The sequence below is a fragment of the Chelativorans alearensis genome (assembly GCF_010993735.1).
Lineage (GTDB): Bacteria > Pseudomonadota > Alphaproteobacteria > Rhizobiales > Rhizobiaceae > Chelativorans > Chelativorans alearense.
The window spans coordinates 115,344-171,424 of the sequence record NZ_WQNI01000004.1 but is presented as its reverse complement, the minus strand read 5'-3'; the positions used below and the strand labels follow the sequence as shown (position 1 = coordinate 171,424).

Sequence of the window (56,081 nt, the reverse complement as noted above, 5' to 3'; positions counted from 1 at the left end):
GTGTAGAGCCGGTTGAGCGCAATCATCCTGAAGGCGAAGTCGCCGGTTTTGCTCAGGCCCCGCTCACGCAGGAGCCCTTGGAGCGTCTGTTCGGCGGGCGCCTCCTCGGCCAGGCGCTTCAAACGGCGGTTGATCGTGCCTGCCCTGGCGCGGCGCCCCGCATAGGTGACGTAGAAGGCCTCGGCGGCGAGGATCGCCGACGCCGCCGCCAGCACATAGATGACATAGAGGAGCGTCTGGCCGGTCAGCATCATAGCGGCACCTGCGGGTTGAAGGCGTCCTTGGCGAAGTGGAAGCCCATGGTCGCGGCTTCCGTCGCGAAACGGGGCCTGACCCCGGTCGCCCGGAAGTCGCCGATGATCTTGCCTTCCGACGAAACGTCGCGGCGGACGAAGTGATAGATCTCCTGAAGCTGGACAACGCTCCCTTCCATGCCGGTGATTTCGGTGATCGAGATCACCCGCCGGCCGCCGTCGGAAAGGCGCTGCGTCTGCACGATGACGTCGATGGCCGAGGCGATCTGCGCACGGATCGATTCCTGGGTCATCGGCATGCCCGCCATGCCCACCATCTGTTCCAACCGGCCCAGCGCGTCGCGCGGTGTGTTGGCGTGAACGGTGGTCATCGAGCCTTCGTGGCCCGTGTTCATGGCCTGCAGCATGTCGAAGGCTTCCTCCCCGCGCACCTCGCCGACGATGATGCGGTCGGGCCGCATGCGCAGCGCATTCTTGACCAGCTCGCGCTGGCGCACCTCGCCCCTGCCCTCGACATTGGGCGGCCGCGTTTCCATCCGGCCTACATGCGGCTGCTGCAATTGCAGTTCGGCCGCGTCCTCGATGGTGACCAGGCGCTCCTTGTGGGAGATGTAGCTCGAAAGCGCGTTGAGCAGCGTCGTCTTGCCGCTGCCGGTTCCCCCCGAGACCAGGATCGATTTGCGCGATTGCACAGCGATCTTCAGGAAATCGATCATCGGCGGGCGGATCGAATTGAACTCGACCAGCTTTTCCAGCGAAAAGGGCTTCTTCGAGAATTTGCGGATCGAGACCAGCGGCCCGTCGACCGCGATCGGCCGCACGGCGACATTGACGCGCGAGCCGTCCTCGAGACGGGCGTCGACCATCGGATAGGATTCGTCGACGCGCCGGCCGATGGCCGAGACGATCTTGTTGATGACGCGCAGGAGATGCGCTTCGTCACGGAAACGGACCGGCGTCTCATGGAGCTGGCCATGACGCTCGACGAACACCCGCCGGTGCGTGTTGATCAGGATATCGGCGATGGAATCGTCCTTGAGCAGGGGCTCGATCGGACCGAGCCCGAGCATCTCGTCGGCGGTGTCGCTGGTAAGCTGGTCGAGCTCGCGCGCGTTGAGCGGGACGCTCCGGTTGCGGACGAAGTCGCGCACCACCGGGCGGATATCGTTGAGGATCTGCTCCTTCGAAGCGGTCTCCAGCGTGGCAAGATTGAAACGCTCGATCAGGTGCCGGTGAAGCTCCACCTTGAGGGTGAGGAAGTCGTCATGGTGCCTTGCCTCGGGCGCTGCTGCCGCTGTTGCAACGATCGCCGGCGTGGCCGGCGCGCGCTCGCGGACTGGCTCGACGACGGACATCGCCACCGGCGGCTCGATGCGCGGTTGAGTTGTACCGTTTGCCTTTGTGAAACGCCCCAGCATGGATAGCTCCCACCCAATATTGCCGGTAAAAGCTATTTGGCAGCCGTGAAAGTTGCAAGCATTGCCGGTTAAGTACTTGGACGAATACTTCGATCGGGTTATAGCGCTGTCCGACTGCGAGGTGGTTTCTATTGTGTCGGCGGTTGAGGGGCGCCGACGACGATGCAGTTCTCCGCGGACATCTCCTTCATTTAAAAAATACCTTATAATCAAATAGATATAAGATTCATGATGTTGCGCTGATTGCGATTCCCCTTCTTCAAGACAATCGAAATCCTAACAAGGATCAGCGTTCTGAAGGCCTGAGGTGCAGCATTTACGTACCCCTTTCGGTGCATCTTTTGGCCTGTTTTCTACTCCCCCGTAAGTATACCAAAGTTAATTATCCCCAAGCGCGTTGACTCTTTTCTCGTTCTAAACGCACGATTGCATGTGACGGGCGAGTGCATTGGTTTGGGGTTCATATCCGGGCACATCTCGTCGTTTCGAAACCTCTATCTGGGAGTAATTGGCATGAAAAAGCTCATGACGATCGCCCGGCAGTTCCGCGATGACGAAGACGGCGCTGCCATGGTCGAATATTCAATCCTGGTCGGTGTCATCGCCACAGCCGCAATTCTGGCACTTGTTGCAATCGGCTTGTGGGCTTCCGGCCGGTTCACCGGTTTGTGTACCGCTCTCAACGGCTCCGGCGTTGGCACCTGCGATGCCGCGACAGGAACCGGATCGTAATACTTTGCGGTTCAGGCCCGGGTATTTGCCCGGGCCTGAATTCTCTGTGGGGCAGCAGCGCAGGCGTGTAACGGGTATGCGGCGCTGCGGGGTAGGTGCAAAATGCGTGCGAATTCAATCATCATGGTCGTGCTGGCTTGCGTTTTCGGCATCGTCGCCGTCGTGCTGGCCAATATGTGGCTCACGGGGCAAAGGGGAGCCCTCGCCAAGGGCGGCGAAGCCCCGCAGGAAACGATCGTCGTCGCGGCCATTCCGCTGAAATTCGGCGATACGCTGTCGGGCGACAATCTGCGCGAGATCTCCTGGGCTTCGGGGTCCCTGCCCGCCGGCGCCTTCAAGAAGAGGAGTGAACTCTTCGGCGACGAGGGCAAGCAGCGGCAGGTGCTGACGGCAATGGGCGCCAATGAGCCGATTCTTTCTTCGAAAATCACCGGTCCTGGCCAGCGCGCCACGCTTTCGGCCGTGCTGACCCCGGGGTTGAAGGCCGTTTCGATCCGCGTCAACGACGTACTCGGCGTGGCCGGCTTCGTGCTGCCCGGCGACCGGGTGGATGTGCTCCTGACCCGCAAATCGCGAAACATGGCAGGCGGCGAGCAGGCTTTCGTCGACGTGCTGCTGCAGAGCGTCAAGGTGCTTGCCGTCGACCAGGTGGCCGACGAGAGCAAGGAAAGCCCGACCGTGGTGAAGGCGGTGACGCTCGAGGTCTCCACCAAGGACGCGCAGAAGCTGACGCTCGCGGCGGATGCCGGCCAGCTGTCGCTCGCGCTGCGCCAGGTCGCCTCCTCCAAGGGCGAAGAGACCGACCGCATCACGCTTGCCGATCTCGCCAGCGAAACGCCGGTGGAGGCTGCCGCCGCACCCGCGCCGAGCGTGCGCGAGGTGGTGAAGGAAGTCGTCAAATACGTGAAGCCTAAGCCGCCGGCGTGGACGCAGGTGCGCGTCTACCGCGGCAGGGAAACCACGGTCTACGACGTGCCGCGGGTGCGGTGAACGCACGCCGGGGAAATGACCGGGGGGATTTGGCCATGCGTCTGGTTTCCAAGAAAATCCGTGAGTTCCGGGACGACGAGCGCGGTATGGCCCTGGTCCTTGTCTCGATCATGCTGCCGGTCATCATCGGCTTCTCGCTGCTCGTCATCGACTGGTCGCGGGCGGGGAACCTGCACAACGATCTGCAGAAGGCGGCGGATGCGTTTGCGATTGCCGCGGCCTACGAGCTCGACGGGCGTTCGGACTCGATCGACCGCGCCAACAGAGCCGTCGCCAATCTCGTCGACAACACCTATCGCTTCTCCGATGCCGGCGCGCAGCAAGTGCTGACGGCGGCGGGGATCACGATGCGCTATCTGCATGGCCTGCCCGCGAGCGATGCAGACCCTATCACAGCAAGCTACGAGACCTCGGATCCGGCTCTGGCCCAGTTCGTGGAAGTCACGGTCACCCCGACGGGGTTCTCTGCGATCTTCCCCGCATCGTTTCTCGGCGGGACCGACAGTTTCAATTTGGGCGCGGTTGCGGTGGCGGGGAATGCCGGTGCCGTCGTCTGCGAGATGACGCCAATGTTCATCTGCAATCCCTTCCCGGGCCAGCCGTTCCACGAAGTCGTCAACGACGATAACTTCTATCGCAAGAGCATCAAGATGGTGATGGGGGGAACCTCCTGGGGACCGGGCAATTTCGGCTTCCTGCGCCCCGAGGAAGACCATGGCTACGGTGAAAACAAGCTCGCCGCCGACCTTGCATGGGGCTCGTTGCCCGAGTGCGTCAGCCGCAGGCGCGTCTACACGCAAACCGGAAACTTGACGAACAAGGCGAAGGCGGCCTTCAACACGCGCTTCGACCTTTACGGCGCTCACTTCCCGGTCAACCAGTCGAGCACGCCGCCTCCGGCTCCGAACATCCGCAAGGGCTTCAAATACGCCGGTGGCAGCACGAATGCCTGCAACATGGAGCCTGCCACGGACCAGACGCGGTATCGGCGGCTGACGGCAGATACGGCCTTCAACGGTCAGATCGGGAACGGCCAATGGGATTACTATGGCTATCTGGACGCCAACGGCTTCTCCGATGCCGACATGGCTAACTTCCTCGATGAGAGTGGACAGCCATACGATCGCAGCAACCCAAATCTCCCGAGCCGCTACGACCTCTACAAATATGAGATGAGCGAAGGCCTCGTGCCCGACCCCTCACTTGGAGGAGAAGTCGGCACGCCTGCCTGCCACGCCGACGTCGGTGACGAAAGCCGCCGGCTCATCCATGCGGCCATCCTCGAATGCGACGATCCGGCGGTGCAGGCGGAGCTGAATGGCCAGTCCGGCGCGCCTCCTGCGATCGGCTTCGCCAGCTTCTTCCTGACCGAGGCCGTCACTTCCGATGAGGTCTTGGCGGAAATCGTAGACATCGACGGCATCCAGGGACGTGGGACGATGACGAACTTCAGCCGCGAAGATGTCCAGCTCTACAGGTGATGAAATGTGGCGCGCGTGGAAACGGCTCATCGAGAATTTTGAACGCGATGAACGCGGGCAGATCCTTGTCGAGATGACGCTGATCACGCCGCTGATGATCAGCCTTTCGGCCGGTGTCTTCGAGTTCGGCAACCTGATCCATCACAAGCTCCTGATCGAGGCCGGACTGCGCGACGCCGCCCGCTACTACGCGCGCTGCAACACGCAGTTGTTCGCCGATGCCGGGCTGTCCATCGACTGCACGACGAATGCACAAAACACCGCTCTCTACGGCTCGACGAGCGTCGGCACCTTACGGGTCGAGGACTGGAGTGGGCCAGTCACCATATCGACCTACACGACGACGAACACGGTCGATCCCATTACCGGGTTGCAGGACTACCGCTCCAGCGGTGCGAGCGTCGTGACCGTCCGCGTCACGACGTCCTACGACTATGCCGGCATGTCGCTGCTCAGCTATCTCGGCATGAGTCCCATCACCTTGGCCGCCGCGCATGAAGAACGGTTGGTTGGGTGGTGAGATGACGGTGTTTCAGCGCTTCAGGCGAGAACAGGAAGGTGCCGTGATGGTCGAGATGGCGATCGCGATGACGCTGCTTCTCACCCTGATGCTCGGCTTTGTCGATTTCGGCTATGCGTTCTGGCAATGGAACGCTGCCAACAAGGCCGTCCAGGTCGGCGCTCGCATGACGTCGATTTCCACCCCTGTGGTGAGTGGACTGGCAACCGTCACGGATACGGCGCCTTCTCCGGAACAGATCGGCGGCCCTATTCCCACCGGCACATACGGTCCTTACGTCTGCACGGGGACAGGCGGGACCGGGACAGCCTGCCTCAACGGGAACGGGGAGTTCGACCGCATCTTCTACGGCGACGACGGGGTATGTGGGGCGGGAACCGGCAGGCCGGGCATGTGTGATCTCTTCCCGCGCCTGCAGCCGGCAAACGTGCGCATTACCTACACCTCGTCGGGCCTCGGCTATTGGACCAGGCCCGGCGGGCCTGTGCCCACCATCACGGTTAGCCTGGAGGGCCTCACCTTCCAGTTCTTCTTCCTCGGCGGCCTTCTCGGCTTCAACAACATCAACATGCCCTCCATGCTCAGCACGGTTACGGGCGAGGATATGAGGAGTAGCTATCCATGAACGCTCCAAATCCCACAGTCATTCCAACCAGGCGCAAAAGGATCGCGCTCTACTCCGCGGATCAGCAGCTGCGCCGCGATGTGGCGACGCGGCTCGATGCGCTCGCCATCTACGATGTCCAGACGGCCGAGACCGATGGTTTCCTGAAAGGGCCGATAGCGGACGCGCGGCCAAGCCTCGTTATCCTCGACGTCGGCGATGGCGAGCTGCTTGCCAATTCCCGCCTCGCCGAGGCGCGCGCGGCATGGGGCAATGTTCCGCTGATCGCGCTATCGGGGGAACTCGCTCCCGATCGGATCCGCAATCTTGTCCGTCTCAATGCGGCAGACTGGCTGAGGAAGCCGCTCGATGGCAAGGAGCTGCTCAATTCGGTCACCTTCCACGACAGCGGCAGCCAGGCAACGAAGAGCCGGATCATCACCTTCATCGGCGCAAGCGGCGGGGCGGGTGCTACGACCATGGCCCTTTCGGCCGCCGATTACCTGGCCGCAAAATCGGCCGAACGGGCGGCTGCCACCTGTCTCGTCGACCTCGATTTCCAGAGCGCCAATTGCAGCGCCTACCTCAATCTCTCAAACGAATTCGACATGGACGGGATCATCACGCATCCGGACCGGCTGGATGTCGAGTTGATGGACAGCGTCAAGCTGACGCGTAGCCCCGGTTTCACCCTTTACTCGTTCGATCGACCGGGGCTGCCATTCGAGCCGGCGGGCGCGGACTTTGTTTTCAAGCTGCTGGACCTGGCGGCCTACCGGTTCGACGAGGTCGTTATCGACCTGCCTTATATGGAGACGCCGTGGCATAATTCAGTTCTCTCTTCCAGCGATGACATCTTCATTGTCTTCGAACTGAACATCGCCTCCCTCCGGCAGGCCAAGCGGCTTTATACGAAAATACGTGAGCTGCGAGGCGGTGTGGCCACCGTCACGCTGGTGGCCAACAAGCACAAGCGCAAGCTGTTCGGCAACCACTTCTCCCGCCGGGAGTTGGAGAAGGTATTCAAGGGGCCATGTATCAAGGCAGTCAGCCTTGATATGCCGCTTCTGACCGACGCGCTCAACCGCGCGCTGCTGCCGTCCGAAGTGCACGCGCGAGCGCGGTTCAACAAAGATCTGAGACTGATGTTCCGCGAGCGGTTGGATTCCCGCGCGCGCTAGACCGGCTCAAAACGCCTTGAAGGAGCCGATATCGCTCCGTCCATCTACGTCCGTCAGCAACATGTGCCCGGGCGAGTGCGTTATATAGATTCTCGGTGCCGCCCTTTGCAGCGCATCACGCGCCGTTGCTCCACTTGCCCAGAACACAGGCACCTCGTGCCTGCCGATCGCCAGCGCGTCGCCCCAGTCGGGATTGTCCAGGTCAGCGATGCCGATCGCTGCCGGGTTGCCGACGTGTATCGGCGCTCCGTGAGCATGGGGGAACCGTGCCGTTACAGCGCGGACCTTGTCTACATCTTCGCGGCGGACGGCGCGCATGGAAACCACGAGGTTGCCGGAAAATGGGCCTGCCGGCGTGGTGGGTATAGACGTTCGGAACATGGGGAGGGTCTTGTAATCCCTCATGGGACGCAATTCGACGCCGCGCGCGGCCAGCGCATGCTCAAACGTAATGCTCGCCCCGATGGCAAAAGCGGCAAAGTCGTCTCGCCACCGTGTGCGGATATCGGTGCATCCTTCTTCGAAGATGCCGCGACGATAAACCTCATAGCGCGGAACGTCGGTGCGAAGGTCGACGTCTCCCAATTGCGGGATCGCGGGAACGCCGGCTCTGCTGACGCCGATCAAAGGCAGCGGCTTGGGATTTTTCTTGCAGTAGCGCAGGAAGTCGCCGGCAAACTCACACGGAAGGATGATCAAGCTCGCCTGTAGCCTGCCGGGAGCAAGGCCCGCAGTTTGCCCCTCATAACCGCCGTGCCTGATAATGCCGCGCAACCCGCCAGCATCCATGCTCCGCAACAAGGCGCGATGGGAGAATGCACCATCGTCAATGACGGATGTCACAACGCCGCCCCTCTCGGCTTATCTCACCGAAGAAACCATCCCCGCATGGAGCAACACTGTCAAATTATCAGTTTCTTGACTCGACAATAGATTTTTTCTTCACCACCCATATTCCAGAGAAACCGCCTGGAAGAAGATATAGAATTCAAAATAATCACGAAATTATTTCGATATATTTCGTAATATCGCGCATAAACCCGATATCCGCCTCCATGAAGTGGACGAGAAAGACCGCATACAGGACCAGGATCAGGCTGAATACCAACGTCTTCACCACCAGCGAGAGGGCGAAGATGTTGAGATGCGGCGAGGCGCGCGCGAGGAAACCCAGGACGAGGTCGGACAAGAGCAAACCGACGACGACGGGGAAGACCAGGATCAGGGCCATGGCGAGGATACGGTCGAGCAACTGAAGGAAAACTTCGGCCGCCTCCTGGCTGAATACTGGCGTGAGCCTGTCCAGGGGCCACAGTTCGTAGCTCCTGTAATGGAGGGTAAGCACCAGTTCGAGGCCGCCGGCAACCAGAAAGACGGCCAGCATCACGATGGCCAGCATCGTGCCGGTGGCGCTGGTCTGGTGCGTCATCATCGGGTCCAGCAGTGTACCCATCGTGGCCCCGCGCTGCAGGTCGACGATGTCACCCGCCGCCTCCGCCGCCCAGAACGGAATGCCGAGAACGAAACCAAGGACGATGCCGATAAGCACTTCCTTGAACATCAGGAGAATGATGAAGAGCGCGCTTCCCTCCATTTCCGGCAGGACGGTGGCGATCATCGGAATGACCGGGATGGCGAGCGCGAACGCAGCGCCGTTTCGCAGGATGCCGGTGAGGCGCATGCGGGTAAAAAGCGGCATGATGGACATCAGGCCGATCATGCGCGCAAGCGCAAAGGCGCTGGCAAGGACGTAGTACTCGATACCCCTGACTGACTCGAAGAAAATCTCGAAATTCATCTTGCCTAGCGCGTCACGCTGGGGAATTGGTCGAGGGCGGAGGATGCCTGTTCGGCGACCTGGACGGCCATGACCGGCCCAAACAGGAGGAGAACGAGTAGGACTGCGACGAGCTTGACCGTCTGCGGCAGGCTCTGGTCCTGTATCTGGGTCAAGGCCTGGGCCAATCCCACGAGAAGGCCGATGGCCAGTGCGGTAATGATCACTGGCGCTGATGCGAACAGCACGACCAGCAACGAGGTCTGAACCTTCGCAAGGACGAAATCACCGCTCATCGCCGCCGGCCTCCGATTGCATCAGACGTAACTCAGGATGAGGCCCTGCATGAGCCGCGACCAGCCCTCGATCGCCACAAAGAGAAATAGCTTCAGCGGTATGGAAATCAGCACCGGCGGAACCATGATCATGCCGAGCGTCATCAATATGCTGGCCACCACCACATCGACGATGAGGAAGGGCAGGTAGAGAAGGAAGCCGATTTCGAATGCGCGGCTGAGTTCCGAGGCGACGAAGGCGGGCACGAGGATCGAAAGGTCGTCCGGCCGGACGTCACGGCGCGTGCCCTCCGGCCAGAGCCGGTCGGTCGCCTCGAGGAAGAATTGCCGCTCCTCCTCCCGCGTGAAGTGCAGAAGGTGCCGCTTCAGCGGCTCACGCACCAGCTCGGCCGCTTGCGAAATATCTTCGCCCGACTGGAAAGTTATCTGGTTCTCCTCCAGCCGGGCGGATATTTCGCCGAGCAAAGGCGCGGTAACGAAGACCGTGAGCACGAGCGCGATGCCGTAAAGCACCAGGTTGGGGGGCGTGTTCTGGATGCCGAGAGCGTTGCGGATGAGAAAGAGCACGACCGATATCTTCAGGAATCCAGTCATGGTCACGATCGCCAGCGGAAAGAGGCCGATGACACCGATGGCGACCAGAATGCCCAGGTAATTGGGGGCGTTCTCAAGCATTTCTGAAGATCCGCGTGACCTGCACGCCAAGCCCTTCTCCGATCCTCACGATCTCGCCACGGCCGATCCGTTTTCCGTTGGCCAGCAAGTCGACCGACTGGTCTGCCACGTCGGCGACCTTCACAACCGCGCCCGGCGACAGCGCGCTGATCTCCTTCAGCGACATCCCCACGCGGGCGAGTTCGAAGACGAGCGTCACCGGCAGATCCTCAAGATCGGAATCCTCGATCGCCGCCGCCCCCGGTTTCTTCGCATGGTCCATCATCCACTCCCATCTTGTTGCCACCACGGCGCGCGGCGCGCCAATCAGAAGCCAGCCTTCGCCGGCGGCCTTCACGGGCGCGACGAAACGGTCGGCGAAGATCGCGACCGCGGTCTCGTGCCGCGGGTTCATTTCCTCCGGCAGAATGATGTCGCCTGGCTGAAGAGCTCTGAGTTCGGCGAGGGAGATGCTCGTCACCCCGCGCCAGATGCTGACGCTCGCCGGTACGTCCAGTCGAAGGGGAGGCTGTCTTTTCTGGGTGTCGTCCAGCAGGTTGCCAAGCCGGATCGCCCAGTCGGCGTTCAACGCCAAGGCGCAGTGCGCCGCATCTTTCCCGCGGCCCAATTTGAAGGTGAAAGCGCCTTCGTCTGGGGCCTTCTGCCCGCCCTCCACCGCCGTTATGGCGATCCTGCAATCAAGACGCGTCTCAAGCCAGCCGATTTCCTTGGCAAGCACGCATTCGAGCAGAAGGGCTGCATGCTCCGGGGCGAGCCGAGCGGTGTCGGCCTCGGGATCGATCTTCGTTGTCCACCCCTCTACCAGGGAAGGCGGCAAGACCAGTTCGCCGTGATCCTCATCGATGGAGAAGCCGACCACCGCCCCGGCGAGAGGAGAGGCATCGGTTTTCCCCCACTCGGGTAACACCGAGAGCTTCTGGCCGGCGGCCACGAATTCGAAAGGTGCGCGCCCACGATAGACGGCGTTGAACGCGCGCATAGCCGCTTGCGCCATGGCGCGTGGCGCAAGCGGTTTCGCGGCCGGCTTCTGCGTCTTCCTTTTGGCCGGCTTCTTGGCCGGCGCGCCCCGCTTCTTCGGTCTCTCGGCCGCGATCGCTCCTGACATCGGGCTACGCCTTGCCATTTGCTCTGTGGCTGGCGAGGCCGGCGGCAGCCTCTTCCTCACGGCTTTCTTCGCGCGCCGCGTCGCGTTGCATCGACTTCAACGACAGCCGCTCCAGAAGCCCGTCCAGCTTTGCCACAGCCCGCCGGCGCATCCGGTGGTCATCGCGGGCCTTTGTGAGTTCGTTTCTGCAATCCCGTTCGGCAGCGGCCGCCTGCCCTTCGACATCGCGCAGGTGGGCGACGTCGAGCGCCGCTTTCTGGAAGCGGCCTTGAATGCGGTGGATAGTATGCACATCAACCGTCTGCCCGAGCAACGGTCCGAACTCGGATTGCTCGGCGAGCTCCGTCTCCCGCATGTGCGTCTTGGTCGCCCGGACCGCCTCTTGGGTGTTCTTCTGCGCACCCTTCAGGACCGCTCGCCGCCGAATGACCGTTTCCATCGCGCGTTCCTCACGAAGGCGGCGAAGGTCGCGCAGGCGGGCGATCGTCTCACGATCCTTCATCGGCGATCTCCTGCAGGCGTTTGCGCGTTCGCGCCATGGTCTCCCATGTGCTGGGGGCCTGGCGCAGGAAATCATTGATCCGATCGATTTTTTCGATCGCCTCGTCGGCGATCGGATCGGAGCCCTTCTCGTATTCGCCGACGCGCAGGAGCAGTTCGACATCGGCGTAACGCGCCAGCAACGCGCGCAGCTTGCCGGCGGCCGCCCGATGCTCCGGCGAAATGATGCTTTCCATGAGCCGGCTTCGACTGCGCAGGACATCGATGGCGGGGAAGTGATCGCGGCGGGCGAGATCGGTCGACAGGAACACGTGGCCGTCGAGCAGCGCCTGCAGTTCCTCCGCCACGGGGTCGAGCGTGCTGTCCCCTTCGGTCAACACGCTATAAAGACCGGTGATCGAGCCGTGCTCGCCCGGTCCCGAGCGCTCCAGGAGTTTCGGCAGGGCCGCAAACAGCGACGAGGGAAAGCCGCGCCGGGTCGGCGGCTCGCCCGAGGCCAGGCCGATCTCGCGCTGGGCGCGGGCGAACCGCGTGATGTTGTCCATCGCCAGGAGGACGTGCTTTCCCTGGTCGCGGAAATACTCGGCGATGGTGGTGGCCACGTAGGCAGCCTTGACCCGTTCGATCGCCGGGCGGTCCGACGTGGCGGCGACGATGACGGTGCGCGCCCTTCCCTCGGAACTCAACTGACGCTCGACGAATTCGCGCACCTCGCGCCCGCGCTCGCCCACGAGCGCTACCACCGCGACATCGGCATCGGTGCCGCGCACGATGTCGGCGAGCAGGATCGACTTGCCCACGCCGGGCTCGCCGAATATCCCCAAGCGCTGACCGCGCGCGCAGCTCAAGAATCCGTCCAGAGCGCGGACGCCGAGCTGAATCGGCTCCGAAATCAGCACCCGCGACAAGGGAGGCGGAGGATAGGCGTGCACCGGATAGGTGCCTTCGATACCCTCGGGCGGCCAGGGCGCATTGTCCAGCGGCTCGCCGAGCGCGCTGATCACCCGGCCGAGCAGGCCGGGCCCCACGGGTATCCTGAGGTCTCTCCCGGTGGGGATGACCTCCGTCAGGCTGGAGAGCCCCGTCAGGTCACCAAGCGGCACGAGAATGGCCTCCTCGTCGGCAATGCCGACAACCTCCGCCTTCGCGCGCCGTCCTGTCTTGGGGTCCACGAGCTCGCAAATTTCCCCAAGTCTCACCTCGTCCACCGCAGCGTGGATAACCACGCCGACCACTTGCCGGACGCGGCCTTTGCGCGGGTGGACTGCATCATCGCGCAGCCTTTCGCGCAGGCGCGGCACGATACCGGACAGCCGGTCGTCAACGTGTAGCGGCGCGCCGCTCATCGCACGGCCTCCGTGTCCGTGCCGATCGCCACCGCAAGCGCCTCGAGTTGTGCTTCGATGCTGGCATCGAATACCGTCAAATCGGTAGCGACGATGCATGCTTGGGGGACCAAAGTGCCGTCGCCATCGACCTCGAGCGTGGTGCCGAGCGATCCTTCCTCCGCCAATGCGACGAGTTCGCCCTTCACCGCGGCAACGGCGTCGGGGTGGACGGTGACGCGGATGTATTTCGCCCGCCTGATGTCCGCGACGGCCTTCCTGGCCGCCGTGGCGATGCGCTCGTTCAGATCCATATCGCCGAGCACCCGCCGCACGACATCGAGCGCAAGCGCGACCACGTCCTTCTCGACCCCACCCAGATAGCGGTCGACCTTGACCATGGTCTCGTTGACCAGCCGCGCGGCCTCGGCTTGGCCCTCGGCCTTGCCGTCCTCGTAGCCTTGCGCGTATTCGCGGGCATAGGCCTGCCGCGCGCTCTCCTCGATCCGGCGCGCCTCGCGGCGCGCCGCTTCGAGAAACGCAAAGCCTTCCCTCCACGCACGCGCGTCCGCGGGGCGCAGGACACGGCCCGCGGGCTTCGCGGGCAACAGTTCGTCGAACGCTATTGCGGCGTCTTCCTCGATCATCCCGTCCCCCATTGAACGATGCCTCAATGCACCGCCCTGCGCACAATCGCCGGGCCGCTTGCCGCAAACGATTCCTCCGGCGCGTCGTCGAGCGGTGCCGAGAGCGGCAGCTTCAGGCGGAAACGAGCACCGATCGCCGGATCGACCGCATGACGCCAGGCGGCCAGGCATTTCCAGCCATCCCCCTCTACCCGGTCGCGCAACGTCTCGACCGGACCGATGGGTTGCGGCGGGCCTGCAATATCCTTGTTTGCCACGGCAAGCGCGCACAATTCGCCGCCCAGGGCGGTTCGCAAGGCTGCCGCCTCGCGCCCGAGCACGGCGCCGGCGATCGTGTTCGCCCAGTAGATAGCTCCCGCCCGCAGGACCAGATCGGCGACGCGCTCTCCACTCGACAGCGCGATCAGACGGTCGTCCGGATCGAAATCCTCCTCGGCTTCGTTTATCACCGACGGCAGGTCGTACTGCCGCCTAAGCAGCGCGGAAAGGCGCGGACGCAGCCGCTTTTCGGCGAGCAGGCGTTCGCACCCCCGCCAGCTGACCGCCCCTGCGAAGCACGGCGCCAAGCGTTCGGGAGCCGCGTAGGCGGCGGGTTCCCGGAGGAATGCAAGCCATTCGCCCTGCCCTGCGGGCTCGATCCCGTTTTCTTGCGTCATGGCTTCTTCGCGGGTACAGGCAGGGAATAGACATTGCGGCGCCTGAGCCACTGGTCGTAGCCAAGCTTGCCCACTAGACCCAGCACGAGCAGACCGAGGCCGAAAAACAGCCACCGCGCGCGGGAAACGCTATCGGGATGAAGCCAAAGGCCGAAGAAACTGACGAAACCGGGCTCGCCCGATGCCGTCGCCGCCCTGCCCTCGACCGGCACCAGAACGACCGAGACATTGTCGTAGGTCAGCCCGGCGACGCCGTTGGCAACGAGCATCTTCACCTGCGGGATGAAGTTATCCATGGCCACCGCCGCGCGGTGGCGGATGAAAACCGAGGCCGAGGAAGGCGTGGCGTCCCTGCGCAAAGGGTCGTTGTTCGGCAGCACGAGATGGACGCGTGCCGACAAGACACCGTCGATCTCGGAAATCGTACGGGAAAGCTCCTGGCTCAGACCGTAGATCATGGCAGCCCGCTCCTCGACCGGGGAAGAGACCAGGCCGTCACGGCTGAACACCTCGCCCAGCGTCTCGAACCGCGCTTTGGGAAGCCCGGCTTCATCGAGCGTGGCTACCGCTTCGGCAAACCGCCCTTTTTCCACCGTCACCGTCATGGTGCCGTCCTTGCCGGCGCTACGCTGGGCCGGAATGCCCTGCCGTACCAGGGTGGCGACGATCTCATTGGCCTCTTGCTGGTTCAATCCCGTGTAGAGTTCGACCGAGCAGGCCTGCAGCACCATCAGACCCACGGCGACCAGCGCCAGACGGCCCCTCTTCATCCAACGTGTGCAAAAGGACGGCGGCATCGGCGCTTTTCCCACTGGCTCGCCACCGCCTCTATTGCTGCTGGATCAGCGTGTTGGCCGATGAGGTCGCTGCGGTCATACCATTGACGGTCATCGACACGTTTGCCGCAGCCCACATGACCGAGATCGCCCGATCGAGGGAGAGCGCAAGGTTTTCCTCGGGCACTCGACCGCCGTCGGGCCCAGCCGCATCGGCCTGCGGGTCGGTTGCGGTCGAGAAACCGGCGTTGGCTTTCTCGAAAGCCTCGCGCGCCTGCTGCGCAATCCCGTCGACGGTCTTCAACGTCGTCCCTATTAGGGCGGAGGGATCGGTGAACTGGCCCGCCGCCCCCAAGCCTTTTTCGATCTCGACCAGGTAATCGAAAAGCTGTTGCTCCATCGTGACCTGCACCTGGGTCGGCTGTATCTCGGCCGGCAAGGGCGAGGGCACTGCGGCGGATGTGGCTTCCATGGTCTCACTCCTGATCGGCGGCGGTCGGACCTTGCGGCTTCAAGATGTCACTCTTCGCCGTCCTGAGCCTCCTGTGCCGCCTTGACCGCGGCGTCGTTGAGCTGGTTCGGCTGGCCGGTTTTAAGCGCCGGGCGCTCGGCCAGGACGCTCTCTATCTGCGCGTGCAGAATCTCTTCCTTCGCCTTCGCCTTGATATCCGCCTGCATCCGCGCATTGGCCGTGAAATCGTCAACTTTCATTCTTCTCTCTCCCTCATTGCTGTGCATTGGCTGGAACAGAGCGGGCTTCGGCGCTTTTCCCGCGAAACACGCGAACGCGCGCGGCGCTTTGCTTCGGCGAACCATCCGTGCGCGCAACATGGGACGTCGCCGGCCCGGACAAGAGGCCCAGCGCTCTCTTCACCGCGTCGACATAGGCCGCGGGACCGGAAACGGACATTATGTTCTCGTCTTCCACGAGCCGGATCGGAAATCGAGGATCGCTGAGCCCCATCCTGTCCAGGCGCGCACGGACGGCCTGTGTATCCTCGGGCGCGAGCTTCACCATTTCGGTCCGCACTTCCGCTTCCGCGGCGACATGAAGGACGGTGCCGTCGTAAAACCAGACCAGCCCGTAACGGTCGCATATCCACTCGAGAAATTCGCGCGCCGTACCGACCGGCATACCATGGCCGAGGCGCCCCTTGACTTGGTCGCTCACCGCGACCGGCATGCCGATGTTTCGGCCGAACTCGCGAAGTGCCTCCCCCACCTCTTGATCGATGGGGATGTACTTGTAGGTCCCCGTGGGCCACTTCGGTTCCGCAGCGGAGACGTGGACCGCAGCTCCGCATAGCCATACCGCCGCGGCGAAGCCCAATATCCTGCCGGAAAGCCGGTTTGTCCTGCCGCTGCTGGAGTTCATCCGATATCGCCCGATTGACCCGTAGCCGACGGACGCCAGCCAGTGCTGGCCGCAACTTCGATCGGCACACTATCGCGCTGGGGCTGAAAAGAAAAGTCCATTTGGACTATGTTAATGAAAACAGTTCCAATTGTTGCACAAGCGGCAATCTGGTAGTGCTGTGGCAGTTCACGAGTTTTTTGGCCGAGAGCTGATGGTGGATCTGGCAAATGGCGCTTGAATACCTCTATCGGGCCGCCCGCACGGTCATGAGCAGGCACAGCTTCAAGATGCATGGTCCGACGCGTATGGTATGGTGGGTCGCTGCACTGACGGCGCTACTTGTTGCTGCCGCATCCGGCGCGCTGGCACAGCCGAGCGGCGCATACGATCCACGGACATGGGCCTTCGATCCTGGAACGCGAACCGTCGTCGCGCCGGGCAGATTGGGCACGCAAGCCGCGCCAGGCAGATCGGGCATGCAAGCCGCGCCAGGCCCCCCGTCCGACTGGCGGCCGATACCCCGCGAGAAGGTGGCTTTCAACGAAGAGCAGCCGGCCGGCACGATCATCATAAGCACATCGCAGCGCCGGCTCTACTACGTTATCGGCGACGGCAGCGCGTTGAAATATGCCGTGGGTGTCGGCAAGGAAGGTTTCGCGTGGCAGGGCCAGGACCGCATCACAACCAAGCGAGAGTGGCCCGATTGGCGGCCACCCGAGGAAATGCGCCAACGCGCCGCATCGGAAGGCCGGATATTACCTGCCCACGTGAAAGGAGGACCCGACAATCCGTTGGGAGCGCGTGCCCTTTACATCGGCAATACGCTCTACCGGGTCCACGGCACCAACGCGCCATGGACCGTCGGGCAGGCAGTCTCGTCGGGCTGCATCCGGATGACCAATGAAGACGTTATCGACCTCTACGAGAAAGTGCCCGTTGGGGCCAAGGTTATCGTCAGACCTTGATTGCACACAGACCATGATCGGATTTGATGATTCCCTTCAATATCAAACAGCTGGAGACGTTTCTGTGGGTTTCTACGCTGGGCAGCTTCCGAAAGGCGGCGCACCGGCTGAACACGACGCAACCGGCCGTCTCCGCGCGCATCGCCAGCCTCGAGAAAGCGCTGGGTATCCAGCTCTTCGAACGCCTGAGCAACACGGTGCGTCTTACGGCAAAGGGCGAGCAACTGCTGCCGCTCGCGCAGCGCACGCTGCGGACTGCCGACAGCCTGCAAAGGGCGGCGAACACCCTGGCAACGGTCAGCGGCGTTCTGCGCCTGGGAGTGACCGAAACCATCGTCCACACCTGGTTATCGCGTTTTCTTGAGGAGCTTCGCCAAAATTATCCCCGTGTCGGCATGGATCTCATCGTCGACACGACACCCAATCTGCGCGCCGAATTGATCGCACAGCGAATCGACATGGCGGTTCTCATGGGGCCGGTCACCGAGTACGGAATCGAGAACATCAAGATACCGCCGTTTCCCCTGGTCTGGGTCTGTGCAGCGGACGCCGATTTGCCGCACACGACGGTGACTTTGTGCGAACTTTTGCGTTTTCCCATCATCACCTATGCCCGCACCACCCGGCCCTACAGCGAAATTTACCACAAGCTCAGTAGCGATCTGGACGATATCCCGAGCATGTACCCGACCAGTTCGCTCGCCGCTGCTGTACAGATGGTGATCGAGGGGATCGGCATCGGCGCCCTCCCCCGTGACCTGATAGAAAGCCACGTGGAGAACGGGCGGCTGCGGATCGTCGATTGCGAGTGGCGCCCGTCCGACCTGCAGTTCACGGCCTCGTTTGCCATGGAACCCTTCAACCCCGCCGCCGAGCACGCCGCGCTGTTGGCGGGCGCGGTGGCGACTGCCTATGCGGGGAGGCGTAGCCCCGCCTTGGCGGCGGAGAGCAGCTAGAGCAATTCTAGGGAAAGTGGAAGCCGGCTTTCCGTCGGAAATTGCGACAAAACAAGGAGTTAGACCAGTTCATCGATGCCGTGAAACGATGAACTTGTCTAAGCGGTTGCCGATTGCGGCATGTAAATTCTATCGCCTGCATAAATCAGATGCGGGTCATGTATGTGGTCCATGTTCAGCACGATGGTGTCGGCCACATCCGCTGACCGGCTTCGGGCTATGCTGCCGATGCTTTGACCGGGCTCGACGCTCACCCACTGGTAGCCTTCGCTCTCCAGTTGCGGATTGAAGCGGCCGTCCGCGTCCTGCGCACCTTCCTCATGAGGGGCGACGAAGGAAGCATCCACCCAGCCTTCATATTGCTGGCCGTCCCAGCCGAAACCGGTGACCGCCAGCCATTCGTTGCCTTCGTCGTCCGTCTCGCGTTCTCCGGTTTCGTGGATAAACGACCCTGGCCGCAGAACCGTGATCTCTTCCGAAGCGGTTCCCGGTTCCTCGCGCAGGTTGAGGCCGTCCTCCGCGGTGACGACGAGTTGCGGTGTCGGCGTTTCCGGGTCCTGAGGTTCGGAGGGAGATTCCTCCGGCTCAGGCTCGGTAGGCCGCTCCTCCGGCTCGGGCGTGGGTACTGAATCCTGCGGTGTCGTGTCGTCGCCAGGCGGCGGGGCACTTTGATCGCCCCCGATTATATCGGCCCATGCCATCGCGCTAAACGCCAGGAGCCCCCCACCGAAGGTGACGGCAAGGACGACGCGCGGCCCAAGCGCCGGCTTGCCGTTCTTCAAGGAAGGACGCCAGGCATCTTTCAGAAGATGGCCCGAGCCGTAGGTGAACAAGCCGCCTGCAATAATGTCCGGCGCGACCCCTGGGAATGTGGAGACATCCCCTATGAGTTCGCCTGTAGGCCCTCTCATATATTCGAGACTGCCTGCCGCGTAGAGTGGTAGCGCCACTTTGTCCGTTGCCGGGAAGGCACTCTTGCGGGTCCGCAGCTCCTCGATCGACTTGCCCGCGTACATCAAATTGCCGAGCTGATAGGTGCTGCCGACAAACGGACTTTCCGGCAAGCCCATGACGCCGGTGGCGATATTGGGCATAAAAGTGATGGCATCCACCCCCCTCAAGACCCGACCGAGGGGCTGGTCGGAGCCGACCTTGTCGGGATGTTTGGCCTTTACGAACATGCCCAGACCGCGAATGCCGAAGGCGCTAGCGGAAATCGGAGCAAGGATATGCGGCGGCAACACGCCGAACGCCGCGCTGCCGACCAAAACAGTCGTGTAACCAATGGCAAGCGACGGTTTCATGATCCCGAGCGCGGAGCTCTGCTCGGGCGACAGCTTGAGCCTTTGGCTCCATCTAAGGCCGCCTACCTGATCGGAGGTGAAGGCCTTCAACTGACGCAGGGTGAAAGCGGAAATCTGCTCCGGCGCGAACTTGCGCATAATTCCCCTGTCGATCCCGGAGATGGTTTCCCGGGGGATTGCCTGGATCTGCTCTGCCGTAAATGTTCTCAATTGCTCCTTATTGAGCGCGTTGAAATGCTCGGCCTTGAAGGCGCTCACCTGGGTGGGACTCAACGCTTCGAACTGCTCGGGCAGGAACGCGGCCACCTGCTCCGATGCAAGTCCGGAAATCTTCTTCAGCGTGAGGGTCGCGAGTTGCTCGGATGAGAGGCTCTGCAGTTGCGCGCCGTCCATCGCCTTCCACTGATCGACGGTGATCTTCGCCGTCTGATCGGGCGTCAGCGCCGCGACCTGCTCGGGCGTAAAGCTCGCCACCTGCTCCGGTTTCAGATAGCTGATCCGTCCGGGCTTGATCGCCTCGAGGCGGCTCGGGGAGATTGCCTGCAGCTGCTCCGCGCTCAGCGCCCGCAACTGCTTTGGCCGGAAGGCCGCAATCTGGTCGTGGGTGAGCTTCCCAACCTGCCTCGGCGTAAGAGCGCCGACCTGGTCGGCGCTAAGCTGAGATATATGCCTCGGCTCGATCGCATTCAGGTAGCTATCCGTCAGCGTGGGGATTGCCGCGAGCGTCAGCTCCCTCACCTCGCGCCCCGACGGTGGGGAGGCGGGCGGCTGATTGCCCGGATTGGGCTGGGAACTCTCCGGCGGATTGGCCGGCACGGTCGATCCTGTCGCCGGGTCGCCGCCCTCAGCCGGTAACGGTTGATTTCCCGGCGGCGGTGTATGTTCGCTGGACGCTCCCCTGGTCCAGGGGAGCACGGCAGCCTCTCCCGTTTCGGGATCGCGCACGAGGATATGCGTCTTATTGGCCAGGCTCGGATCGTCTCCGCGCATTTGTGGTCCATCGGCCGGCGGAACATAGACCCGATCGCCGCTCGCCGGAGGCTCGCCATAGGCGATAGCGGTTATGTTCTGCCCATTTTCGTCGGCGAAACGGAAGGTGGGGGGCCTGTCGGATCTAGCCCTGGCATAGGAAACGAAGCTCGCCGCGCCCATTCCCGTGCCCGCAAGCCCCGTGGTGAGGCCCGTGATCGCATCGGCGATCTGCAGACCCGACATCTGATCGTAATTTTGCACGAGATCCTTGGCCGAGACATACATCAGTGGGGCGCCGATCGCCATCGCGCCCCCGTCGAGCGTATAGGCGGCGAGGTTGAGGCCGCCGGTGCTCCTCATATAGGCACCGACCTGGCGCATATGAGGAACCTGGTGCCAGAGCTGGCTGAGGCGGGTGCCGTTGGCGGCGGCATTGACCGCGCCGCTGGTGCGCACCGCGCCCATGCCGGCCAGGAAGGCCTGTCCCTTGGTCAGGTTGAGGCTGCGCACCATGCCGATGCTGCGCAGCCCGCCGGAGACCATAGGCAACGCCGTCGTCGCGATCATCGCCATGTTCATGAGCGATTCCGTCTCGCCCCACTCGCCGCCGTGCTGGAGGTGGTTGTACTGGCGAATGGCGGCGCGCGTGCCGAGATACGTGCCGCCCGCGACGGCCAGCGGAGCGGCGATCGGTGCTGCCGGCGTGAAGGAGGCAACGGTGGCGATGGCCGTGCCGATGCCGACGAGCGGGTCGACAACCTTGTCCCACGCGGAGACATTGCGCGCCTTGACGACCTCAAGCGCAAACTCGCCATCGGAACCGGGGGTCATCTGGAAGTCGGTCGGCACGATCAGATGACCGTCCTCGGAGAACAGATTGTTGTTGTCCTGAAAGTCCCCCACGTCATCATACGCCTTGCCGGCGACATCGACGTAGCGCACGCTGCCCTCATCGTTCCTGACGGCGAAGAGCGCCATTTGCTGGATGCCCTTCTCGGGATCGACGTAGAAGATCGGAACCACCCGGACCTCGGCGTCATCGCCGCCGATATCGCGGATCTCCTCCATGACCTTGTCGAGCGCCTCGCTGCCTTCCTCGGTGGAGGTGTCCAGATGCAGCGCCTCTATGACGGTCTGTTCGCTGATCGGCCGGAAGGTCTCGTCATAGCCTCTCTCGTAAAGCCCTCCGATCTGCTGCTGGATGTTCTCGAGCACATCGCCCTGGCGCTCCTCGAAATAGGCGCTTTCCAGGCCCTGGAGATGCTCGCGCCTGCCCTCACCGTCGAGCGGTGCGAGCGGCTGGGTGCGTTGGAAGGCGAGCCAATCGGCCGCCGACTCTGCCATGGCGCGGGTATCCTCCAGCGTTCCCTGCATGTCCCGCGCCAGCTCCAGTGCGAGCCAGGTGTAGGCGAGTTCCGGATCGACCCAGCGCGATTCATCGGCTTCGCCGTCTCCGTCGGTATCGATCTCGACCTGAACGGGCGTATCGCTGGTGGTCAGCGCTTCGAGGCCGTTCGCCTCATAGCCATCCGCGACGTCGGGATGCACATAGACCGTCCGCCCGCCGATCTCGATCGGCTCGACACCGTCCGGGAAGCTTCCTTCCGGCGGTTCAGTGCTGCCGGTGCCATGCTCTTCCAGAAGATCGTCGTACTCCGCCTCAAGCTCCTCGATCTGTTCGCCGAGATTCTCGATCCTGACGCCTAACTGCTCTTCCAGCGTACGGTTGACGGTCTCGCCGGCGCTCTGTTCGGCTCTCTGCAGGATATCGAGCCGGGTGCCATCGATGCAGACGTCCGAGTCCGGCTTGGTTCCCTGGAATGTCTGCCATTCCTGGCTGAACGCATAGTAGGGGTACTCCTCGCTTACATCGTCGCTATCCCACGTGAGTTGGTACTTGGTCTCACCGTCCTCGAAATGATTTACCACCCACAGCTGGTCGTCTTCCACGACGATCTCGTTGCCTTGAAAATCACCTAAATAGACGTCTCCATTGAGCAGTTGAGGATTGTTGCTGTTATACTCGGCCAATAGCCGCTGCTTGATATCCTCCAACTCGACCTCGGCATCGGCCAGGTCGCTCCTTGCCTGGTAGAGATTGGCATACGCCCCGTCTATCTCGAGCTGCTTTCCGAGCGCGTCCTGCTCGGCCTTCAGTTGAAGCCAGGTAGTCGCCGTCTGGGGGTCGATCCACTGCCATTCGAGCGTGCCGTCTCCGTCGGTGTCGCGCTGGATTGCGACTGGCTGGTTACCCTCGGTAAGCGCGGACAAGCCTTCCTCTTCATAGGCTTCCGCCACCTCGGGCGCGACCTGGACCTCCTGGTCCCCAACCGTGATCGTTACCGGCTCGACGTCGTCGGGGAGCCCCTCAACGCCGTCTCCGAACTGACTCTCCAGATCGGCGAGCGTGATATCGTTGACCAGGCTGTCGCCCAGGGTGCGCTGATAATTGGCCTGAGAAAACAGCGCATCGAGTTCCGCGTGTGCAGCCTGCCCCTTCTTGTACTCCTCCTGATAGTTGTAATCGCTGTCGGCGGAGGTGATGACCGGCGTCTCGCCATCGGGGTAGAACGGCATGTTCTCTTGTTTCGTGATCGCCTCTTCGAGCAGGCGCTGGGATTCCTCATAGGCTTCCAGCGCGTCCTCCGCGGTCATCAGGCGGCTCTCGGCGTTCGACAGCCGCTCCTGCGCGTCCGTCAGGTTGCCCTCGGGCTCGGGCCGCACCCAGCGATAACCGTGCTCGCCAAGCGTCTCGTCGAGCGTTATCCCGGCGGCTTCCATTGCCTCTTGAGCGTCCGGATCGAGCGCCCACACGTCGAGCTGCGCCTGAATCCGCTCCATCTCGGCCTGGAGCCTGATCAGTTCCCCAAGGGTCACGTTCTCGGCCGCGATCTCCTCGGCCACGTCGGAACGGACCCAGTGCCAGGTGCCGTCCACCTTCATCGGCACCCATTCCACGTTGGGATCCAGCCCTGCCGGCGGCTCGCCCTGGAAATCGATGCCGATCACGTTGCCTTCTTCGTCCGTCTCAATGATCGGCTGGGCTTCCGGGCCGAGCTCGTGCTCTTCGATCTCCAGTTCCGCGATGAGCTCCTCGTAGGTCTTTCCCGCGAACATGCCCTCGATGACCGTCATGACGATCTCATCTTCCGCGGCCTGGGCAGGGTCATTGCTTTCCGGATTGATCGCCAGAAGCTTGCGCGCCAGCGTCTCGTCGAGGCTGCCCCGCTCGATCTCGATTTCGGTGCCGTCCTCGTTGTTCTTGAGCACCATGTTGCCGTCGGGATCGGTGGTCAGGGTGTAGCCGTTGAAGGTCACCTCGACGGTCTCTCGGGTCTCGCCGTTTTCGCCAGGCTCCGTGGTCGTGACGGTACGGCGCCCCTCCATGTCGACAACGGTTTCGATCACCCTTCCATCGACATAGCTAATCCGGTGGACCTCATCGCCGTTGTCGTCGACGTACTCTATCGTCGTTGTGTTATGTTCATTGCGCGAATAGGAGGCGACGACTTCATCGCTGCCGGCCAAGGTGATGGTGACCGATTGGGTGTAAAGGTTTGAGCTGCTCGGATCCGTCGCGCTTACGTCGTAGCCGGCCGCTTCGAGCTGGGCGATCACCTGTTCGCGGGTAAGCCCCCGCTCCTCGGCGATGGTTGCAATGCTCTTGCCAGCGATGACATCTTCAAGAATGTCCGCGCTTCCCTCCTTCGTGGGATCCTGCTCCGGATCGAGCTGGGTCTCCTCGCCACCCGAGATAACGACGGTGGTCGTATCGCCGTCCTCGGGCGTGGTCTCCCTTATGACCACGCCGCTCGGAAGCCTCGTCTCTTCCACCACGGTGCCATCGCCCAGGTCGTCCTCGTACCGGGTCGTCGTCACGCCGGTGTCGGAATCGTATTGCTCCTCGACCTTCCAGCCGCGCGCGTCGCGCACGGCCCCCAGGGCTTCCTCACCGTCTTCCTGAACCCCCGTATGGTAGGTATCGTGGTGAAAATCATAGTATTCGGTAACCGTGCGGCCGCCCTGAGGATCCGTTATCGCGGTCGTGCGCACATCGCCGTTGTCGCTTTCCGGCTCAGTCGTCTCCACGGTGTAGCCGGCCGCCTCGAGCTCGGCGATCACCTCTTCGCGCGATTTGCCCTGCTCCTCGGCGATGATGTCGATGCTCTTGCCCTCTTCGACACCCTCCAGGATGGCTTCGGCAGCCTCCTGCGCCTCCGTGTCCGTCTGATCGGGGTGGGCGGGGCCCTGATAATCTGTCGGCGTGAAGTAAAATTGCGGCGTAATCGAATTTTCCGGGCCGAGATAAAGCGCCGGCCGGACAAAGTTCTGATTGCCTTCGACTGTCGTCGTCGGGCCGTTATTGGTGGCGGTGACCTGCGTCGGCTGCGGCGAAGTCTGCGCAGCCGCGGCCTGCTGCCTTTGCAGCTCGGCCATCACGGCGCGCACCGCCGCGAGAGCTTCCCAAGGGGTCTTCAGAATCGGAGAAATCCGGCGTAGCGCCATCAGACGTCCCTCCAATCTAGCGGAATGTCACCGCTCCATGCCCAACTCCATCGCCCCCTGCCCCGGTGTAAACGGCTTGCGGTCAGCGCCGCCAGTAGACTTCGAGCGTCGCTAACCGCTCCTTTGTCTTCTGGAGTGCCTTGTCGACATCGATACCGCGATGCGCCGCCGTCAGCGCCGCCAGAATCTCCGCGGCGGCAAGAGCCGGCACCATGCTTTGAAATCCGACATGTGCGTGCGCCGTCACAACCAGGCTCTCGCGCGCCAGCCGCGCCAGAGGAGAAACCTGGCTATCGGTGATTGCCACGACCGCCACCCCGCATTCGCGCCCCTGACGGGCGATCTCGATGGTCGCGCGCGTATAAGGCTCAAGGGCGATCGCCAGCATGGCATCGCCCGGGCCGGCGTCGCGCAGGAATTCCACGCCCGCCCCACCTGCGCCCTCCAGCAGGGTCACCGGCTCACCCATGAGTGAAAGCGCATGCGCGAAATGATGTGCCACCGGATGCTCGGAGCGCAAACCGAGGCTGAACAGACGGCGCGCACCGGCGAGCGTCTCGGCTGCCTGGAGCAGTTGCCTTGCATTCACGTAGTCGCCCACGCTCGTCACCTGCGCGGCGAGCGTATCGGACATCCTGCCGACGAGAGAGAAGCCCTCCTGCCCTTCCTCGTCGACGACCGCAAGGTCGGAGGCGTCGAATGCGCGTTCGGGATCCCGTAATCCCTTTGCATAAAGCGCACGCATCTCCTCGTAACTCTCCAACCCAAGGCAGCGCGCCAGACGCATCATCGTGCTGTGCGACACGCCGGCTTGATTCGCCTGCTCACGCATGGACATCAGCGCCACATCGTCGGGATGATCGAGTACGAAGCGACCTGCCGCCTGCAACCGCGGCGGCATGGAATCAAAGCGCTCGAGCAGCAACTCCGTCAAAGGCCCTTTCTTCATTTTCCTAACCCCTTAGCCCCTATTTGTAACGTTACGCCGCTACTGTCACAAAAGCAACATATGGAATTTAAGTACCATCAAAATTCCAAATGGACTTTAACTTGCTGTTCCTTTGGCCTAGGATGATCTCGTGCAGGCATCCACCGCCCGCGCGGGCCACGGTTCATGCACACCATTCACCTACGTTCAAAGGAGCCGATGATGAGCGACTTTTCACCCGGGGCTGTATCGGGATCGTCGAACGAGGCCAACCTCGACAAGATGATCAAGCACCAGGAAAAGATGTTCGCGTTGAGCATCAAAGCCGAGATCGCCAAGTCTCAGCATGACGTAAACATGAGCATTTCGCGCAAGATGGGCGAAGCCGCTCAGAAGGCCTGACGATACGTGAAAGACGAGATGGTGTGCCGCCGAACCCCGGATCGGCGGCACACCACAGTCAGACCATTGATTGTCAACGCGGCGGCTTGCGCAGCACAGTGCCATGGGGAGCCTATCCTGAATGGTGAAGGAATTGACGAGACTGGTCGACCAACTGCGGGAGACGGAGCTTTGGCGCCGGGCTGCGCAGTATGCAGCAGGCTTCAAAGGAGCAGGGGACGAAGCGGCTGTCCGCGAACCGCGCATCGAATTCGAAGTCATCGAAGGCGTGCATTCTGGCGCGAAGCTGGAATTCACCGAATCCACCTTCACCATCGGATCAAGCGTGGATTCCGAAATCGTTCTGAGCGACCCGGACATTGCGGAGACCCATGCACGGCTTCGTGTGACGGCAAACCGTGTCTATCTAGAAGCGATCGGCGGCCCGATCACGCTTGGCGACGGCCAGGTCCTCCCTGAAGGCTACGGGCGCAAATGCCGCCTGCCGGTCGAAGCCGTCGTCGGTGAGGCGCGCATCCGTCTCGTAGGCTTGGAGGGCCCGCAGCCGACGCCGATCCCGCTCTCCAACCGGACGCTCCTAATAGCGGCGGGACTGATCGCCACCGTATTCGCGGTACCCGTCGCATCCAATACACTGTCCAGAAGCGGGCCGGACCAGGCTGCGACAGGTGGAAGCTGGATGCTGGCAAGTACGCAAGCCACGCGGCCGCTGGAGGCTCCGGCAGAGGAGCAGGCCCGCAGCGCCCTAATGCACCAGCTGGAGCGGGCCGGAATCGGCGATCTCGACGTCACGGCCGCTGAGGGGCGGCTGATGGTCTCGGGGACCGTTCCCGAGCGTCAAGCCGAAGCATGGCAATCCGTCCAGGCCTGGTTCGATGAAAGGCACGCAGGCCGGTTGCTGCTGATCTCCAATGTAATGGTCGGCGGTTCCAGCCAAGCGCCGCGCCTTCCGCTGCAGGCGATCTGGTATGGCGAGAGGCCATATGTGATCACCACCGACGGCGCCCGCTATCACGAGGGCGCATTTGTCAGCGGCGGCTGGATCATCAAGGAGATCGGGGAAGAGCAGCTGCTTCTGGCCAAGGACAACACCGTAATGGCGCTGAAGTATCAATGACGCGTCGTGTGGATGCACTGCGGATCGACACCCCTCGGCCGGCTTCGGCTGAGCGGGAGGCGCGGAACGAGGAGGCACTGCGCAGCCAGCCCATTCGGCGCAGGAACATAGAAAACGTCGACCTTCAGACGGGCCGCGCCCGTGAATCCGACTCGCCGGAGCGTTCAGCGGTCACCGACGCAGAGTTTTCCTCCCAGTCCCACCCCTCCCCTTCGGTGGATGAACTGCTTGCTCACTTCGTCGCGCCGGAAATACCGGAACCGGCCATCCTGCGCCGCTCCGTACCGATCCTGCAGCATTGCATCGCCGATCTGGTGCCCAACCTGAGCGGGGGCGAGCAGTTGCACGATTTGGCGAAAGCCTTGATGGAGGAGGAGATCGAGCGCCAACGCAGCCTGCTCGACAGGATGCAGGAAGGGCTCGGCGGGTGAAATGCGCGACACGGTTCAGCTTTTGCATGTCCTCGGCCATCTCTATGGATGTCATGGGCAAGTGAAGCGAGGCGTCGTCTACCTGCTCATCGCCGTTCAGCTGGCGCCCGAAGATCCCGGCATCCTGCGCACGCTCGCCCATTTGCTCATCCTGGACGACGAGGCGGACAAGGCGCTCGCCACGATCGCCCGGCTGGAGGCTTTGGATGAGGACGCGCGGCACCCTGCCCTTGCGCTGCTGAAAAGCCGCGCCTTATTGAAAGCTGGCCGCCCAGACGAGGCACACAGATCCTTCCGTGAGTTTCTCGCCGGCATGGAGGGCCACGCCCATGCGTGACCGCATCGTGCCGTTTCTCATCAAGCTGTCGCACCGCAGCGATCTTGTCATCGCCACCTTGATGCTGGTTGCCGTGGCGATGATGCTGATCCCGCTGCCAACCTGGCTCGTCGACATTCTTATCACGGCCAACATCGCCCTTAGCCTCCTGATCCTGCTTGCGGCACTCTATGTGACGCATCCGCTACAGTTTTCCTCGTTGCCGTCGGTCATCTTGATGGCCACCCTTTTCCGTCTGGCTATCACGATCACGACGACGCGGCTGATCCTGCTGCAGGCGGACGCGGGAGAGATGGTGACGGCGTTCGGCGCCTTTGTCGTGGGCGGCAGTATTGCCGTCGGCCTCGTCGTCTTCCTTATCATCACGACGGCGCAATTCGTGGTGATCGCGAAAGGCGCAGAGCGGGTGGCCGAAGTGGCGGCCCGGTTCACGCTGGACGCCCTGCCCGGCAAACAGATGAGCATCGACGCCGAATTGCGCAACGGCGATATCGATCAGTCGGAAGCCCGCCGCCTGCGCCGGCAACTCGAACATGAAAGCCAACTCTACGGTGCCATGGATGGCGCCATGAAGTTCGTAAAAGGTGATGTGGTGGCCGGCATCATCATCATCTTCGTCAATCTGATCGGCGGCTTTGCCGTGGGAACGCTTCAGCAGGGTATGACGCTCGGCCAGGCCATGCAGACCTACTCGCTGCTGACCGTGGGCGATGGCTTGGTCGCCCAGATACCGGCGCTGCTGATCGCCGTTGCCGCTGGCACCATGATCACCCGCGTCGCCGGTGCGGAGGACCAGGGAGACCTCGGCCGGCAAATCACTGGCCAACTCCTGCGCGACAGCCGCACACTCACTCTCGGGGCGGCGATCCTTTTCGCCTTGAGCCTCGTGCCGGGCTTTCCCTCGGCCGTGTTCCTGGTGCTGGGGGCGGCGATGGGCGCAGGCGCTTATGGCCTTCACCGCCGATCTCACCAGGGAACGATCGTCGATCTGACGGCGCCGGCGGCATCGGCAAGCGAAAAATCCGGCCCCGAGCGAGCGCTGGAGCACGAGGAAAACGCGGCACTGCCAGCCTCCCACCGCCTGGTGGTCCGACTGGGACCGGAGCTTGCCCGGGCCGTCCCGGCGGAGGCCTTCGCGCGGGAGAGCGAACGCATCTGCCATGATCTTCTGGCCGATCTGGGGATCGAGGTGCCCCCGATCGGCATGCACGTCGACGAAATGCTCGGCTTCGGGCGCCTGCGGGTGGACATGGAGGGCGCTCCCATTCTCACCGCGGACATCCCGACCGACCATGTCATCGTGGAGGGGGACACCGCCAACCTTGACCTGCTGGGCATCGCTTATCACGAAGGTTCGCCACTGGCGGGCTGGCGGAAACCGGTCTGGGCCGAGGCGCACCATACACCGAAGTTGGCCGAAGCCCATGTGAGCTTCCTTCCGCCGGTCGACATCGTTCGCCGGTCGGTGGAATACGCGCTGCGTGCCTATGCGAATCATTTCGTCGGCATTCAGGAGACGCGCAAACTGCTTTCCGGCCTTGAGGCCGACTACGCCGATCTTGTGAGAGAAGCGCAGGAGACCGTGCCATTGCAGAAGATCGCCGAGGTCCTGCGCCGGCTGGTCGCCGAAGACGTTCCCATCCGAAACCTACGCATCATCCTTGAAGCACTGATCGAGTGGGGTCAGCGCGAGAAGGACGCCGTACTGCTGACAGAGTATGTGCGCACGGCGCTGAAACGCCAGATCACCTTCCGCGCCGTCAATCGCGACAACATCATCGCCGCCTATGTGCTGCAACCCTCGGCGGAGGAGGCCTTGCGGGCCGCGGTTCAAACCACCCCCGCCGGCGCCTTTCTCAATCCGTCCGACCGTGACGCACAATTCATCGCCGAGCAGATTGAAGAGACATTCTCTCGGACGTCGGCTGGCACAGCTCCCGTCGTGCTGACGGCGATGGACGTCCGCCGCCATATGCGCGGCCTTCTCATGCACAAAAAAATGGAGCTGCCCGTGCTCTCCTATCAGGAGCTCGCGCCGGAATTCAACGTTCAACCGCTGGCGACCATCGCCGGCCGGCAAGCACAGAGTACCAGCCGCCGTGCCGTCGCGTTGCCGGCGGTGCAGGCTTAAGCAAATTATTTCAGTAAACTGTTATACTCATCAGTAAACTGTTATACTCAAACAATGGAGGATACTTTTTTGAGGGGGACTGCATGAGAATTACCGGTACTGCGGTAAGAGGGGACCGCATGAGCCACCCGTTCCGGCGCCGGTTAGCATACCTGTCTTTTGCCGCGCTCGCTCTCGCGCTTATGGCGTTGTACGCGGGAGTGGCACAGGCGCAGACAGGCTCGCCCACACCGGTCGAAGAGCAGGTCGACTTGTACGTCGGCCAGGGCAGACTCTTGCGCTTCAGCCAGCCCGTCGAATCTGTCCTCATGGCAGACAGCACGATCGCCGACCTTCAGATCGTCTCGGAGAGCGTCGTCTATGTCTTCGGGCTGAAGCCCGGCGTCACCAATCTTATCGCGATAACTGGCGATCAGCAGGTGGAAGCATCGATGCGGTTCCGGGTCGGTGTGGACAGTAGCGCCGCGCAGGACGCCAGGAGGATGCTGCAGCCGAACTCGATGACGGAGCTCACATTCTTCGGCAACCGGATCGTGGCGGTCGGGCAGACGCAGGGGGTCGATGAAGCCCTCGCCGTCGACGACGTCGCACGAACCTATTCACCGCCTGGGCAACCACCGATCAACAACACCACAATCATGGGTTCTCAACAGGTGAATATCCGCGTGCGTTTCGCGGAGGTTTCACGGAATGAGCTCCTGGCCTACGGCCTAGATTGGAACGCCACCGTGACCGACGGCAGTTTCAGCTTCGGCATGTTCAAGACCGGGGACGTGAGCGATCCCAATCTCGGCTTCAATATCGGCACCAACAACGTGAACATAGAGGTCTTGCTGGAGGCCCTGCAACGCAACGGCGTGGTCAAGATCCTGGCAGAGCCCAATCTCACCACCGCGACCGGACGCACGGCGAGTTTTCTGGCCGGCGGGGAAGTTCCGGTGCCTGTCCCCGGGGGTGGAGGCAGCGATACGGTCACAGTCGAGTACAAACCCTTCGGCGTGTCACTTCTCTTCACCCCCACATTGATCAACAACAACCGCATCGCCCTTAATGTCCGCCCGGAAGTCAGTTCGCTCTCCGAGGCAGGAGGCGTTGTCGTCGACGGGCTAAACCTGCCAAGCTTCGTGGTGCGCCGCGCCGACACCACCGTGGAAGTGGCAAGCGGACAGACCTTCGCCATCGCCGGCCTTTTTCAAAGGCGCCTGTCGACCAATCTTCAGAAATTCCCGGTCCTAGGAGATGTGCCGGTTCTCGGCGCCCTTTTCCAATCGCAGCGTTTTCAGAGGGAGGAAACCGAGTTGGTGATCCTGATTACGCCTTACCTGGTCGAACCGATCAGCCAAGGCCAACTGGCGACGCCGCTGGACAGGCCGGCTCCTCAGCCGCGTGCGAAAAAGGCCACCGGCGTCGGGCTGATTGTCAAGTAAGGGAGAACGCACAATGCCCCCCTGCAACGCCATTCGCGCAGCAACGCTGCTGTCCGTCATGACGGCAGCCGGCTGCGTGGCCGCCCCGCCGGATCATTCTCCCGGTTACAGGTATGTGGCCACCAACAGCTACACCGACATCGGGAAAGGGGGCGGCGGCTCGGTTCTGGTGCCGGACGCTTGCTTGGGCGAGCCAGCCGACAATCCGCCTTTGCGGGGCGCCACCGACCTGACAGTCGTGCCGCAATTGGGACCGCACCTGCCTCCTGGCTGTGCCAATGCCTACAACCTCCAGCGCATGGTGGAGAGTGAGCGCGATCTCATCGAGGGCCGGAGGCCCGGGCCGGCGCCTGCCGCGCCGACCGTGAGGGCCGCGCGCCGCTACATCGACGGCGAAGAGGACGCTCTAGGCGGTGCGCATGACACAGGAACGCCGCCCGACCCGCTGCAGATGCAGAGCCAATAGCGGCCTTTTGGCCGCTTAGCTGGCGGGGGCGCGCCGGCCACCGCCGTTATCTTCACACCAGGTTCAGCCGTACCAGGTGACGCGCGATCAATGGGAACAGATCCGTATCGAGATCCTCGCCGACGCGTCCCCCCTCGAATATGGCGCCAGCCAGCGCCGCATCCTGAATGACTGGGCAGCTGTGCCCGCGGGCCTGGGAAAGAAGCCTCACAGCCGCAGGGCCCTCCTCCATGGCCACGATAACGGGAACGGGCGTTTCACCCGCTACATAGCGCAAGCCCGCCGACCTTCCGCCGTCGTGGATAACGAGCGAGGCATGCTCGATCCCGCGCTTCACCGAACGGGTGACGGCTTCCCGCCGCTGGCGCCGCAATTCCTGGCGGATGAGCGGATCGCCTTCCAGGTCCCTGCGCTCCCGCTTGAACTCGGTGCGGGTCATGCGCATGTCGCGCCGAAAGAGCCAACGTTGAATCGGGACGTCGGACAGGCCGATCAGCAAAAAGGCCAGCGCAACGGCGATCACGAGAGGCGACAGAACCCCGACAACCGTTCCTTTCAGGCAAGGCAGCCCGCAACTGGGCGCCTCGAACAAGGTTTGAAGCCAGGCCACCAGAACGGCGGCAAGCAGTCCCGCGAGAAACACGAGCTTGAGGAGGCTTTTTGCGAACTCGACGACGTTGCGCAGGGACATAATCCGCTTGAACCCCTGCACGGGGTTAACCTTTTCGAAGCGCGGCTTGAGCGGCTCGACGGAGAAGACCGGCCCGCCGGTCGACAGGACGCCGAAAACGACCGCAGCCGCGGCGATGATGCCCGCCAGCGGCAGGACAATCCACAAGATGGTCGAAATGGCCTGACGAACGGCGACGGCACCGGCGTCTGTAAAGGCGGCATGCCGGCGGTCGGCAACCGCTTCCACCATCTCAAAAAACCTGTCCGAAATGGTTGGCCAAGCAAACAGTAAATATATCAGGACGGCGAAAATGGAGAAACCGGCTACCAAATCCCTGCTTTGCGGGACCTGTCCCTTGCGCCGCGCCTCCCTAAGCTTCTTTTCGGTGGCGGGAAGCTGCTTTTCTTCACTTTCCTGTGCCATCGGACTCGCCTATGACTTGCTAACGTTTCCCCGCCAGGTGCGAGAGGGAGTCTGGCATGCGATGTAGGGTTGGTCTGGCTGCGCTGGCCATAGTAGCGCTTTCGGGTTGTGCCACAACACAAAACGAAAATGCATTGGAATCGGCGGCGCAGGAAGGCAGTTCCTCTCGCCTGCTTCGGCTTGCCGCGGATCTCGAGAAACAAGGCGCCACGGACACCGCCATCGCCCTCTACGAGCAGGCCGCTTCGGCACCCGGAGCGACGGCACACGCCCTGGTGGAGTTGGGGGACGCCTATATGCGCGCCGGCTATCCCGACGAGGCGACGAAGGCCTACAGGACCGCGCTTGCCCGCTCTCCCAATTTCGGTCCGGCCCTGGTCGGTCTCGGCTGGGTCCTTGTCAACCAGGGCGACGCCGAGGCGGGTATTCGCACGCTCGCGGAAGGAACCCGAAGCGTCAACACGAGCCAGGCCTACAACCGGCTCGGCGTCGCGCAGACATTCGCCGGCCAGACACAGCCGGCGCTCCAAACTTTTTCCCACGCCCTTTCCCTTGCCCCGGACGATCTGGATATCCAGATCAACATGGCCCTGGCCATGGCCCTGGCCGACGATCCCGGACAAGCGCTTCCGCTGGCGCGAAAGATCGCGACCGCCCAGAATGCAAGTCTGCATCACAAGCGCAACGCCATCCTCGTTTACGGGCTTCTCGGGCGGGCGGACGAAGCTCGCGCTTTGGCGCTGCCGGGGCTGTCGACCGACGAAGTCAACGGGCTTCTCGCGCAGGCGCGGTCCGTGCGTGCGCAACCGACCGTCACTGCCCGGGCGCAGGCGCTCGGCTCCATGGACGGTTAGCGAATCGCTTTTCACAAAACTGAAATAGAACCTTTAAGCCCGTGCCGGAATTGAACGCCAAAGTGGTTGCCTGTCTCTCTGAAGCTGGATGGGTAACGCTGAAATGTCTTTTCGGATCGATACCGACGCACTCTATCGATACAGCGAAAACGGACGGATTACGTCCCTGTCGAAGGCGCAGCAGGAGGCTTTTCGCGACGCCATCGCGGAGGCGCTTCAAGCACGCCGAGACGCAGGCGGCTCGGGCGAGATCGACGAAAGCGAAGAACGCCTGATCATCGTCGAAAACAACGATAGCCTAGTGCAGATAGCCGACGAGTTCGACGTCTCCTACGAGGAGCTTCTCGATCTCAACGCGGGGATCGTGGAGGAGAACCCTGATCTCATCCGGCCGGGCGATGTCGTCTTCCTGCCCAACACGTCCCCCGAGGAGGCCGCGAATACCCCCCTCAACGATCTCGGCGTCCCCGAGGGCGAGGCAGGCTTCGTTCAGAACATCCGCGAGCGCGGCAACATGCTCGAATACGCCGACGATCCCTCGGCCATCGATATGGACGCGGAAATCGGGGAGATCGCCGCTGACATCGAGGCGTATGTCGACGCGCTGCCGCCTGAAAGCCGCCAAGCGGCGCTGCAACGCCTCTACGATCACGACTGGGTGGATGCCGGGCCAGCGCAGATGGCCATCGAGCAGGCGGCGGAGGAGGCGAATATTCAACTTTCCGAGAGTGGCCACACGGGCGTGGAGTCCGAGGCCGCCGCACGCGACATCATCGCCGAGGCACAAGCCGAAAGCGACCCGGGCGAGGCCTTGCGGATCCTGGAGGAGCGCTACGCGGACGCTTCGCCAGCCGTGCAACGGGCACTGGACCAGTCCAGCGAGGTGCGCGAGATCGCCGATAACGTTGCCGACGAGATCGTTTCCGAAATCGATACGGACGACCATGCCGAAGCTCTGCAGGCCTTGGAAACCGCCTATGCGGATGCCTCGAGCCGGGTTCAGGACGCCCTCGACAGGTCGACCGGCGTGCAGGAGATCATCGACAACGCGGCCGACTGGGCCGCGGAACCGCTCACCGGCGATCTCGACAACAGCGAGGAGATGCCCGCCGCCCTCACCGCTCAATCCATGGAACGTCTCGAAACGTTGACGGAGAACCTCGACCCCGAGATCGCCGCCGAGCTTGTCGAGGCGATGGTGCCGCGACTACAGGAAGCGCAGCAGCACTTCCGCGACAACGGCTATGCCGGCGTAGAGATAGGCTTTAACGGCACCACATCGCTGATCACCGTCCTCGACCGGGTTGCGGGAACGACGGAGGGCGATGCCGCGATGAGCGAGTTCGCGGAAATGGGCCTCTTCAACATGGATGCCGTGCGAGCGGCGATGTACGAGGCGGTCGACAACGGAGAAAAGATCCCGGCCTATGCGCTGACCATCGCCTCCATGGAAGGCGTCGATCCCAGCGTGCTGGACGATATTTTCCACACTGTCGAGGGCGAGCGCGATCACGACCTCGCCGACGTGGCAGAGGAATATGGCGAGCATCTCGAAGAATTGAGCTTCCTCATCATGAATGGAGGCGCCGCGATGACCGAAGAGCAGCTGGAAGCGGCGATCCAGGACTATGTCGAGGAGAAGGGCCCGGAGTGGGAAGAACGGCTTCAGGAACTAGAAGGGCAACTGGCCGAGCACGGCGAAAGCCTTTTGAGCCAAATTCAGCAGCTGCAGAACCTGCCGGAGGACGTGCGGGCGGACTACCAGGACCGCATCGCCGACCTTTTGGACGACGAGAGCGCGCAGCTGGCGGTTTCCATGGCCCTGCGGAACATTCCCGAGCTTGTGAAGGGAGAAAACGGCGAGGAGCTGCTGCAGCTGTTCAGCGATCTCGGGATCACCGGCAGCGACAGTGCCCTGGCGACCAATCTTGTCGGCGCTTATTTGCGCGAAAACGTCATGCTGCCGGCCGGCGATATCGACCCGAGCGATCCGTCATCGCTTCAGGACGCGCGCGACCGGCTCGAAGAGGCCCTGCGCAACAATCCGCAGCTTGCCGACCTCCTCGGTGTCTCCAATCAAGAGCTCAATGAAATTGCCGACGTATTTCTGGATCTCGTGCCGGAATATGCGGACGAGTTCAATGCCGAGAGATACGGCATCGATGTCACGCGCAACTTCAACAATGCGCTGGACAAGTTCGATGAAGTCGTGCGCGATGCGCCGTTCAACCGCCTTTTCCGCACCACAGCACTGACGATCGTGGGCGCCGGGCTTGCCAATGCCATCGAGCAGTATGGAGAAGACCCGTCGCTTCGCAACCGCCTGCAGGTGGTGGTCGATTCGGCGCGCGTGGGCATCGACAGCGCGCAATTCGTCACCTCCCTGCTGACGTCGAACGAATCGGCGCTCACGAACGGACTGAAATTGGGTGGCAAGTTCGTCCACATGCTGGGCGCCGGCCTTGCCGGCGTCGACGCGCTCAGGCGGCTAGGGGACGGCGATATTCTCGGCGCCGGCCTCAACACGGCGATAGCCGGCGGCGTCACTTGGGCAGTGTTCGGCGCATCCAGCGTTTCCGGGCCGCTCGGCTTCACCATAGCCGGCTTGGCTACGCTCAGTCTCCTTGGCTGGGACGCAATCCAGAACGCCCAGGAGACCAGCCGCTTCGAGACCGACACCACGGCCGCCTTTCTCGAGCATGCCGGCTTCAACGAGGAGGCTGCCCAGGCGCTGATCGACCAGAGCGGCGAAGGCTACAGCCCGGTTCCCCTCTTGATGCGTTATGGCCAATTGCAGGGCCTCACCCCCGAACAGACGGTGGAATGGGTCAATTCGATCGCCAACGGCGAAGACGGCTCGGCAAAGCTCGCCGCCCTGCGCGACAACCTGCATCATACGCTTGACGAGATCGACGGGGACATCAGCCAGTTCCAGGCCACGGCGGAGAACGATCCCGAGCGCATCCTCGATACGGAAAATCGCCCGTGGTTCGCCAATTCCGGTGATGCCCGCCCTGAGTCCGTGGCACAGGTCGATGCGGTGCTCGCCGCACTTGAGATCGACACGCCGGTGGCATGAGCCGGGATTGGACGTAGGCCGCTATTCGTATTTGTTGCGGGGAGATCGCAGCGAGCACGCGGATTCTCACGGAAGCGAGAGCGGCCTCACTCCACGATCGCGATCGACTGTCCGATGACGATCTCGTTCGTTTCGTCCGCGCAGGTTTCCATCGTGGAATTGCCGGTAAAGGTGACGCGGTCGGCGACGATCTGCAGGCATCCACCGCTCACAGTGGAGTTGCCCGTGAAATCGATGGCCCCTGTCGGCGTGTATACGGTTCCCTGAAGGCTCCACTCCGTGTTGCCCGTCACAACGTGCCCCACTCCCGTCCCATGGCGGCTTCCGAACAGAAGCAAACCGGCATAGGGCCCGGACGTGGGAGCGGAGAGCGTGATGTCCGAGTTTCCGGTGAGGTTCGCCCTTGCCGAATTGGTAAGAAGAAACGTCACTCCGCTACCGGTAAGCGACGCCCCGGCGGTCACTTTAAGTTCGCCCCCGTCGATGATGTAGAGGCCGGGCGCGAGCGTGATGCTGCCCTTGATATCCAATCCTCCACAGAAGCGCAGCGCCTTCTCGCCGCTTGGAAGGGTGTCGAAGGAATAGGGTAACGCCGAGATATGGGACAGTGAACGGCAAGGAAGCTGATCGATCTGCATATCGTCCGGCTCGGTAACGCCGGCGAAGGGGTCGGGAACAGGCGGGGCGGAGGTCGCGGGTTGGCTGCAGCCGGTCAAGGTGAGCCCCGACGTCGTGATCGCGCCACCGACGGTGTATATGCAATCGGTCGACATAAGCGCGCTGCCGTTTTTCATCAGAAACGCGTCCGACGCATTCGAATTCGATGCGACACTGCACTCCGAAAGCTCCACGTCGGTCGATCCCGTCACGGTGACGGCCCCCGAGGCCGAGCTTGAAAGCGCAAGCACGCACGCCTTCGAGCCGCCCTTCAGTTCGGCGACGGCACGTGCGGCAAGCATCAGCGGCTCGCTGGAGAAGATCGAGGAGAAAAGCCGTGCATGCGTCTCGGTCAATTCAACAGCAATCTTGCCGCTCATCGCCGTCGAGCCGGACAGCGGATCGACCGAGATGGTGCCAATATCGGACTGGTAGCCCGTACCGCTCGCCGTCCTGAGGGCGGCCGTCTCCACCCCGGCCTGGGCATCGCCGGCGCGATAGCGGACGGCCGCCGCATAGACGGCCACGTCGGCCGCGTGCTGCAGCTTCCGCTGCTCGAGAAACCAATAGCCGGTTTCGGTGCCGAGCCCCATTGCGCCGATAACGACGGGAAAGACGATGGCCGCGATGACGGCTACCGCACCTCTTTCGTCCTTGGTCAAGGCGCGGAGGATGCCTGACGGGCTTTGGTGCCTCGGGGGTTGGGAACGCGGACTCATCATGTTTTCCAGCATTGGCGTGACTATCGCCGATATAGCTGTTTGGACGACCACGCTCGATTCAGCCACATAGCCTAGTCCCGCCGGCACACCGGCACATGGCGCTAGGCCATCAGGCTGAATGGTGTTTCCGGCAGCGAGGCATCAAATTGCCCGGCAGTTGGGCGGCGCTCCACCGATGACCGTGCCGCCCGCCGCTTGAACGCCACCGGGAGCCTGAAATGATCTCCAACGCCGCGGCCTGGGCCGCGCTCTTCCTTTTCGCCGCCGGCATGACCTATGCCGGCCTGAGGGACGTCGCGACGATGACGATCACGAACCGGCTCGTGCTGCTGCTTGCCGGCGCATATGCGGTGTTCGCACCGGTTGCGGGCGTCGGGCTCGATGGGATGCTGTCGGCCGTGGCGGCCGCAACCATGGTTCTTGCGGGAACCTTCCTGCTTTTTGCCTCCGGCTGGATCGGCGGCGGCGATGCGAAGCTCGCCGCAGTAGCTGTCCTGTGGCTCGGTGCGGACCAGGCGTTCACCTATCTCCTCTGCGTCTCGGCAGCCGGCGCGTTGCTCACTTTGGCGCTGATCCAGTTTCGGCGGGTGCCACTGCCAGCCTTTCTGCGGCAGACGGAATGGACGGGGCGGCTTCATGAGGCGTCCTCCGGCGTTCCCTATGGCGTGGCGCTTTCCGCAGCGGCACTCCTGCTTCTGCCCGAGAGCCCGTTCTTCACAGCCGTAATCTAGTGAGAGAAAAGCGATGTTCCGTATCCTCATTCTCCTTCTGGCACTAAGCTCCGGCGGCGTTGCCGCATGGCTGGCCATGGGTGCAGCCGGAGAGCAGACGGCGGCCGCCAACAGCTTGGCCGCGCCGCCTTCGCCCCCCGAGGAGGAAGTGCTCGTCGCAGCCTCCGATCTCGCGCACGGCATCACTCTTAAGGAAGCCGACCTGCACTGGCAGCCGTGGACGGCGGGAGATGTCCCCGCCGTTTTCGTGAGCCGTTCCGCGCGGCCCGACGCACCGGAGGTGCTCAAGGGCTCGCTCGTGCGCGGTGGCTTCGTGGCCGGCGAACCCATACGGGACGACCGGCTGGCGCAGCCGGGCGCCGGTTTCCTGTCCGGCCAGCTTCCGTCGGGAAAGCGGGCGATTGCCGTGCGCGTTACCGCCGAGAGCACCGCGGGAGGCTTCATCCTGCCGAACGACCGCGTGGATCTGATCCACACCGCGGTGAAGTCGGGGCAATCCGGCGAGGAGCGGGTATCGAGCCGGACGATCCTCTCCAATATCCGGGTTCTTGCGGTCGACCAAACAGCGTCGGAAGTGAGCGACGGAGCACCCGTCGTCGGCAAGACCGCGACCCTTGAAGTGGACCCGCAGCAGATACCCGTGATCACCGCGGCGGAAGCGTCAGGCTCCATTTCGCTTGCCCTACGCGCCGCCTCCGACGAGGCCGAGCCTGCCAAAACCATCACCGAGAAAAGCCGTACCAGAGACATCCGGATTTTCGTCGGCAACACCTTCAGGACGGTGGAGGTACCCTCCTCAAACCGTGAAGGCAGCTAAGAGGCCGGCATGACGCAGACCTCAGTTGAAAAACGGGATATGAACCTCATGGACGCGCCACACGTCTTGCACACGATTCCGAAGGTCGACATCACCGCCTTCTGCACCTCCGCGGATCTGGCTGACGCGATCCGCACCGGCGCGCTCGACCGGCGGATGGCACGCGCCAGCGTCTCGGTCAGGCAAGGAGGCATGATGCAGGCGGCCTCCTTCTACCGGGGAACGCCATCGCCGAATCTCGTCGTCGTGGAATGCCATGAGGACAAATCGAAGCTCAAGGAAGAGCTCGAAGCGCTGGCGCTGGAATGCATCGCCGGCACGAAGGTGATCGTGATCGGCTCTTCCAACGACGTAAATCTCTACCGCGAGCTGACCGAGGCGGGCGTGGACGACTACCTCGTTGCGCCCGTTGCGCCCATGGCGTTCGTCGAGGCCGTGTCGCGGTGCTTTCGCAGCTCGGTCGAGGAAAAGCTGGGGCGCATCATCGCCTTCATCGGCGCCAAGGGCGGCTCCGGCTCCTCGACGATCGCCCATAACGTGGCCGCGGCCATGGTGGACCGGTCGGATGCGGATGTGCTTGTCGCCGATCTCGATCTGCAGTTCGGCACCGTCGGGCTGGATTTCGACATCGACTCGCCGCAAGGAATGGTGGAGATCATCGAAGGCGTAAACCGCGTCGACGAGGTGCTCATCAAGCGCATAGCGGTCAAGCACTCCGAGCGTTTGCACCTGCTTCCCGTCAACGCCGCCTTCGACCGATCCTTCAACTTGAAGGAAGAGGACGTCGATCGGCTGCTGGACGTCGCCAGGTCAAGTTCGTGGCATCTCGTTCTCGATATCCCGCATCTTTGGACCCCATGGACGAAGAAGGCGCTGCTAAGTGCGGACGAGATCGTCGTCACCGCAACGCCCGATCTGGCGAGCATGCGCAATGCCAAGAACATCATCGAGCATCTGAAGAAGGCGCGGCCGAACGATCCACCCCCGAGGCTTGTCCTCAATCGTGTGGGCACGCCGAAGATGCCCGAGATCAAGCTGAAGGATTTCGCTGCAGCGGTTGGCGTGGAGCAATGGGTGACGATCCCCTTCGATCCACAGGCGTTCGGCAAGGCTGCCAATGAGGGCCGCATGGTGACGAAGGTGGCGCGAGGCTCGAAAGCCGCGCGCGCCATGAGCGAGCTTGCCTGGCGCGTGAGCGGCCAGCGCGACAAGAAAAGCGGCAAGAAATTCCAGCTACAGGCCCTTTTCGGAAGGTTCCGGCGCTGGCAGAACGGGCTGATGGTCGGGAAAGGCAAGGCAGCGGAACTGGCCACCTCCGAAAGCGGTGTCTCGGCCGTCGAATTCGCGCTGGTTGCGCCGGTGCTGGCCTTTTCCCTGGTGGCGATGGCGGACGTGGGCCTTGCGCTGCACGAGCGCATGGCGATCGACCATGCACTGCGTGCCGGCGCGCAGGCCGCCATGTCCGATCCGGGCGAAGGAGAGGTCTACAAGGTCATGCAGGCGTCCCTCGGGCAGACCGGTGCGCCGGCAGGGATCGCCTTCGACATGGTCAAGCGCTATTGCGCATGCCCGGAAGAGGCCGACATATCGCCGGTCGATGCACCCGCCTGTACAGCGTCGTGCGTGAGTTCGGCATCGCCCTTCGTTTTCTACCGCCTGGAAGCTTCCAAGACCTATGACGCCATGTCCCTGCCGGAGATACTGGCGGACTTCCGGCTGAGCTCATCCGCGCAGATCCAGGTTCAATGAGTCCCATCCGGTACCCGCTCAGTCAGCTTGCAAAGTCTCAGTCGGGGGCCGCGGCCGTCGAGTTTGCGATCGTCTGCTTGCCCTTGCTCCTGCTCTGCCTCGGCGTCGTGGAGTTCGGCCGCGCATTCTTCGTGCGCAACGACCTCGCCTACGCCGCGGATGTCGCAGCGCGCAAGGTGCTGATCGGTCAGATACCCCTCGACGCCTCGTTGAGCGAGGCTACCGTCGCGCTTGACGGCGCGGTCCGGGGCGCGTTCGGCGGGGATGGGAACCTGCTGCAGGTTACGGTCGAGACCGAAACAGTCGACGGGGTGCAATACCGCACGCTGTCGATCCGTTACCCGTTCACCTTCCTCGTTCCGGGGGTGAGCGACAGTCCGTTTGCCCTCAGCGTTTCCAGGCGCATTCCCGCGGGCTGACGTTCTTGGTGCCCCCAACCCGGGCAAGCGAATTAGGCCATGTGGCCGAGGGTGGTGCGGGAGCGGTCGGCCATCAGGCTGAATGGAGCAAAACCGTTAACACAGCTATATCACGCCTACACAGAGCGTGGGTCCGGAGAAAACGATGACCCGCCTGTGACGCCGATCCTCGATGGTGTCGGCACAACCTCGCAACCCAACAAAGGATCGAACCATGAAGAACCTCGTCACCCGCTTCGTCAGAAACGAGTCCGGCGCGACCGCTATCGAATACGGTCTGATCGCCGGCCTGATCGCCGTGGCCATCATCACCGCCGTCGGCCTTGTCGGCACGGACGTAAACAACGTGTTCGAGCATATTGCTAACAAGCTGAATCCCCCCACCACGTAAGGGGCCTCCGGCTTTCCAGAACAACGAAAGTTGGGGGGTGAAAAGCCCCCCTTTTCTGTAAGCGCCAGTCGCGGAACGTTCAGGGCAAGAGCAATGATCGGCAGGAAATCCGCTGCACAGCTGCAGTCAGTTGAAATCCAAGCGCTGCCGCCCGCTGCGCCGGAGCCAGCGCCTCCGCAGGAACATGCCGCGCCGGCCCCCGCACCCGTTTTGGCCGCAAAGCTGAACCACTACTACGACCTGAAAAAGGACGTCTTCAGCGCGCTCATCGCCGCCATCGATGTCTCCGCCCTGTCGACGATGGAGGAGGCTCGGGCACGCAAGGAAATCGGTGCGATCGTCAACGACATCGTCGCTGCCAAGAAGGCCGGCCTTTCTCAATCCGAACAGGACGGGCTGCTCAACGACATCTGCGACGACATCCTCGGCTACGGCCCTTTGGAGCCGCTGCTGAAGCGCGACGACATTGCCGACATCATGGTCAACGGCGCGGACCAGGTCTTCATAGAGGTGGACGGCCATATCCAGAAGACCGGCATCCGCTTCCGCGACAACGAGCAGCTCCTGAACATCTGTCAGAGGATCGTCAGCCAAGTCGGCCGCCGCGTCGACGAGTCGAGCCCGATCTGCGACGCGCGCCTGGCGGACGGCTCGCGTGTCAACGTCATCGCCCCGCCGCTGGCGATCGACGGCCCCAGCCTGACGATCCGCAAGTTCAAGAAGGACAAGCTCACCCTCGACCAGCTGGTGAAATTCGGCTCGATCACGCCGGAGGGCGCGGAGATCCTGAGGATCATCGGCCGCGTCCGCTGCAACGTGCTCATATCGGGCGGAACGGGCTCGGGTAAGACGACGCTGCTCAACTGCCTCACCGGCTACATCGACGATGGTGAGCGCATCATCACCTGTGAGGATGCGGCCGAGCTCCAGCTCCAGCAGCCGCACGTCGTTCGCCTGGAAACGCGCCCGCCCAACATCGAAGGGCAAGGCGAGATCACCATGCGCAGCCTGGTGAAAAACTGCCTGCGCATGCGGCCGGAGCGCATCATCGTCGGCGAGGTGCGTGGGCCCGAAGCCTTCGACCTCCTGCAGGCCATGAACACGGGCCATGACGGCTCGATGGGAACACTGCATGCAAACTCGCCGCGCGAGGCGATCTCGCGGCTCGAATCCATGATCACCATGGGTGGCTTCACGCTGCCTCCCAAGACCATACGCGAGATGATCGTTTCCTCGGTGGATGTGGTCGTGCAGGCTGCGCGCCTGCGCGACGGCTCGCGCCGCATCACCCACATCACCGAAGTGCTGGGGATGGAGGGCGACGTCGTCACCACCCAGGATCTCTTCGTCTACGACATCCTGGGAGAGGATGCCGGCGGAAAGTTGCTGGGCCGCCATCGCTCCACCGGGATCGGCCGCCCCGCATTCTGGGATCGCGCCCGCTATTATGGCGAGGAAGCGCGCCTTGCGGCAGCGCTGGATGCCGCGGAAGCGAAGGCCGCAGCCTAGAGGGAACCGTATGATGAAGGAGTTGAGCATGCTTCTTGGGCCCACTCTCTTCCCGATGGTGGTGTTTACCTTCGCGACCTTGAGCGTCGGGGGATTGGCCGCGGCGATGTTCTACCCGCGCCTTGCCCAGGCCAGCCCCTTCAAGCGGCGTTTCCAGCGCCTTGCTGCCTTCGGTGCGGCAGAGGATGTCTCTTCGTCGGCGGACGAGGAGCGGGACCGCCGCAAATCCGTGGAAAAGACGCTGCGGGAACTCGAGGAGAAGCAGAAGGCGAAGAGCAGGAAGGCCGGCAAGCCAACCCTTGCGGGCAGAATCCGGCAGGCGGGCCTTGGCTGGTCGAAGAAGGCCTATTACGCCGCCTGCGCGGCTTCGGGCGTGGTGTGTTTTCTGCTTGCGATCGTTCTGGGGGCGGGAATGCTCGTCGCCCTCGGCTTCGCCGTTGCGGGCGGGCTGCTTCTGCCGCACGTCTATGTCGGAACGCGGCGCAAGCGGCGCCTCAAGAACTTCACCGTCGAATTTCCAAACGCGGTCGATGTGATCGTGCGCGGTTTGAAATCCGGTCTGCCCATGCCGGACTGCCTGCGGGTGATCGCCACCGAGGCGCCGGAGCCGATCAGAAGCGAGTTCGTGTCGATCGTCCAGGACCAGACGCTCGGGATTCCGCTCGACGAGGCGGTGCAGAGGTTGTGGGAACGCGTTCCTCTGCCGGAGGCCAACTTCTTCGCGATCGTCATCGCTCTTCAGAGCCGCACTGGCGGTAGCCTTTCGGAGGCGCTCGGCAACCTTTCCAGGGTGTTGCGAGAACGCAGGAAGATGAGCACAAAGATCAAGGCGATGAGCTCGGAGGCAAAGTCCTCCGCCGGCATCATCGGCGCCCTGCCCTTCCTCGTATCCGCAGCCGTTTATGTGACGAGCCCCGACTACATGTCGCTCCTGTTCACCACCGTAACGGGCAAGATCGTGCTTGCCGGCTGCGCGCTGTGGATGGGCACGGGCATCCTCGTCATGCGCAAGATGATCAACTTCGATTTCTGAGGCAGCGCGATGAGCTTCGTCTCCAACCTTCCCGATCCCGAGCAACTTTCGGCCATCATGGCGGCCGTCGCTGCGTTTTCGGCGGTCCTCGTGGTCTCCTGGCCGTATCTGTTCCGTAACGACCTCGCCCGGCGCATGGCGAAGGTGGAGAACGAGCGCCAGCTCCTGCGCAAACGCGAGCGCGCGCGGCTCACTGCCGAACACAAGCCCATGTCGTTGCGCAGCGAACCGCGCAAGCTCTTCAAGACGATCGTCGAGCGCTTCAACCTCGCCAAGCAAGCCGAAGGCGGCGAGATCGCCGAACGGCTGCGGATGGCCGGCTATCGCGGCAGCGCGCCGGTGATCACGTTCCTCGCCATACGGCTCATCGCGCCGGTTGTGATATTCGCAATTGCCGCGCTCTATTTTCTCTTCCTTCTGAAGCCGTCGGTGCCGCTTTACGCGGCATTCGGCATCGCGGCCGCCATCGGGGCGCTCGGATATTTCGTTCCAGCCATCTACATCAGGAACAGGATCACCAAGCGGCAGAAGGCCATCCGCCGCGCGTGGCCTGAAGCGCTCGACCTGCTGCTCATCACCGTGGAATCCGGAATGAGCATCGAAAGCGCGTTCCGCAAGGTCGCCGAGGAGATCGGCACCCAATCCACGGAAGTCGCGGAGGAGATGGCGCTGACGACAGCGGAACTGTCCTATCTGCAAGATCGCCGCCAGGCTTACGAGAATCTCGGCAAGCGGACAGGGGTGGAGGGCGTGCGCGCCGTGGTGACCAGCCTCATCCAGGCGGAGAAATACGGCACCCCCTTGGGGCAGGCCCTGCGCGTTATGGCCCAGGAAAACCGCGACATGCGCATGAGCGAGGCCGAAAAACGCGCCGCCGCTCTGCCGCCCAAGCTCACGGTACCGATGATCATCTTCTTCCTGCCCGTGCTCTTCGCGGTGATCGTCACGCCCGCGGCGATCCAGATCGCCGGCATTCAGTAGCCCGGCCGACGCGTCAGCAGACCGTGACGCCTGCTAGCCGGGCCATTTCCCGAGGCATCTTGTCCAGAGACACGACCTGATCGACCAAGCCGGAATCGATGGCTGCCTTCGGCATCCCGAACACGGCCGAGCTCTCCCCGTCCTGCGCCATCGCCACACCTCCGACCGCGCGGACCGTCCTCAAACCCTCGGTCCCGTCCCTGCCCATCCCGGTAAGCACGATGGCCAGACATTCGCTGCCGAACGCGCTTGCCATGGACGAGAAAAGATAGGTTCCCGAGGGCAGGAACCCATCGACCGGAAGATCGTCCAACACGTGGATCCGCCTTCTGCCGCTCAATCCCATTTGGCGCCCGTCGGGCGCGAGATAAACCGTCGCTGGCGCTAGGAGATCGCCATCTTCGGCGACCTTCACCCTGAGTGCCGACTCCTTGTCGAGGGAAGCGGCGATCGCGTCGATATGCCCGCTTGCGATGTGCTGGACCGTCAGGATCGGTGCGGGGAAATCGGGCGGCAGTCTCTTCAAGATCGTCTTGATAGCCGCAAGCCCCCCGGTCGAGGCCACAATCCCTATGATGCGGACGGATCTGCCAACCGTCCTTCGCGCGGCGGACGGGCTGCCTCGGGCGCGCCACCGCCGCACCACCTTCACCTGGCACATGGCGGCGAGGCTCGACACGAACTTCCGCACCGACGGCTCATCTATTTGCCCGTCGGTTTCCAACGGCACGGGAATGATCGCGAGCGCTCCCGATGAGAGCGCCTCGACCGCGAGGCCCGCAAGGCCGGGATCGGAAACGGAAGAGACCATGACGATCGGAAGGGGCGCCTCGACCATGATCTCCTTCACCACGTCCGCGCATTCCCTGTCGCCCACCGTCGGCTCGACGATGACGATGTCCGGCTTGAGCCGCTTCGCCCCGTCGATCGCTTCCCGCTGGCTTTCGGCCACGCCGACCAGTTCCACCTCGCCGCCAAATCCGCCTGTTCGCCTGATGAGCGACTGCAGCTCGGTGCTCTTTGTTATGAGGAGGAGGCGCAGCATGGAGCCTCAGATCATCTGACGAACCGTTTCCAGGAAATGCTGCTGGTCAAAGCCGCTCTTGGCGATATAGGCATCGGCTCCCACCTGCAGTCCCCGGGCCTTCTCCTCCGCCGTATCACGACCGGTGACGAGAACGACCGGCAGCCCGGCGAACTTGCGCGATCCCCTGATCACTCCGGTCAGCGCAAGCCCATCCATTCCTGGCATGTCGACGTCAGCCACGACGACATCGGCACCCTGTTCTTGCAGGTACTTCCATGCTTCCGATCCGTCTGCCGCCAAGATGACCGTGTAGCCGGCCGCTTCGAGAATGAGTTTTTGGAGCATGCGTACCGACGGAGAATCGTCAACCACCAGGATTTTGCGCACCGGTGGCGGATGGGAAACATAGGCGTTGGTCCCGAAACGTTCCTCGGATGCAGCTGCTTCGATCAAGCCGGAGGCGCTCAGAAGCAAAGCGATACGGCCATCTGCAAGAACAGTGGCTCCGCTATAGTGGCGTAGGTTGGTAAGGCGAGGCCCCAAGGGGCGCACCAGAAGTTCCTCCTCTCCGAGAATCCGGTCAACGATGATCGCCGTCTCTCCACCGGCCGGCCCGACGAAGACCACCGGGCAATGCTCCGGCACCTCAGGTTCCCCCATTGCGGGAAGCTGCAGCCAACTGGCCAGGTCTAAGATCCGGACTTCGCCGTTTTCAGCATTAAGGGTGCTCCTCTGTCCCGCCGCCGGCAGGTTGCCGGTGCGCACTCGGCCCACTCGGCGGATCGAGGCGGTATCGAAGGCGAAGACTTGCCCACCCGCGATGACTTCCAGTGCCCGCACCGTAGCCAGCGTCAGCGGCAGGGTTAGGGTGAAGGCCGCGCCGCCGCTGGGCGCGTTCATAACTTCTACGCTCCCCCGCAACGCCTCGATCGTGTCACGCACGATGTCGAGGCCCACGCCACGGCCCGACAGCTTTGTGAGCTTGGCCGAGGTGGACACACCGGGCTCGAGCGCCTGGCGCAGCCTGTGCCGCTCGTCCGCAGGCTCTGGAAGGCCCAGCTTGCGGGCGGCCGCCATGACCGACGCCACGTCGAATCCGCGTCCGTCGTCCTCGACATGGACTTGAAAGCGGTCGCCGTAGAGAGCGGCGGAGATGGTGATCCGCCCCTTCTCGGGTTTGCCTGCCGCGCTGCGCGCTTCCGGTGTCTCTATCCCATGTCCCATCGCATTGCGGATGAGATGGCGCAGGCAGTCCTGAAGCCCGGCGGCGAGCGATCTGTCGATTTCGATCTCGCCGCCCGTGATGTGCAGTTCAGCCATTTTTCCGGATGCGGCGCCGAGATCCCGAACCAGTCGCGGAAGCCCCTGGCAGGCTTCCGACAGGCGTTGCATGCGGGAACGCCGGATCTCGTGATCGAGCGTGTCCACCAGGCTGCCGATCAACCATGCATCCTCCGCAAGTCCGGAAGCAAGTTCGCGCAGATCGCCTTCGAGCGACTCGGAGGTGTCCACGCGGGACTGCCGGGAGAAGCGGAGATGCCGCAACCGCTCCCGCAGGGAGGCAACTTCGGCAGCTTTCGAGGCAAGGCGCGATTTCGCTGCGACCAGTTCTCCGCTCCGATAAAGGAGGGTGTCGAGACGCTCTCCGGAAATGCGCGTGGATCCATCGAGGTCAGTCGACCGGATGCGTGGCGCATATGCAGGCCCGGTTTGGCTCGTCTCCGCCTCGTCTTCAGAGGCTTGGCTCCCCGCGACCTCCCCTTCACCGCCCCGCGGCCCCGTCTTCAGCCGGGCGTCGATCTTCCTCAGCGCGGGCTCGATCGACAGAGCGTCGACGCGCGTGTCTTCATCCAACCTCCGCGCGGCGTCGCCGATGGCGTCCACTGCAGCCAGGAGGGCATCTAGATCCTCCTTTTGCACACCATATTTGCCGCCCACGAGGAGCGTGAGCACATCTTCCATCTTATGACAGATGAGCTCGACGGGACGCACCTCCACCAGACCTGCAGCGCCCTTCAGGCTATGGGCGATGCGCAGGAGCCTTTCCATAATGCTTCGCCGTACCCGCGTCTCCTGAGTCCCCTCGAGGGAAAGCAGCAGATGCTCCAACTCGCGTGCGCGCTCTTGCATCTCGCGCGTGAACAGTTCCAGCAGTTGCCGATCGATCTGGTCTTTCGCCATGCTCACTCCCCGCGCCCGTCCAGCATGGCCTTCAGGCGGGCTCCGAGCAGGTTGAGGTCGCTGGCAGCCTGCTCCGTCTGACGAACTGCAGCGAGATTCTGCGTGCTCGTCTGTTGGATATGGTGCATCGCCTCGTGAATCTGCTTCATGCCCGTTCGCTGCTGGCCGGCCGAAGCGGCGATCTGGGCAGCGGATCTCGCGGCATCGGCAATGATGCTCTCGAGCTGGCGGATGGTCTCGCCGGCTTCGTTCACCTTTTCCAAGGCTCGGCTGACGCTTTTCGCCCCCTCCTCCATCCCGATGACCGCTGCATTGGTGCCTTTCTGGATTTCCAGGAGAATTCGGCGGACCTTGTCCGTGGCGTCCTTGGACTGGCCGGCCAGCGCCTTAATCTCGGTTGCGACGACACTGAACCCGTGTCCGTGCTCGCCCGCGCGCGATGCTTCGATTGCCGCGTTGAGGGCAAGCAGGTTGGTCTGGTCGGCAATCTCGGTCACCGCCAAGATGATCTCGCCGATCTCCTGGTTGCTTTCTGCGAGCGCGAGGATATCGCTCGCGATCGCTTCGGTCCGGTCGCTGACCGCGTGCATGACCGCCACCGTCTCGTCAACAGCCTCGCGGCCGGCGCTGCTGACGTTAACTGCCGCCTCCGACGAGGCAGCGACCACTTCGGCCCGCTTTGTCGCCTGCTCCGCGGTCTGCAGCACTTCGTCGACGCTCGTGGTCGTCTGGGTGACTGCGGTCGATTGCTCGCGCATTCCCTCGACCTGTTGCGAAGCGCCGGCGAGAATCTCGGTTGCGGAGGAAGAAAGCTGCTCGGCCGTCTCGGCGATCGTCGCAACGAGCCCTTCGAGCCTCGTGCGGTCGTTCCGCTCGCTGTCGATCATGGCCAGAAGCTTGGCCGTCATGCCATTGAACGAAGCGCCGAGTTGCGACAGCTCGTCCACACCTTTCTCGGGTGCCCTCCTGTCCATATTCCCGGCACTGATCTCCTGCGCCGTCTCCACCAGCGCCTTTGCGCGTTGAGCGAAGTGATGAACCAGGAGCAGCATCGTGAAAAAACCGAGCACCACGACAGCGGAGGAGCCGACAAGCAGAAGGCGGGTTTGCCCCAGCCGTGCGCCGGCGGCCTGCTCCATGAAGCGGATCTGCCGGTTGAGCCGCGTTACATAGGCTTCCATAACGCGCTGCAGGCTATCCATCTCCCCGCCGGACAGGGGAGCGTTCACAATGGCCGTCTCAAAGGCCGGCCTTACGGTGGTCAGCCAATACTGGCGGCTTTCCTCGAGTTCCGCCAATACGTGAGGATCCGCCGCCGACGGCAACCCTTGCTCCGAGCTTCCGTTGATCAGCGTGGACAGCATACGCTCGTTGCCGATCATGGCTTCACGCAGATCGGTGGCGAAGGTCTGGTCGCCTGAAGGACCCGGTAAACGGGAAGCGAGGTAGAGCAGACGGTAGAAGACATGCTCCCTGCCGAGATAAGACGTCACCGCAACATCGGAACGGACTTTCTCGAGCGTCACCAGCCCAAAGCTTATGAAAACAGCCCAGACCGCGACGAAAAAAACCATGGGCACGCCGAGCGTGCCATAAAGGCTCCGCCTTTGCAGAAAGCTCATTGTCCCTCTTCCTTTCCCCCGCCCTGGGACGCGCTTTTCGGGTCTTCGAGAAACAGTTGCCGGTCGGTGACCAGTGCGGCGCCGTCCAGGATGATCGTTCCGTCGCCGGCGGCACCACGTATCCACGGCACGGCCGCGTCTTCTTCGGCCGGCACGACGGGCTGCGGAACGTCGGGCACGATCGCCGCCATGCCGGAAGTCGCAAAGAGGAACTCCGGCCGATTCCGACCGCAGACAATGCCCCAATTCGAGGAAAGCGATCCACTCGTGGTCGGTGCCAGAAGCAGCTGGAGATCGAAGACGGGGAACACCTGTCCACGCAGGTCATAAAGGCCGATTACGAAGCGTGGCGCGCGCGGAAGGGGCGTGATCCATCGCATCGGCACCAGTTCCTGGACGTAACGCGCCTCTATGGCGAAGCGCTTGCCGCCCAGATCGAAATGAACCGATCCCACTGTCGGGATGCCGTTCCGGCCTGTAGTGCGAGAGTGCTCGAAAGCCTTTGCCCGTGCCTCGAGCTTGTGCCGCCGCGCGTCGTCGGCGGGACCCTGGAGACTGGCCACCGCATTCATGGCCGCCTCCAGCCTCTGGCGAACAACGGCCCAATCGGCCGCGCGCCCTCTGTCTTTCTCAACCGGCATCGGGCCCATCCTGTCGCAAGCGCCTCAAATCGGCGATTTCGCGACCGATAAGGGCGACGAACTGGCCAGCGCTGAAATCTTCCATCAATTCCACACGCTCGTCGGGCGGTCGGTCCGCGCAGAGCGCGTGAGCCGTCTCGAAGGCGCGAAGGGCAACCTTGTGGTCACGGGGCAGGCAGCACTTTCCAAGAAGGAAATGCGCGGCGGCGAGGCTTCTGTTCAGATACAGAAGCTTCCGGAGTGCGGCGCCCGCTTTCTCACACTCTCCCACCGCCATCAGGGCGAGGCCGTTGACATAGTGCAGCCTGGCTGAAAGGGGATGTTTTCCGGCCGCTTCAGCAGCACGCTTTGCGGCCACATCCATCGATCCGTTGTGCAGGGCCGACAGGATCCGGCGCACGATCGGCCCTTCTCCGGGTGTCAGAATCGCTTTCTTTAGGCGGCTGCCGACATGATCCAGGTCGCGACTGCGCTCGGACGCCGCACCGTGATCGACGGACGTGTTGCCGCGACCAAGCGCGCGGGAATGCGGCATTGCCGGGTCGCGCCTGTAGAGAATCCCCGCAGGTGTGGTGAATGTAGTGAATGGCGCGTGCTCCCAAAGCGGCGGATCGGAAGGGCCAAGCAGGAGCCAGCCCCCCGTTCTGAGGCATTGATAGAACTGGCGCGCGACGCGCTTCACCACGTCCGGCGTCAGATAGATGAGCACGTTGCGACACAGGATCAGATCGAGATTGGCGAGACCTTGCGGCCCAGAAGGGAGTTCGTCCGTGCCGAGGCAAAATCTATCGAACCGGACCCGGCTTCTCACGTGTTCGCTCACACGCAGTTGGTCACCGCGAGGGACGAGGTGGGGATACATGCGCTTCGACGCTCCACCCCTCAACGAGCGTTGGTCGTAGCACGCGGCCGCAGCCTTTCGCAGGGCGCTGCCGGAAATGTCGGTTCCGGTAATCTGCACTTTCTCGCCGAGGCCCATCTCCTCGGCGAGAACCGCAAGTGAATAGGTCTCCTCGCCCGTCGAGCACCCTGCGCTCCAGATCTTCAAAGGCAAGCCTGCCGATCGCGCGCGCAGCAGTTCCGGCAGCACCTCGTCGCGAATGAGATCGAATTGGCTGGAGTCGCGGAAGAAATACGTCTCACCTACGGTCATCTCCGAGACGATCTCATCGGCCAGCTCCGGGTCGAGTTTGAGGCGTTCGAGCAAGAAGGCCGGGTCGTCTATTCCGTGCCGTTCCATAAGCTCCATCATATTGCCGGCAAGGACACGCCTCCCAAGCGGAGCGATGTCGAAGCCCATCTTTGCCACGATGGACGAGATCAGTAGGTCGCAGCTGTGGCTTTGCGAAACGACGTGGTGCCAAAACGGCTCCGCTTCCCGCTTCAAGGATACCGCGCTTTCCCGGCAGGTGGTGACTGATTGCATCGTTCGCCCGCTGCGTTGATATGCCTCGATATCTGCACCTCTTCTCCGATGTCGCCTATTCGGCCAGATGGCCTAGCCTGATCCATCGTGAACGGGCGGTTAGCGGGGCTCTCCCTCTCGGCTCGAAAGGAGCCGGGCCCCGGTTGCGGCAGCCGCTTGCCGGTTCCTGACACCCAGGCCGCGAAGGAGCGCGGCCAGGTGAATCTTCACCGTTCCCTCGCCAAGTTGCAGCTTGCGCGCGATCTCCTTGTTCGACAGACCGTCGACGAGAAGGATCAGCACCTCCCGCTGGCGGCGCGTCAGACTGGCGAGGACGCGGCTTTCCTGTTCCTTCGACGGCTCCGGCTGCTCCTCCCTCGGCTCATCGCTCTTGTCGCGGGCAGCGATCTCGGGCGGGACGTATATAGCTCCCTCCAAAACGCGCCCGAGGGCTGCAGCCAGTTCCGCGGCACCCAGCCCCTTGGGCACATAACCGTGCACGCCTGCTGACAGTGCCGCCAGCATGTCGGATTTCCTGGTCGATGCGGAAACCACGGCGACGCGCATGTCACGGCGAAAATCCAGGACCGCCTCGAGGCTCCCGGCATCCTTCATGCCCGGCATCGCCAAGTCGAACAGCGCCAAGGCAATCTCATCATGCTCGGAGAGCTGTTCGACCGCCTCGTCGAGCGATCCCGTTTCGATCACGTCCGCGAACCCCAACTCGCTCTTCAGAATCGTCCGCAACGCAATCCGGAAAAACTCATCATCGTCCGCTACAAGCGCAGTCGAAGGGCCAAATCCAGCCTTCATATCGCGCTCCGGAAGAATACCTCCTGGCTTCCAGAAAGATAAGGATTCGTCATCATTTCGATCCGGTGCCTCCTCCTTTTGGACTAACCCAGTGTAGCCAACAAAGCTTTGCCACCGCAACATGCCGATTTCCCAGCCTTACCGAGCGGTTACTTTTTCGTCGGCATCAGACGCGCCTGCATGGGCGCAGTTCATCGATAGCTGCCCACACAAAGGCACCCGACATCCCCAGCCGGCGCGGAACGCTAAGGGAAGGCAGCATGCCCCCACCGCTCAGGCGGACGCTGTTAGTCCCCGCAGATCATTCAGGAATTGCTCGCCATTGAGGGGGCGCGAAAAGAGATATCCCTGCATCTCGCGGCAGCCGAGGGAATGCAGAAGCGCGCGCTGATCGGCAGTCTCCACCGCGACAACCTGCAGTTCCAGCGCATGCGCCATCTTGAACATCGCGCCGACGATCGCGCAACGCTGATCGTTCTCCGAAAGCGCTTGCAGCAAGGAGCGATCGATCTTCAGGCGGTCCACAGGATCGTTTCGACCGCGTACTGCGGAGAGGGCGGTCCTGTCATTCCGATACTACGCGCCTTTTGGCTTGGTATCCTGGCCCTGCAGTATGGAATTGAGGGACGGCGTGAACGCGGGAGTGTGCGGACAACGCGTCGATGCCGTATCGCGCCCGCGGCTGGCTCGCGGCGACGGAAGGGCGCAAGCCATCAATACGGCCAGTAGGATCGCGGCATATAGGAAGAGGCCCGATGGACCTGCAGTGCGCATCGCAAAGCCGCCGACGAGGGGGCCTGCGGCGGTGCCGAGCCCGTTGAGAAGAAGCAGCCCCCGTGCAGCGCCGAGCATCTGCCCGGGGGACAGGCTGTCGTTGGCATAGGCGACACACAACGAGTATATCGGGATTGCGAAGCCGCCGAACAGGGCAGCAGCGACGAGTAAGATCGGAAGGGCCGCTTCCGTCGAGAAGACGAGGCCGGTGGCGGCGGCTGCCGCGCCAAGCGACGCCGCCGCGATGATCAGGTTGCGCGGGAGGCGATCCGACAGCCAGCCGAGTGGCCACTGCAGCACGAGGGCACCTGCAAGGACCGCGGCCATGAAGGCGGAGATACCGCCGATGCCGAGCCCGATCTGTTGGGCGAAATCGGGGCCTAGACCCCAGAAGCCGCCTATGGCGAGGCCCGCCAGAAAAACTCCGGCCGAGGCCAGCGGTGAGATCGCGTAGAGCGCACGGAAGCTGACCGGCTCCTGATCGACATCGGCTGGCGCGCGGCTTGGCAGCAATGTGATCGGCACCACTGCGGCCGAAATCAGTAACGACACGATGAGGAACAGTGCGACGCCGTTGGGAGGAGCGACGTTGAGGAGAGCCTGTCCGAGGGCCCACGATCCCATGGACACCACGCCGAAGATCGACAGCAATTGTCCGCGCGTCGACGGCACGGCATGGGCATTGAGCCAGCTTTCGGTCGCCAGGATCATACCGGCATAGCCGAGGCCGGTCAGCGCGCGCAGCGGCACCCAGGCCCAGGGGCTAACCTGCGCCAAGTGAAGCAGGGCTGTCATCGATGCGATCGCAGCGAAGCCGGCGAAGGTGCGGATATGCCCGACGGAGACGATCAGGCGCGGCAGGAAGATAGCACCGAGAGTGTAGCCCGCAAAATAGACGGACATCATCGCACCGATGGTATCGCTGCCGAAATCTTCCTGCCCCGCACGGACCACCAGCAGGGTTCCCAAGAGGCCGTTGCCCATAAGCAGCAGCGCGACGCTGAGGAGCAACGCTCCCACGGGTGCCAGCACGAGACCGCGTGTGCACGCTTCCTTGACCGTTTCGATTGCGGACATTGCGCCAATCCCCTCTTTTCATCCCGAAAAACCGACAAGCGAAAACGCATCCGTGGTCGCTTCAGTGCATTTCGCGAAGCGCCGAGCACTAGCCTAAAATGAGTGTGCCAGTCCGAAGGCGCCCTCGACAACATGTCGATTTGAACGCCACACGAACTGCCGGCAAGCAAGCCGCTACACGAATTGTGGCGCCGACAACGTCTAGGATCTTTTTCCGAAGGATTATGGATTGATGGAATCTTTGCCGTTCCAACTAATCCCTAAAC

The 56,081-nt window shown here is 62.9% G+C and carries 52 protein-coding genes (1 of these 52 only partly in view); 25 read left to right on the top strand and 27 right to left on the bottom strand.

Features of this window, described 5'->3' with window-relative positions; genetic code table 11:
- A protein-coding gene (locus GPJ75_RS08010) for a type II secretion system F family protein (RefSeq protein WP_163267053.1) crosses the window boundary here: on the bottom strand, positions 1–251 show its beginning. It extends 721 nt beyond the left edge of the window; 251 of the gene's 972 nt are visible here — the first part of the coding sequence; it begins with the start codon at positions 249–251; its stop codon lies off the left edge, out of view.
- Positions 251–1,672: a TadA family conjugal transfer-associated ATPase gene (locus GPJ75_RS08005; protein WP_163266892.1), complete on the bottom strand. Its 1,422-nt coding sequence runs from the start codon at positions 1,670–1,672 to the stop codon at positions 251–253. Before GPJ75_RS08005 ends, GPJ75_RS08010 begins: the two co-directional genes overlap by 1 nt.
- Positions 1,673–2,185: 513 nt before the next feature.
- Between GPJ75_RS08005 and GPJ75_RS08000 the strand changes: the two genes are divergently transcribed.
- The 6 genes from GPJ75_RS08000 to GPJ75_RS07975 all read left to right on the top strand — a co-directional run bounded on the left by GPJ75_RS08000 (position 2,186) and on the right by GPJ75_RS07975 (position 7,180).
- A complete protein-coding gene (locus GPJ75_RS08000) occupies positions 2,186–2,404 on the top strand; it encodes a Flp family type IVb pilin (protein WP_163266890.1) in 219 nt (72 codons plus the stop codon).
- Between the two features lie 102 nt (positions 2,405–2,506).
- A complete protein-coding gene (gene cpaB / locus GPJ75_RS07995) occupies positions 2,507–3,394 on the top strand; it encodes a Flp pilus assembly protein CpaB (RefSeq protein WP_163266888.1) in 888 nt (295 codons plus the stop codon).
- Between the two features lie 35 nt (positions 3,395–3,429).
- Positions 3,430–4,875 carry a pilus assembly protein TadG-related protein gene (locus tag GPJ75_RS07990; protein WP_163266886.1) on the top strand — a complete coding sequence of 482 codons (1,446 nt, stop codon included), beginning with the start codon at positions 3,430–3,432 and terminating at the stop codon, positions 4,873–4,875.
- A 4-nt stretch (positions 4,876–4,879) separates the two neighbouring features.
- Complete coding sequence (locus GPJ75_RS07985) at positions 4,880–5,395, top strand: TadE/TadG family type IV pilus assembly protein (RefSeq protein ID WP_163266884.1); 516 nt, start codon at positions 4,880–4,882, stop codon at positions 5,393–5,395.
- A 1-nt stretch (position 5,396) separates the two neighbouring features.
- Entirely contained in the window at positions 5,397–6,020 is a 624-nt protein-coding gene (locus tag GPJ75_RS07980; RefSeq protein ID WP_246248971.1) for a TadE/TadG family type IV pilus assembly protein, read from the top strand.
- Entirely contained in the window at positions 6,017–7,180 is a 1,164-nt protein-coding gene (locus GPJ75_RS07975) for a CpaE/TadZ family protein (protein ID WP_163266882.1), read from the top strand. Before GPJ75_RS07980 ends, GPJ75_RS07975 begins: the two co-directional genes overlap by 4 nt.
- A 6-nt stretch (positions 7,181–7,186) precedes the next feature.
- On the opposite strand, the gene GPJ75_RS07970 is transcribed toward GPJ75_RS07975, so the two are convergent.
- The 13 genes from GPJ75_RS07970 to GPJ75_RS07910 all read right to left on the bottom strand — a co-directional run bounded on the left by GPJ75_RS07970 (position 7,187) and on the right by GPJ75_RS07910 (position 16,313).
- Complete coding sequence (locus GPJ75_RS07970) at positions 7,187–8,023, bottom strand: D-glutamate cyclase family protein (RefSeq protein WP_246248970.1); 837 nt, start codon at positions 8,021–8,023, stop codon at positions 7,187–7,189.
- A gap of 154 nt (positions 8,024–8,177) precedes the next feature.
- Positions 8,178–8,978, bottom strand: a complete 801-nt coding sequence (gene sctT / locus GPJ75_RS07965; protein WP_163266880.1) for a type III secretion system export apparatus subunit SctT — start codon at positions 8,976–8,978, stop codon at positions 8,178–8,180.
- A gap of 5 nt (positions 8,979–8,983) precedes the next feature.
- Positions 8,984–9,253, bottom strand: coding sequence for an EscS/YscS/HrcS family type III secretion system export apparatus protein (locus tag GPJ75_RS07960; RefSeq protein WP_163266878.1), 270 nt, complete (start codon positions 9,251–9,253; stop codon positions 8,984–8,986).
- Positions 9,254–9,274: 21 nt separating this feature from the next.
- Positions 9,275–9,928 (bottom strand): type III secretion system export apparatus subunit SctR, encoded by a 654-nt coding sequence (gene sctR / locus GPJ75_RS07955; protein WP_163266876.1) that lies wholly within the window; start codon positions 9,926–9,928, stop codon positions 9,275–9,277.
- The gene (gene sctQ, locus GPJ75_RS07950; protein ID WP_163266874.1) at positions 9,921–11,033 is read right to left on the bottom strand and encodes a type III secretion system cytoplasmic ring protein SctQ; all 1,113 of its coding nucleotides are present in this window, start codon (positions 11,031–11,033) and stop codon (positions 9,921–9,923) included. Before sctQ ends, sctR begins: the two co-directional genes overlap by 8 nt.
- Positions 11,034–11,037: 4 nt before the next feature.
- The gene (gene sctO / locus GPJ75_RS07945; RefSeq protein WP_163266872.1) at positions 11,038–11,535 is read right to left on the bottom strand and encodes a type III secretion system stalk subunit SctO; all 498 of its coding nucleotides are present in this window, start codon (positions 11,533–11,535) and stop codon (positions 11,038–11,040) included.
- A complete protein-coding gene (locus tag GPJ75_RS07940) occupies positions 11,522–12,880 on the bottom strand; it encodes a FliI/YscN family ATPase (RefSeq protein WP_163266870.1) in 1,359 nt (452 codons plus the stop codon). Before GPJ75_RS07940 ends, sctO begins: the two co-directional genes overlap by 14 nt.
- Positions 12,877–13,506, bottom strand: a complete 630-nt coding sequence (gene sctL / locus GPJ75_RS07935; protein ID WP_163266868.1) for a type III secretion system stator protein SctL — start codon at positions 13,504–13,506, stop codon at positions 12,877–12,879. The genes GPJ75_RS07940 and sctL overlap by 4 nt, the downstream gene beginning before the upstream one ends.
- A 23-nt stretch (positions 13,507–13,529) precedes the next feature.
- The gene (locus GPJ75_RS07930) at positions 13,530–14,162 is read right to left on the bottom strand and encodes a SctK family type III secretion system sorting platform protein (protein ID WP_163266866.1); all 633 of its coding nucleotides are present in this window, start codon (positions 14,160–14,162) and stop codon (positions 13,530–13,532) included.
- Positions 14,159–14,932, bottom strand: coding sequence for a type III secretion system inner membrane ring lipoprotein SctJ (gene sctJ, locus GPJ75_RS07925; protein WP_246248969.1), 774 nt, complete (start codon positions 14,930–14,932; stop codon positions 14,159–14,161). Before sctJ ends, GPJ75_RS07930 begins: the two co-directional genes overlap by 4 nt.
- Before the next feature lie 58 nt (positions 14,933–14,990).
- Positions 14,991–15,410, bottom strand: coding sequence for a hypothetical protein (locus tag GPJ75_RS07920; protein WP_163266862.1), 420 nt, complete (start codon positions 15,408–15,410; stop codon positions 14,991–14,993).
- Between the two features lie 47 nt (positions 15,411–15,457).
- Complete coding sequence (locus GPJ75_RS07915) at positions 15,458–15,649, bottom strand: hypothetical protein (RefSeq protein WP_163266860.1); 192 nt, start codon at positions 15,647–15,649, stop codon at positions 15,458–15,460.
- Between the two features lie 13 nt (positions 15,650–15,662).
- Positions 15,663–16,313, bottom strand: coding sequence for a type III secretion protein (locus tag GPJ75_RS07910; protein WP_246248968.1), 651 nt, complete (start codon positions 16,311–16,313; stop codon positions 15,663–15,665).
- A 269-nt stretch (positions 16,314–16,582) separates the two neighbouring features.
- Here GPJ75_RS07910 and GPJ75_RS07905 point away from each other — a divergent pair, with 269 nt between their 5' ends.
- Entirely contained in the window at positions 16,583–17,260 is a 678-nt protein-coding gene (locus GPJ75_RS07905) for a L,D-transpeptidase (protein WP_425483130.1), read from the top strand.
- A gap of 26 nt (positions 17,261–17,286) precedes the next feature.
- Positions 17,287–18,216: a LysR family transcriptional regulator gene (locus tag GPJ75_RS07900; protein ID WP_163266858.1), complete on the top strand. Its 930-nt coding sequence runs from the start codon at positions 17,287–17,289 to the stop codon at positions 18,214–18,216.
- A 98-nt stretch (positions 18,217–18,314) separates the two neighbouring features.
- Here GPJ75_RS07900 and GPJ75_RS07895 read toward each other — a convergent pair whose 3' ends face one another.
- Complete coding sequence (locus GPJ75_RS07895; RefSeq protein ID WP_163266856.1) at positions 18,315–24,998, bottom strand: DUF4781 domain-containing protein; 6,684 nt, start codon at positions 24,996–24,998, stop codon at positions 18,315–18,317.
- An 82-nt stretch (positions 24,999–25,080) separates the two neighbouring features.
- The gene (locus GPJ75_RS07890) at positions 25,081–25,947 is read right to left on the bottom strand and encodes a MurR/RpiR family transcriptional regulator (RefSeq protein WP_163266854.1); all 867 of its coding nucleotides are present in this window, start codon (positions 25,945–25,947) and stop codon (positions 25,081–25,083) included.
- A 201-nt stretch (positions 25,948–26,148) separates the two neighbouring features.
- On the opposite strand from GPJ75_RS07890, the gene GPJ75_RS07885 reads away from it, so the two are divergent.
- The 7 genes from GPJ75_RS07885 (at position 26,149) to GPJ75_RS07855 (ending at position 32,237) form a co-directional block, all read left to right on the top strand.
- Positions 26,149–26,328, top strand: coding sequence for a hypothetical protein (locus GPJ75_RS07885; RefSeq protein WP_163266852.1), 180 nt, complete (start codon positions 26,149–26,151; stop codon positions 26,326–26,328).
- Positions 26,329–26,449: 121 nt separating this feature from the next.
- Positions 26,450–27,445, top strand: coding sequence for a SctD/MshK family protein (locus tag GPJ75_RS07880; protein ID WP_163266851.1), 996 nt, complete (start codon positions 26,450–26,452; stop codon positions 27,443–27,445).
- On the top strand, positions 27,442–27,876 hold the full coding sequence (locus GPJ75_RS07875) for a hypothetical protein (protein WP_163266849.1): 435 nt from the start codon (positions 27,442–27,444) through the stop codon (positions 27,874–27,876). The genes GPJ75_RS07880 and GPJ75_RS07875 overlap by 4 nt, the downstream gene beginning before the upstream one ends.
- Position 27,877: 1 nt before the next feature.
- Positions 27,878–28,213 (top strand): tetratricopeptide repeat protein, encoded by a 336-nt coding sequence (locus GPJ75_RS07870; protein ID WP_163266847.1) that lies wholly within the window; start codon positions 27,878–27,880, stop codon positions 28,211–28,213.
- Positions 28,206–30,344 (top strand): type III secretion system export apparatus subunit SctV, encoded by a 2,139-nt coding sequence (sctV, locus tag GPJ75_RS07865; protein WP_163266845.1) that lies wholly within the window; start codon positions 28,206–28,208, stop codon positions 30,342–30,344. Before GPJ75_RS07870 ends, sctV begins: the two co-directional genes overlap by 8 nt.
- Positions 30,345–30,463: 119 nt before the next feature.
- Entirely contained in the window at positions 30,464–31,771 is a 1,308-nt protein-coding gene (locus tag GPJ75_RS07860; RefSeq protein ID WP_163266843.1) for a type II and III secretion system protein family protein, read from the top strand.
- Between the two features lie 13 nt (positions 31,772–31,784).
- Positions 31,785–32,237: a hypothetical protein gene (locus tag GPJ75_RS07855; protein WP_163266841.1), complete on the top strand. Its 453-nt coding sequence runs from the start codon at positions 31,785–31,787 to the stop codon at positions 32,235–32,237.
- 52 nt (positions 32,238–32,289) lie between these two features.
- Here the strand turns inward: GPJ75_RS07855 and GPJ75_RS07850 are convergent, their stop codons facing one another.
- Positions 32,290–33,333 (bottom strand): EscU/YscU/HrcU family type III secretion system export apparatus switch protein, encoded by a 1,044-nt coding sequence (locus GPJ75_RS07850; RefSeq protein ID WP_163266839.1) that lies wholly within the window; start codon positions 33,331–33,333, stop codon positions 32,290–32,292.
- Between the two features lie 134 nt (positions 33,334–33,467).
- Between GPJ75_RS07850 and GPJ75_RS07845 the strand changes: the two genes are divergently transcribed.
- Positions 33,468–34,187: a tetratricopeptide repeat protein gene (locus GPJ75_RS07845; protein WP_246248967.1), complete on the top strand. Its 720-nt coding sequence runs from the start codon at positions 33,468–33,470 to the stop codon at positions 34,185–34,187.
- A gap of 103 nt (positions 34,188–34,290) precedes the next feature.
- The gene (locus GPJ75_RS07840) at positions 34,291–37,266 is read left to right on the top strand and encodes a LysM peptidoglycan-binding domain-containing protein (protein ID WP_163266835.1); all 2,976 of its coding nucleotides are present in this window, start codon (positions 34,291–34,293) and stop codon (positions 37,264–37,266) included.
- 86 nt (positions 37,267–37,352) lie between these two features.
- On the opposite strand, the gene GPJ75_RS07835 is transcribed toward GPJ75_RS07840, so the two are convergent.
- On the bottom strand, positions 37,353–38,645 hold the full coding sequence (locus GPJ75_RS07835) for a TadE/TadG family type IV pilus assembly protein (protein WP_163266833.1): 1,293 nt from the start codon (positions 38,643–38,645) through the stop codon (positions 37,353–37,355).
- A 218-nt stretch (positions 38,646–38,863) separates the two neighbouring features.
- Between GPJ75_RS07835 and GPJ75_RS07830 the strand changes: the two genes are divergently transcribed.
- From GPJ75_RS07830 to GPJ75_RS07795, 8 genes are all read left to right on the top strand, one after another.
- Positions 38,864–39,376, top strand: a complete 513-nt coding sequence (locus GPJ75_RS07830; RefSeq protein ID WP_163266831.1) for an A24 family peptidase — start codon at positions 38,864–38,866, stop codon at positions 39,374–39,376.
- A gap of 13 nt (positions 39,377–39,389) precedes the next feature.
- A complete protein-coding gene (gene cpaB / locus GPJ75_RS07825; RefSeq protein WP_163266829.1) occupies positions 39,390–40,193 on the top strand; it encodes a Flp pilus assembly protein CpaB in 804 nt (267 codons plus the stop codon).
- Between the two features lie 9 nt (positions 40,194–40,202).
- Positions 40,203–41,942: an AAA family ATPase gene (locus GPJ75_RS07820; RefSeq protein ID WP_205602491.1), complete on the top strand. Its 1,740-nt coding sequence runs from the start codon at positions 40,203–40,205 to the stop codon at positions 41,940–41,942.
- Positions 41,939–42,361 carry a TadE/TadG family type IV pilus assembly protein gene (locus GPJ75_RS07815; RefSeq protein ID WP_163266827.1) on the top strand — a complete coding sequence of 141 codons (423 nt, stop codon included), beginning with the start codon at positions 41,939–41,941 and terminating at the stop codon, positions 42,359–42,361. The genes GPJ75_RS07820 and GPJ75_RS07815 overlap by 4 nt, the downstream gene beginning before the upstream one ends.
- A 214-nt stretch (positions 42,362–42,575) precedes the next feature.
- The gene (locus GPJ75_RS07810) at positions 42,576–42,752 is read left to right on the top strand and encodes a Flp family type IVb pilin (protein ID WP_163266825.1); all 177 of its coding nucleotides are present in this window, start codon (positions 42,576–42,578) and stop codon (positions 42,750–42,752) included.
- 93 nt (positions 42,753–42,845) lie between these two features.
- Positions 42,846–44,261, top strand: a complete 1,416-nt coding sequence (locus GPJ75_RS07805) for a TadA family conjugal transfer-associated ATPase (protein WP_163266823.1) — start codon at positions 42,846–42,848, stop codon at positions 44,259–44,261.
- Positions 44,262–44,289: 28 nt separating this feature from the next.
- The gene (locus GPJ75_RS07800) at positions 44,290–45,294 is read left to right on the top strand and encodes a type II secretion system F family protein (RefSeq protein WP_163266821.1); all 1,005 of its coding nucleotides are present in this window, start codon (positions 44,290–44,292) and stop codon (positions 45,292–45,294) included.
- 9 nt (positions 45,295–45,303) lie between these two features.
- Positions 45,304–46,275, top strand: coding sequence for a type II secretion system F family protein (locus GPJ75_RS07795; RefSeq protein ID WP_163266819.1), 972 nt, complete (start codon positions 45,304–45,306; stop codon positions 46,273–46,275).
- Positions 46,276–46,288: 13 nt separating this feature from the next.
- Here GPJ75_RS07795 and GPJ75_RS07790 read toward each other — a convergent pair whose 3' ends face one another.
- From GPJ75_RS07790 to GPJ75_RS07755, 8 genes are all read right to left on the bottom strand, one after another.
- Positions 46,289–47,320, bottom strand: coding sequence for a chemotaxis protein CheB (locus GPJ75_RS07790; RefSeq protein ID WP_163266817.1), 1,032 nt, complete (start codon positions 47,318–47,320; stop codon positions 46,289–46,291).
- A gap of 6 nt (positions 47,321–47,326) precedes the next feature.
- A complete protein-coding gene (locus GPJ75_RS07785; RefSeq protein WP_163266815.1) occupies positions 47,327–49,483 on the bottom strand; it encodes a hybrid sensor histidine kinase/response regulator in 2,157 nt (718 codons plus the stop codon).
- A 2-nt stretch (positions 49,484–49,485) separates the two neighbouring features.
- Positions 49,486–51,105 carry a methyl-accepting chemotaxis protein gene (locus GPJ75_RS07780; protein ID WP_163266813.1) on the bottom strand — a complete coding sequence of 540 codons (1,620 nt, stop codon included), beginning with the start codon at positions 51,103–51,105 and terminating at the stop codon, positions 49,486–49,488.
- Positions 51,102–51,746, bottom strand: coding sequence for a chemotaxis protein CheW (locus GPJ75_RS07775; protein ID WP_163266811.1), 645 nt, complete (start codon positions 51,744–51,746; stop codon positions 51,102–51,104). The genes GPJ75_RS07780 and GPJ75_RS07775 overlap by 4 nt, the downstream gene beginning before the upstream one ends.
- Positions 51,736–53,172 (bottom strand): CheR family methyltransferase, encoded by a 1,437-nt coding sequence (locus GPJ75_RS07770; RefSeq protein WP_163266810.1) that lies wholly within the window; start codon positions 53,170–53,172, stop codon positions 51,736–51,738. The genes GPJ75_RS07775 and GPJ75_RS07770 overlap by 11 nt, the downstream gene beginning before the upstream one ends.
- A gap of 99 nt (positions 53,173–53,271) precedes the next feature.
- On the bottom strand, positions 53,272–53,964 hold the full coding sequence (locus tag GPJ75_RS07765; RefSeq protein ID WP_163266808.1) for a LuxR C-terminal-related transcriptional regulator: 693 nt from the start codon (positions 53,962–53,964) through the stop codon (positions 53,272–53,274).
- Between the two features lie 273 nt (positions 53,965–54,237).
- Positions 54,238–54,489, bottom strand: a complete 252-nt coding sequence (locus GPJ75_RS07760; protein ID WP_163266806.1) for an EAL domain-containing protein — start codon at positions 54,487–54,489, stop codon at positions 54,238–54,240.
- A gap of 51 nt (positions 54,490–54,540) precedes the next feature.
- Positions 54,541–55,815: an MFS transporter gene (locus GPJ75_RS07755; protein ID WP_246248965.1), complete on the bottom strand. Its 1,275-nt coding sequence runs from the start codon at positions 55,813–55,815 to the stop codon at positions 54,541–54,543.
- Positions 55,816–56,081 lie beyond the last annotated feature (266 nt).

What these genes read in the sequence shown, in the direction of transcription:
- GPJ75_RS08005 (WP_163266892.1), bottom strand. Translation starts at nt 1,672, where the DNA reads ATGCTGGGGCGTTTCACAAAGGCAAACGGTACAACTCAACCGCGCATC.
- GPJ75_RS08000 (WP_163266890.1), top strand. Translation starts at nt 2,186, where the DNA reads ATGAAAAAGCTCATGACGATCGCCCGGCAGTTCCGCGATGACGAAGAC.
- cpaB (WP_163266888.1), top strand. Translation starts at nt 2,507, where the DNA reads ATGCGTGCGAATTCAATCATCATGGTCGTGCTGGCTTGCGTTTTCGGC.
- GPJ75_RS07990 (WP_163266886.1), top strand. Translation starts at nt 3,430, where the DNA reads ATGCGTCTGGTTTCCAAGAAAATCCGTGAGTTCCGGGACGACGAGCGC.
- GPJ75_RS07985 (WP_163266884.1), top strand. Translation starts at nt 4,880, where the DNA reads ATGTGGCGCGCGTGGAAACGGCTCATCGAGAATTTTGAACGCGATGAA.
- GPJ75_RS07980 (WP_246248971.1), top strand. Translation starts at nt 5,397, where the DNA reads ATGACGGTGTTTCAGCGCTTCAGGCGAGAACAGGAAGGTGCCGTGATG.
- GPJ75_RS07975 (WP_163266882.1), top strand. Translation starts at nt 6,017, where the DNA reads ATGAACGCTCCAAATCCCACAGTCATTCCAACCAGGCGCAAAAGGATC.
- sctT (WP_163266880.1), bottom strand. Translation starts at nt 8,978, where the DNA reads ATGAATTTCGAGATTTTCTTCGAGTCAGTCAGGGGTATCGAGTACTAC.
- GPJ75_RS07960 (WP_163266878.1), bottom strand. Translation starts at nt 9,253, where the DNA reads ATGAGCGGTGATTTCGTCCTTGCGAAGGTTCAGACCTCGTTGCTGGTC.
- sctR (WP_163266876.1), bottom strand. Translation starts at nt 9,928, where the DNA reads ATGCTTGAGAACGCCCCCAATTACCTGGGCATTCTGGTCGCCATCGGT.
- sctQ (WP_163266874.1), bottom strand. Translation starts at nt 11,033, where the DNA reads ATGTCAGGAGCGATCGCGGCCGAGAGACCGAAGAAGCGGGGCGCGCCG.
- sctO (WP_163266872.1), bottom strand. Translation starts at nt 11,535, where the DNA reads ATGAAGGATCGTGAGACGATCGCCCGCCTGCGCGACCTTCGCCGCCTT.
- GPJ75_RS07940 (WP_163266870.1), bottom strand. Translation starts at nt 12,880, where the DNA reads ATGAGCGGCGCGCCGCTACACGTTGACGACCGGCTGTCCGGTATCGTG.
- sctL (WP_163266868.1), bottom strand. Translation starts at nt 13,506, where the DNA reads ATGATCGAGGAAGACGCCGCAATAGCGTTCGACGAACTGTTGCCCGCG.
- GPJ75_RS07930 (WP_163266866.1), bottom strand. Translation starts at nt 14,162, where the DNA reads ATGACGCAAGAAAACGGGATCGAGCCCGCAGGGCAGGGCGAATGGCTT.
- sctJ (WP_246248969.1), bottom strand. Translation starts at nt 14,932, where the DNA reads ATGAAGAGGGGCCGTCTGGCGCTGGTCGCCGTGGGTCTGATGGTGCTG.
- GPJ75_RS07920 (WP_163266862.1), bottom strand. Translation starts at nt 15,410, where the DNA reads ATGGAAGCCACATCCGCCGCAGTGCCCTCGCCCTTGCCGGCCGAGATA.
- GPJ75_RS07915 (WP_163266860.1), bottom strand. Translation starts at nt 15,649, where the DNA reads ATGAAAGTTGACGATTTCACGGCCAATGCGCGGATGCAGGCGGATATC.
- GPJ75_RS07910 (WP_246248968.1), bottom strand. Translation starts at nt 16,313, where the DNA reads ATGAACTCCAGCAGCGGCAGGACAAACCGGCTTTCCGGCAGGATATTG.
- GPJ75_RS07905 (WP_425483130.1), top strand. Translation starts at nt 16,583, where the DNA reads ATGCATGGTCCGACGCGTATGGTATGGTGGGTCGCTGCACTGACGGCG.
- GPJ75_RS07900 (WP_163266858.1), top strand. Translation starts at nt 17,287, where the DNA reads ATGATTCCCTTCAATATCAAACAGCTGGAGACGTTTCTGTGGGTTTCT.
- GPJ75_RS07895 (WP_163266856.1), bottom strand. Translation starts at nt 24,998, where the DNA reads ATGGCGCTACGCCGGATTTCTCCGATTCTGAAGACCCCTTGGGAAGCT.
- GPJ75_RS07890 (WP_163266854.1), bottom strand. Translation starts at nt 25,947, where the DNA reads ATGAAGAAAGGGCCTTTGACGGAGTTGCTGCTCGAGCGCTTTGATTCC.
- GPJ75_RS07885 (WP_163266852.1), top strand. Translation starts at nt 26,149, where the DNA reads ATGAGCGACTTTTCACCCGGGGCTGTATCGGGATCGTCGAACGAGGCC.
- GPJ75_RS07880 (WP_163266851.1), top strand. Translation starts at nt 26,450, where the DNA reads ATGGTGAAGGAATTGACGAGACTGGTCGACCAACTGCGGGAGACGGAG.
- GPJ75_RS07875 (WP_163266849.1), top strand. Translation starts at nt 27,442, where the DNA reads ATGACGCGTCGTGTGGATGCACTGCGGATCGACACCCCTCGGCCGGCT.
- GPJ75_RS07870 (WP_163266847.1), top strand. Translation starts at nt 27,878, where the DNA reads ATGCGCGACACGGTTCAGCTTTTGCATGTCCTCGGCCATCTCTATGGA.
- sctV (WP_163266845.1), top strand. Translation starts at nt 28,206, where the DNA reads ATGCGTGACCGCATCGTGCCGTTTCTCATCAAGCTGTCGCACCGCAGC.
- GPJ75_RS07860 (WP_163266843.1), top strand. Translation starts at nt 30,464, where the DNA reads ATGAGCCACCCGTTCCGGCGCCGGTTAGCATACCTGTCTTTTGCCGCG.
- GPJ75_RS07855 (WP_163266841.1), top strand. Translation starts at nt 31,785, where the DNA reads ATGCCCCCCTGCAACGCCATTCGCGCAGCAACGCTGCTGTCCGTCATG.
- GPJ75_RS07850 (WP_163266839.1), bottom strand. Translation starts at nt 33,333, where the DNA reads ATGGCACAGGAAAGTGAAGAAAAGCAGCTTCCCGCCACCGAAAAGAAG.
- GPJ75_RS07840 (WP_163266835.1), top strand. Translation starts at nt 34,291, where the DNA reads ATGTCTTTTCGGATCGATACCGACGCACTCTATCGATACAGCGAAAAC.
- GPJ75_RS07835 (WP_163266833.1), bottom strand. Translation starts at nt 38,645, where the DNA reads ATGATGAGTCCGCGTTCCCAACCCCCGAGGCACCAAAGCCCGTCAGGC.
- GPJ75_RS07830 (WP_163266831.1), top strand. Translation starts at nt 38,864, where the DNA reads ATGATCTCCAACGCCGCGGCCTGGGCCGCGCTCTTCCTTTTCGCCGCC.
- cpaB (WP_163266829.1), top strand. Translation starts at nt 39,390, where the DNA reads ATGTTCCGTATCCTCATTCTCCTTCTGGCACTAAGCTCCGGCGGCGTT.
- GPJ75_RS07820 (WP_205602491.1), top strand. Translation starts at nt 40,203, where the DNA reads ATGACGCAGACCTCAGTTGAAAAACGGGATATGAACCTCATGGACGCG.
- GPJ75_RS07815 (WP_163266827.1), top strand. Translation starts at nt 41,939, where the DNA reads ATGAGTCCCATCCGGTACCCGCTCAGTCAGCTTGCAAAGTCTCAGTCG.
- GPJ75_RS07810 (WP_163266825.1), top strand. Translation starts at nt 42,576, where the DNA reads ATGAAGAACCTCGTCACCCGCTTCGTCAGAAACGAGTCCGGCGCGACC.
- GPJ75_RS07805 (WP_163266823.1), top strand. Translation starts at nt 42,846, where the DNA reads ATGATCGGCAGGAAATCCGCTGCACAGCTGCAGTCAGTTGAAATCCAA.
- GPJ75_RS07800 (WP_163266821.1), top strand. Translation starts at nt 44,290, where the DNA reads ATGCTTCTTGGGCCCACTCTCTTCCCGATGGTGGTGTTTACCTTCGCG.
- GPJ75_RS07795 (WP_163266819.1), top strand. Translation starts at nt 45,304, where the DNA reads ATGAGCTTCGTCTCCAACCTTCCCGATCCCGAGCAACTTTCGGCCATC.
- GPJ75_RS07790 (WP_163266817.1), bottom strand. Translation starts at nt 47,320, where the DNA reads ATGCTGCGCCTCCTCCTCATAACAAAGAGCACCGAGCTGCAGTCGCTC.
- GPJ75_RS07785 (WP_163266815.1), bottom strand. Translation starts at nt 49,483, where the DNA reads ATGGCGAAAGACCAGATCGATCGGCAACTGCTGGAACTGTTCACGCGC.
- GPJ75_RS07780 (WP_163266813.1), bottom strand. Translation starts at nt 51,105, where the DNA reads ATGAGCTTTCTGCAAAGGCGGAGCCTTTATGGCACGCTCGGCGTGCCC.
- GPJ75_RS07775 (WP_163266811.1), bottom strand. Translation starts at nt 51,746, where the DNA reads ATGCCGGTTGAGAAAGACAGAGGGCGCGCGGCCGATTGGGCCGTTGTT.
- GPJ75_RS07770 (WP_163266810.1), bottom strand. Translation starts at nt 53,172, where the DNA reads ATGCAATCAGTCACCACCTGCCGGGAAAGCGCGGTATCCTTGAAGCGG.
- GPJ75_RS07765 (WP_163266808.1), bottom strand. Translation starts at nt 53,964, where the DNA reads ATGAAGGCTGGATTTGGCCCTTCGACTGCGCTTGTAGCGGACGATGAT.
- GPJ75_RS07755 (WP_246248965.1), bottom strand. Translation starts at nt 55,815, where the DNA reads ATGTCCGCAATCGAAACGGTCAAGGAAGCGTGCACACGCGGTCTCGTG.